General features: G+C 73.4%; 47 protein-coding genes (2 of these 47 cut by a window edge). 32 read left to right on the forward strand and 15 right to left on the reverse strand.

Going from position 1 to position 57,671, the window contains the following annotated elements:
- Positions 1 to 1,250, forward strand: partial view of a DJ-1/PfpI family protein gene (locus B0I32_RS30790; RefSeq protein WP_106245712.1) — the 3' portion only. It extends 499 nt beyond the left edge of the window; only the last 1,250 of its 1,749 coding nucleotides appear in the window; the start codon falls outside the window, past its left edge; the stop codon is at positions 1,248 to 1,250.
- Between the two features lie 237 nt (positions 1,251 to 1,487).
- A complete protein-coding gene (locus tag B0I32_RS30795; protein WP_245956130.1) occupies positions 1,488 to 3,281 on the forward strand; it encodes an HAL/PAL/TAL family ammonia-lyase in 1,794 nt (597 codons plus the stop codon).
- Here B0I32_RS30795 and B0I32_RS30800 read toward each other — a convergent pair.
- Entirely contained in the window at positions 3,238 to 3,903 is a 666-nt protein-coding gene (locus tag B0I32_RS30800) for a TetR/AcrR family transcriptional regulator (protein ID WP_106245912.1), read from the reverse strand. The two genes, B0I32_RS30795 and B0I32_RS30800, sit on opposite strands and share 44 nt — an antisense overlap.
- A gap of 140 nt (positions 3,904 to 4,043) precedes the next feature.
- Here B0I32_RS30800 and B0I32_RS30805 point away from each other — a divergent pair, with 140 nt between their 5' ends.
- The 19 genes from B0I32_RS30805 to B0I32_RS30900 all read left to right on the forward strand — a co-directional run bounded on the left by B0I32_RS30805 (position 4,044) and on the right by B0I32_RS30900 (position 31,209).
- Positions 4,044 to 5,237, forward strand: coding sequence for an NAD(P)/FAD-dependent oxidoreductase (locus B0I32_RS30805; RefSeq protein WP_106245715.1), 1,194 nt, complete (start codon positions 4,044 to 4,046; stop codon positions 5,235 to 5,237).
- Positions 5,238 to 5,280: 43 nt separating this feature from the next.
- On the forward strand, positions 5,281 to 6,492 hold the full coding sequence (locus B0I32_RS30810) for a cytochrome P450 (protein ID WP_106245716.1): 1,212 nt from the start codon (positions 5,281 to 5,283) through the stop codon (positions 6,490 to 6,492).
- A gap of 28 nt (positions 6,493 to 6,520) precedes the next feature.
- Positions 6,521 to 6,721 (forward strand): ferredoxin, encoded by a 201-nt coding sequence (locus tag B0I32_RS30815; RefSeq protein WP_106245718.1) that lies wholly within the window; start codon positions 6,521 to 6,523, stop codon positions 6,719 to 6,721.
- A 234-nt stretch (positions 6,722 to 6,955) separates the two neighbouring features.
- Complete coding sequence (locus tag B0I32_RS30820) at positions 6,956 to 7,795, forward strand: pectate lyase (RefSeq protein ID WP_219912081.1); 840 nt, start codon at positions 6,956 to 6,958, stop codon at positions 7,793 to 7,795.
- Positions 7,796 to 7,972: 177 nt separating this feature from the next.
- Positions 7,973 to 9,178 (forward strand): cytochrome P450, encoded by a 1,206-nt coding sequence (locus B0I32_RS30825; RefSeq protein ID WP_245956131.1) that lies wholly within the window; start codon positions 7,973 to 7,975, stop codon positions 9,176 to 9,178.
- Between the two features lie 138 nt (positions 9,179 to 9,316).
- Complete coding sequence (locus tag B0I32_RS30830; protein WP_245956132.1) at positions 9,317 to 10,039, forward strand: TetR/AcrR family transcriptional regulator; 723 nt, start codon at positions 9,317 to 9,319, stop codon at positions 10,037 to 10,039.
- Positions 10,040 to 10,320: 281 nt separating this feature from the next.
- Positions 10,321 to 11,985, forward strand: coding sequence for a glycosyltransferase family 2 protein (locus B0I32_RS30835; RefSeq protein WP_181307949.1), 1,665 nt, complete (start codon positions 10,321 to 10,323; stop codon positions 11,983 to 11,985).
- A 139-nt stretch (positions 11,986 to 12,124) separates the two neighbouring features.
- On the forward strand, positions 12,125 to 12,868 hold the full coding sequence (locus B0I32_RS30840; RefSeq protein ID WP_106245723.1) for a YoaK family protein: 744 nt from the start codon (positions 12,125 to 12,127) through the stop codon (positions 12,866 to 12,868).
- A gap of 124 nt (positions 12,869 to 12,992) precedes the next feature.
- Complete coding sequence (locus B0I32_RS30850) at positions 12,993 to 15,692, forward strand: MGH1-like glycoside hydrolase domain-containing protein (protein WP_146178366.1); 2,700 nt, start codon at positions 12,993 to 12,995, stop codon at positions 15,690 to 15,692.
- 272 nt (positions 15,693 to 15,964) lie between these two features.
- Complete coding sequence (locus B0I32_RS30855; RefSeq protein WP_106245725.1) at positions 15,965 to 18,208, forward strand: vWA domain-containing protein; 2,244 nt, start codon at positions 15,965 to 15,967, stop codon at positions 18,206 to 18,208.
- Positions 18,209 to 18,215: 7 nt separating this feature from the next.
- Positions 18,216 to 21,329 (forward strand): tubulin-like doman-containing protein, encoded by a 3,114-nt coding sequence (locus B0I32_RS30860; protein WP_106245726.1) that lies wholly within the window; start codon positions 18,216 to 18,218, stop codon positions 21,327 to 21,329.
- A 2-nt stretch (positions 21,330 to 21,331) separates the two neighbouring features.
- Positions 21,332 to 23,167 (forward strand): hypothetical protein, encoded by a 1,836-nt coding sequence (locus B0I32_RS30865; RefSeq protein WP_106245728.1) that lies wholly within the window; start codon positions 21,332 to 21,334, stop codon positions 23,165 to 23,167.
- Positions 23,151 to 24,155 carry a protein kinase family protein gene (locus B0I32_RS30870; protein ID WP_146178367.1) on the forward strand — a complete coding sequence of 335 codons (1,005 nt, stop codon included), beginning with the start codon at positions 23,151 to 23,153 and terminating at the stop codon, positions 24,153 to 24,155. The genes B0I32_RS30865 and B0I32_RS30870 overlap by 17 nt, the downstream gene beginning before the upstream one ends.
- Positions 24,152 to 25,156 (forward strand): hypothetical protein, encoded by a 1,005-nt coding sequence (locus B0I32_RS30875; RefSeq protein ID WP_106245732.1) that lies wholly within the window; start codon positions 24,152 to 24,154, stop codon positions 25,154 to 25,156. Before B0I32_RS30870 ends, B0I32_RS30875 begins: the two co-directional genes overlap by 4 nt.
- Positions 25,153 to 26,847: a hypothetical protein gene (locus B0I32_RS30880; protein ID WP_106245733.1), complete on the forward strand. Its 1,695-nt coding sequence runs from the start codon at positions 25,153 to 25,155 to the stop codon at positions 26,845 to 26,847. Before B0I32_RS30875 ends, B0I32_RS30880 begins: the two co-directional genes overlap by 4 nt.
- Positions 26,848 to 27,158: 311 nt before the next feature.
- Positions 27,159 to 29,864, forward strand: a complete 2,706-nt coding sequence (locus tag B0I32_RS30885) for a sensor histidine kinase (RefSeq protein ID WP_181307951.1) — start codon at positions 27,159 to 27,161, stop codon at positions 29,862 to 29,864.
- Positions 29,857 to 30,282: a roadblock/LC7 domain-containing protein gene (locus B0I32_RS30890; RefSeq protein ID WP_106245737.1), complete on the forward strand. Its 426-nt coding sequence runs from the start codon at positions 29,857 to 29,859 to the stop codon at positions 30,280 to 30,282. Before B0I32_RS30885 ends, B0I32_RS30890 begins: the two co-directional genes overlap by 8 nt.
- Positions 30,279 to 30,629: a DUF742 domain-containing protein gene (locus tag B0I32_RS30895; RefSeq protein ID WP_219912082.1), complete on the forward strand. Its 351-nt coding sequence runs from the start codon at positions 30,279 to 30,281 to the stop codon at positions 30,627 to 30,629. The genes B0I32_RS30890 and B0I32_RS30895 overlap by 4 nt, the downstream gene beginning before the upstream one ends.
- Positions 30,610 to 31,209 (forward strand): GTP-binding protein, encoded by a 600-nt coding sequence (locus tag B0I32_RS30900; protein WP_106245741.1) that lies wholly within the window; start codon positions 30,610 to 30,612, stop codon positions 31,207 to 31,209. Before B0I32_RS30895 ends, B0I32_RS30900 begins: the two co-directional genes overlap by 20 nt.
- On the opposite strand, the gene B0I32_RS30905 is transcribed toward B0I32_RS30900, so the two are convergent.
- Positions 31,199 to 32,128 carry a LysR family transcriptional regulator gene (locus B0I32_RS30905; protein WP_106245743.1) on the reverse strand — a complete coding sequence of 310 codons (930 nt, stop codon included), beginning with the start codon at positions 32,126 to 32,128 and terminating at the stop codon, positions 31,199 to 31,201. The genes B0I32_RS30900 and B0I32_RS30905 overlap by 11 nt on opposite strands.
- Before the next feature lie 72 nt (positions 32,129 to 32,200).
- On the opposite strand from B0I32_RS30905, the gene B0I32_RS30910 reads away from it, so the two are divergent.
- A complete protein-coding gene (locus B0I32_RS30910; protein WP_106245745.1) occupies positions 32,201 to 33,061 on the forward strand; it encodes an SDR family NAD(P)-dependent oxidoreductase in 861 nt (286 codons plus the stop codon).
- 49 nt (positions 33,062 to 33,110) lie between these two features.
- Here the strand turns inward: B0I32_RS30910 and B0I32_RS30915 are convergent, their stop codons facing one another.
- The 3 genes from B0I32_RS30915 to B0I32_RS30925 all read right to left on the reverse strand — a co-directional run bounded on the left by B0I32_RS30915 (position 33,111) and on the right by B0I32_RS30925 (position 36,891).
- Positions 33,111 to 33,572, reverse strand: a complete 462-nt coding sequence (locus B0I32_RS30915) for a proteasome activator (RefSeq protein WP_106245747.1) — start codon at positions 33,570 to 33,572, stop codon at positions 33,111 to 33,113.
- A 234-nt stretch (positions 33,573 to 33,806) separates the two neighbouring features.
- A complete protein-coding gene (locus B0I32_RS30920; protein ID WP_106245749.1) occupies positions 33,807 to 35,390 on the reverse strand; it encodes an ABC-F family ATP-binding cassette domain-containing protein in 1,584 nt (527 codons plus the stop codon).
- A gap of 130 nt (positions 35,391 to 35,520) precedes the next feature.
- Positions 35,521 to 36,891, reverse strand: coding sequence for a M14 family zinc carboxypeptidase (locus B0I32_RS30925; protein ID WP_106245751.1), 1,371 nt, complete (start codon positions 36,889 to 36,891; stop codon positions 35,521 to 35,523).
- Between the two features lie 119 nt (positions 36,892 to 37,010).
- Here B0I32_RS30925 and B0I32_RS30930 point away from each other — a divergent pair, with 119 nt between their 5' ends.
- The 7 genes from B0I32_RS30930 to B0I32_RS30960 all read left to right on the forward strand — a co-directional run bounded on the left by B0I32_RS30930 (position 37,011) and on the right by B0I32_RS30960 (position 45,790).
- Complete coding sequence (locus tag B0I32_RS30930; RefSeq protein ID WP_146178368.1) at positions 37,011 to 38,663, forward strand: PucR family transcriptional regulator; 1,653 nt, start codon at positions 37,011 to 37,013, stop codon at positions 38,661 to 38,663.
- 125 nt (positions 38,664 to 38,788) lie between these two features.
- Positions 38,789 to 40,243 carry an amidohydrolase gene (locus B0I32_RS30935; protein ID WP_106245754.1) on the forward strand — a complete coding sequence of 485 codons (1,455 nt, stop codon included), beginning with the start codon at positions 38,789 to 38,791 and terminating at the stop codon, positions 40,241 to 40,243.
- 136 nt (positions 40,244 to 40,379) lie between these two features.
- Entirely contained in the window at positions 40,380 to 41,963 is a 1,584-nt protein-coding gene (locus B0I32_RS30940; protein ID WP_181307953.1) for a peptide ABC transporter substrate-binding protein, read from the forward strand.
- Positions 41,964 to 41,972: 9 nt separating this feature from the next.
- Positions 41,973 to 42,902: an ABC transporter permease gene (locus tag B0I32_RS30945; protein ID WP_219912083.1), complete on the forward strand. Its 930-nt coding sequence runs from the start codon at positions 41,973 to 41,975 to the stop codon at positions 42,900 to 42,902.
- Entirely contained in the window at positions 42,868 to 43,779 is a 912-nt protein-coding gene (locus B0I32_RS30950; protein WP_106245757.1) for an ABC transporter permease, read from the forward strand. Before B0I32_RS30945 ends, B0I32_RS30950 begins: the two co-directional genes overlap by 35 nt.
- Positions 43,776 to 44,777, forward strand: a complete 1,002-nt coding sequence (locus B0I32_RS30955) for an ABC transporter ATP-binding protein (protein ID WP_106245759.1) — start codon at positions 43,776 to 43,778, stop codon at positions 44,775 to 44,777. The genes B0I32_RS30950 and B0I32_RS30955 overlap by 4 nt, the downstream gene beginning before the upstream one ends.
- Entirely contained in the window at positions 44,774 to 45,790 is a 1,017-nt protein-coding gene (locus tag B0I32_RS30960; protein WP_106245760.1) for an ABC transporter ATP-binding protein, read from the forward strand. Before B0I32_RS30955 ends, B0I32_RS30960 begins: the two co-directional genes overlap by 4 nt.
- Before the next feature lie 8 nt (positions 45,791 to 45,798).
- Here B0I32_RS30960 and B0I32_RS30965 read toward each other — a convergent pair whose 3' ends face one another.
- On the reverse strand, positions 45,799 to 46,344 hold the full coding sequence (locus B0I32_RS30965) for a hypothetical protein (RefSeq protein WP_106245762.1): 546 nt from the start codon (positions 46,342 to 46,344) through the stop codon (positions 45,799 to 45,801).
- 73 nt (positions 46,345 to 46,417) lie between these two features.
- Positions 46,418 to 47,320: an SDR family NAD(P)-dependent oxidoreductase gene (locus tag B0I32_RS30970; RefSeq protein WP_245956133.1), complete on the reverse strand. Its 903-nt coding sequence runs from the start codon at positions 47,318 to 47,320 to the stop codon at positions 46,418 to 46,420.
- Positions 47,321 to 47,356: 36 nt separating this feature from the next.
- Between B0I32_RS30970 and B0I32_RS30975 the strand changes: the two genes are divergently transcribed.
- Both B0I32_RS30975 and B0I32_RS30980 read left to right on the forward strand, forming a co-directional pair.
- Positions 47,357 to 47,932, forward strand: coding sequence for a TetR family transcriptional regulator (locus B0I32_RS30975; protein ID WP_219912084.1), 576 nt, complete (start codon positions 47,357 to 47,359; stop codon positions 47,930 to 47,932).
- A gap of 69 nt (positions 47,933 to 48,001) precedes the next feature.
- Positions 48,002 to 49,153, forward strand: a complete 1,152-nt coding sequence (locus B0I32_RS30980) for an acyltransferase family protein (protein ID WP_106245767.1) — start codon at positions 48,002 to 48,004, stop codon at positions 49,151 to 49,153.
- Positions 49,154 to 49,160: 7 nt separating this feature from the next.
- Here B0I32_RS30980 and B0I32_RS30985 read toward each other — a convergent pair whose 3' ends face one another.
- The 8 genes from B0I32_RS30985 to B0I32_RS31025 all read right to left on the reverse strand — a co-directional run bounded on the left by B0I32_RS30985 (position 49,161) and on the right by B0I32_RS31025 (position 56,143).
- The gene (locus tag B0I32_RS30985) at positions 49,161 to 49,817 is read right to left on the reverse strand and encodes a TetR/AcrR family transcriptional regulator (RefSeq protein ID WP_106245769.1); all 657 of its coding nucleotides are present in this window, start codon (positions 49,815 to 49,817) and stop codon (positions 49,161 to 49,163) included.
- A gap of 70 nt (positions 49,818 to 49,887) precedes the next feature.
- Positions 49,888 to 51,045, reverse strand: a complete 1,158-nt coding sequence (gene pcaDC / locus B0I32_RS30995; RefSeq protein WP_106245770.1) for a bifunctional 3-oxoadipate enol-lactonase/4-carboxymuconolactone decarboxylase PcaDC — start codon at positions 51,043 to 51,045, stop codon at positions 49,888 to 49,890.
- Positions 51,045 to 52,337, reverse strand: a complete 1,293-nt coding sequence (pcaB, locus tag B0I32_RS31000; RefSeq protein ID WP_245956134.1) for a 3-carboxy-cis,cis-muconate cycloisomerase — start codon at positions 52,335 to 52,337, stop codon at positions 51,045 to 51,047. Before pcaB ends, pcaDC begins: the two co-directional genes overlap by 1 nt.
- On the reverse strand, positions 52,324 to 52,848 hold the full coding sequence (gene pcaG, locus B0I32_RS31005; RefSeq protein WP_219912085.1) for a protocatechuate 3,4-dioxygenase subunit alpha: 525 nt from the start codon (positions 52,846 to 52,848) through the stop codon (positions 52,324 to 52,326). The genes pcaB and pcaG overlap by 14 nt, the downstream gene beginning before the upstream one ends.
- Positions 52,845 to 53,585: a protocatechuate 3,4-dioxygenase subunit beta gene (gene pcaH / locus B0I32_RS31010; RefSeq protein ID WP_106245774.1), complete on the reverse strand. Its 741-nt coding sequence runs from the start codon at positions 53,583 to 53,585 to the stop codon at positions 52,845 to 52,847. Before pcaH ends, pcaG begins: the two co-directional genes overlap by 4 nt.
- Positions 53,586 to 53,589: 4 nt before the next feature.
- Positions 53,590 to 54,738: a thiolase family protein gene (locus B0I32_RS31015; protein WP_106245775.1), complete on the reverse strand. Its 1,149-nt coding sequence runs from the start codon at positions 54,736 to 54,738 to the stop codon at positions 53,590 to 53,592.
- Positions 54,735 to 55,367 carry a CoA transferase subunit B gene (locus B0I32_RS31020; RefSeq protein ID WP_106245777.1) on the reverse strand — a complete coding sequence of 211 codons (633 nt, stop codon included), beginning with the start codon at positions 55,365 to 55,367 and terminating at the stop codon, positions 54,735 to 54,737. The genes B0I32_RS31015 and B0I32_RS31020 overlap by 4 nt, the downstream gene beginning before the upstream one ends.
- Positions 55,364 to 56,143 carry a CoA transferase subunit A gene (locus tag B0I32_RS31025; RefSeq protein ID WP_106245778.1) on the reverse strand — a complete coding sequence of 260 codons (780 nt, stop codon included), beginning with the start codon at positions 56,141 to 56,143 and terminating at the stop codon, positions 55,364 to 55,366. Before B0I32_RS31025 ends, B0I32_RS31020 begins: the two co-directional genes overlap by 4 nt.
- Positions 56,144 to 56,215: 72 nt before the next feature.
- On the opposite strand from B0I32_RS31025, the gene B0I32_RS61465 reads away from it, so the two are divergent.
- Positions 56,216 to 57,671, forward strand: partial view of an IclR family transcriptional regulator domain-containing protein gene (locus B0I32_RS61465; protein ID WP_342751786.1) — the 5' portion only. Its footprint extends 122 nt past the window's final position; only the first 1,456 of its 1,578 coding nucleotides appear in the window; the start codon lies at positions 56,216 to 56,218; its stop codon lies off the right edge, out of view.

A 57,671-nucleotide genomic window follows, 5' to 3' on the forward strand; every position in this document is an offset into this window, starting at 1 on the left:
AGTTCGCCGACCTGTACGAGCGGCGCCCGGACACGGTGTCGGTCAAGCCCGTCCCACGCCCGCACGACCCGGCCAAGCCCACCGTGGCCCTGCTGACCAGTAGCGAGGGCACGAACGTGGCCGACCTGCTGGGCCCGTACGAGGTGCTGGCGGGCACCGGCCGGGTGAACACGTACATCGTCGCCGCCGGCCCGGGGACGGCGCCGCTGACCGGCGGGCTGGACCTGGTGCCCGACCTGACGTTCGACCAGCTGGCGGGCGTGCTGGCCGATCACGACGACAGCCTGGACGCCGTGATGATCCCGGCGCTGCAGGACCCGCCCCAGGCCGAGCACGCCGCGATCAACGACTGGCTGCGCCGCCAGTCGGCCTCGGGCACGCTGACGGTCAGCGTCTGCAGAGGCGCACGCGCGTTCGCGGAGAGCGGGCTGCTCGACGGCAGGACGGCCACCTCGCACTGGCTCCGCCTGGCCGGGCTGCGCGCCGACTTCCCCCAGGTGAAGTGGGTGGCCGGCACGCGGTACGTGGACGACGGCAACGTGATCAGCACGGCCGGCGTGCTGTCCGGCGTCGACGGCGCCCTGCGGATCCTCGAGCGGCTGGTCGACGCCGACACCGCGCGGGCGGCGGCGGACCGGGTGCACTGGCGGTACTACTCCCCCGGCACCGCGGGCGGCATCCCCACCTCGACGCTGGAGCCGCTGGACGCGGTCGTGGGCGTCAACTCCGCCTATCAGACCGGGCCTTCGACCATCGGCGTCCGGCTCGTGGAAGGGGTCGGGGAGCTGGAGCTGGCCTCGGCGTTCATCTCCTACACCGAGCACGCCATGGTCGCCAGGACGGTCGCGATCGGCGAGGGCGCGGTGCGGTCCCGGCACGGGCTGACGTTCGTGCCGCGCGCGGCGACCGCCGCCGGGGTCGGCCGGCTGCTGGTGCCCGGCCTGGACGCGGCGCGCCGCCAGGTCGCGGGGACGGGTGGCGAGGTGCGGCCCGAGTACCTGCACACGACGGAGGAGTTCGCGTTCGATCCGGTGGTGCGCGACATCGCCCGTACGTATGACGTGCGGACGGCGCTGTGGACGGCGAAGACGCTGGAGTACCCGGTGCTGGACCTCGACCTGCGCGGCAGCGCCTGGCCGTGGGCGGCGACCGCGGTGCCGCTGGTGCTCGCGCTGCTGGGCGCGGCGGCGGCGGTCGGCGTCATCGCCCTGGTACGCCGCCTCCGCACCCGCGCGCCCAGCACCGCGTGACGCGCCCGTACGCAGAGGACCGCGCGCCGCGCCCGTACGCACAGGACCGCGCGCCGCACCCGGACGCACCTCAGAGCCGCGTGCGGCGTGCCCGTCCATATCTCTCCGAAGGGGAGGTAAGCACTCAGCCCGCCCCCGCCGAGCCGCCCCGGCCCTCCCCCTCCCCGCCGCTATAACGGAGCCGCAGCGATCGGCACCATGAGGCCCCGGGGGACCAGGATGATCAGAGTGGGACGGATGGCCACGGGAGCGGGCCTGCTCGCCGCCCTGTTCGTGCCCGGTCAGGCGACCGCCGAGCCCGACCGGCCCGCGATCCCGCCGGCTGCGGTGCTGGGCCTGGCACTGGACGGCAAGTCGTTCACTCTGCGCGACGCGTTCGCGATCCTGGACGGCCGCCCGATCCACGCCCGGCTCGCGCCGGACGTGGCGGACGTCCTGGACAGGACGCGGGCGGGCGCGCTGGCCGCCCTGGACAGCCAGCGGGTGTACGGGTGGAACCAGGCGCTCGGCCCGCTGAAGGACCGCCCGCTCTCGCTGGAGGAGGCCGAGCAGTTCCAGCGCAACGTGCTGCGCTCGCACGCGGCGGGCGTCGGCGAGCCGCTGCCGGACGACGTGGTCAGGCTGGCCCTGGTCATCAAGGCGAACCAGCTGGCCAGGGGGAAGGTCGGCGTCCGGCCGGCGGTGCCCCAGCGGCTGCTGGACCTGGTCAACGCCGGGGTCGTGCCCCGGATGCCGGGGATCGGCTCGCTGGGCACCGGTGACCTGCAGCCGCAGGCGGCGGCCGGGCTGGCGGCGCTCGGCGGGGAGGCGCCCGTGCGTTACCGGGGCATGGAGGGGCCGGCCTCCGCGATGCTGCCGAGGGCGGGGCTGCCGCGCGACTTCACGTTCCAGGCGGGTGAGGCGCTGCCGATCGTCAGCGGCAGCACCGTGCTGGCCGCCACGCTGATGCACGCCGTGCACCGGGCCACCGCGCTCGCCGACCAGGCGGAGGGGGCCTTCGCCCTGTTCATGGAGGCGACCAGGGCCGAGCGAGGGTCGCTGGATGCGCGTACGCACAGAGAACGCCACATCCCCGAGGAGAACGCGGTCGCCGCGCGGCTGCGCGCGATGGTGGCGGGCTCGGGCTGGATGACGGAGGAGGGCCGCAGGCGGCTCGACCCGGCGAACTACGAGCCGCGGATCCAGGACGCCGTGTCGGTGCGGGCGGCGCCGCACATCCTGGCCGGGCTGCGCCAGGTGCTCGCCGACGCCCGCCAGGCGCTGGTGCGGGAGGCCAACTCCTCGACCTCCAACCCGCTGATCTTCCGGCGCGAGAAGGGCCGCGGGTACGAGTTCGTGATGGGCGGCAACTGGGACGGCTCCGTCATGGGTCATCTCGCCGACAGCCTGAACGCGGAGCTCGCCGACGTCGGCGTCCTGTCGGAGGGGTTGTCGGGACGGCTGCTGTCGCCCAGGTGGAGCTACGGCCTGCCGGCCAACCTCGCGGGCGGGACCGTCGGGCTGAACTCCGGGATGGTGCAGGTCCAGACGGTGGCCGCCGCCCTGGTGCCGGAGATGCAGGTCAGGGCGACCCCCGCGGGCACGCTGTCGCGCCCGGTCAAGGACGGGCAGGAGGACCACAACACGATGGCCATGGCCTCGGTACGGCACCTGCACGAGAACCTCGACCGGCTGGAGATCGTCCTGGCGGTGCAGTACCTGATGGCGGCCCAGGGCATCGACCTCATCGCGGCGAAGATGGCGGGCCTGCCGCTCGGCCCCGTCACGCGGACGCTGCACGCGGAGCTCAGGAGGTACGTGCCGCCGCTGGCCGACGACCGCTATCTGACCCCTGACCTGGAGCAGGTGATCCGGCTGGTGCGCGAGCGCCGGCTGGTCCCGGTCGTCCCCCGCCCCGCGCCCGCCGCCGCGACGCCCCGCCCGCGCGACGCGGACGCCCGGCTCAAGACTCCCGCGACCCCTCGCCCGCGCGAAGGGGACGCCCGTCTCAGGGCCGCCGCGGCTCGGCGTCCAGCCGGAACAGCGCACTGAACAGCGGCCACACCAGCCGGGCCATCTCCACCGGGGTGTGGGGGCAGCCGCGCTGGAGCCAGTCGGCGGCCACCCCGATGATCGCCCCGGCCGCGAACGCCGCCGGCACGTCATGCGCGTTCTCCCCGAGCTCCCCCGGCTCCCCTGGCTCCCTTGACTCCCCGGCGGAGTCACCCGCACCGGCCGCGTGCACCTCGCTCAGCCGCTCGCGCACCCCCGCCGTGGCCCGCCGCCGGATGTGGTCGACGACCCGCGCGCTGCCCTGCGGCCCCAGCAGCGCCCGGTAGAGCCCCGCGTGCTCGGCGAGGGCGGCGAAGAACGCCTCCAGGGACTGGGTCGCCTCCGACTCGGGATCGACCACGCCGGGCGCGGGGCTGGGCAGGGACTCGATCAGCCGGTCGATCATCGCCGTGCACGCGGCCTCGGCCAGCTCGTGCACGTCGCGGAAGTGGTCGTAGAAGGTCGAACGGCTCACGCCGGCCCGCTCGGCGACGTCGGCGACGGTGATCCTGGACAGGTCCTGCTCCTCGACCAGCTTGATCAGCGCTCGCGCCAGCGCCGCGTGGGTGCGGCGTACGCGCCGATCGCCCGAAGGGGCGCGGTCGTCTTTCGTGATGCCCACACCGTGCACCCTACCGCCTGCCTACATGTGAAGGTTTTCCTACAGATGCAGGGTAAGGTGGGCGCGACGCGACGGAAAGGACCACTGTTGATGCGGACATGTGCCGGCCGGGCCACCCCGCGCCACCGGAGCGAGACGGCGTGACCCCGCCCGGAAGCATCCTGATCGTGGGCGCCTCGGCCGCCGGTCTGAGCACCGCCGAGGCGCTGCGGCGGCACGGTTACGAGGGCCGCCTGACGCTGCTGGACGCCGAGCCGCACCTCCCCTACGACCGGCCGCCGCTGTCGAAGCAGGTCCTGGCCGGGCTGTGGGAGCCGGCCAAGGCCCGGCTCCGCTCGCCGGCGCAGCTGGAGGCGCTGGGCGCCCGGTTCGTCCGGGGCGACCGCGCGGTCGCGCTGGACGCCGGGACGCGCTCGGCCACCACGGCCTCGGGCCGCGTGCTGAGCGCCGACGCCGTGGTGATCGCCACCGGCCTGACCTCTCGCCGGCTGCCCGGCCAGGACGGGCTGGCGGGCGTGCACACGCTGCGCGGCCTGGACGACGCGCTCACCCTGCGCACCCACCTGGCCGGCGCCAGGCGGCTCGTCGTCGTCGGCGAGGGCGTGCTCGGCGCGGAGATCGCCGCCACCGCCCGCGGCCTCGGCCTGGACGTCACGCTCGCCGGCCTCGGCCACACCCTGCTCGGCGACCAGGTCGGCGACGTGATCGGCGCTCTGCTCGGCCGCCTGCACACCGCACGCGGGGTCCGGCTCCGGCTCGGCGCCGCCGTCGAGTCGCTGAGCGGCGAGAACGGCCGGGTCACCGGGGTACGGCTGGCCACCGGCGACCCGCTGCCCGCCGACGCGGTGGTGGTGGCCGTCGGCTCCCGCCCGGCGACCGGCTGGCTGGCCGGAAGCGGGCTGACGCTGGGCGACGGGGTGGAGTGCGACACGCGCTGCCGCGCCGCCGAGGGCGTCTACGCCGTGGGCGACGTGGCCGCGTTCGAGCACGAGGGGCTGGGCCGGCGGCTGCGGCTGGAGAACCGCACCAACGCCACCGAGCAGGCCCAGGTGGTCGCGGCCAACCTGCTCGGCGCCGACCGCCCGTACACGCCGATCCCCTACTTCTGGACCGACCAGTACGACGTCAAGCTGCAGATGCACGGGCTGCCCGCCCCGGACGCCGAGCTGAGCGTGACCGAGGGCGACCCCGAGCAGGGACGCTTCGCCGCCGTCTACCGCGAGGGCGGCGAGATCACCGGCGTGCTGGGCTGGAACATGCCCAAGCAGGCCCGTGTCCTGCGGCAGCGCTCGCTCGGCGCCTGGCAGCGCTCCCAGCCCCTCTCATCCGCATGAGAAGCCACCAGCCGATCAACCGTCGCACACGAGGAGATGCCTGATGAGTATCGACGAGCAGGTCCTGAACTACCCGATCCCGGCCGCCGCGCCGCTCGACCCACCCGCGGAGTGGGCGGAGCTGCGCGGTGAATGCCCGGTGGCGCACGTCAGGCTGCCGAGCGGCGACCAGGCCACGCTGCTGACCCGGTACGACGACGTCAAGCAGGTGCTCGCCGACCCGCGGCTGACCCGCCAGCTGAGCGCCCCCGACGCGGCCAGGCTGTCGGCCGACGGCGGCGGGGTGTTCAACAGCGAGGTGTCGCAGATCATCCCCGACTCCGGTGCGGATCACCTGCGCTGGCGGCGCCTGGTCGGCAGGTGGTTCACCGCCAAGCGCATGGCGGCGCTGCGGCCGCAGATGGCGCGGATCGCCGACGAACTCATCGACGCGATGGTCGAGCGCGGCGCTCCCGGCGACCTGCGGGCCGGGCTCGGGTTCCCGCTGCCGGTGTACGTCATCTGCGACATGCTCGGCGTGCCGGCCGAGGACCGGGACCGCTTCTCGTACTGGTCCGACACCCTGCTCAACCTCACCCGCTACAGCCGGGAGGAGATCGAGGTTGCGCAGACGGAGTTCTTCGCCTACATGTCCGGCCACGTCTCGGCCAAGCGCGACCAGCCGGGCGACGACCTGCTCAGCGAGCTGATCGCGGCCGGCGGCCCCGACGAGGGCGGCCTGTCCGACCTGCAGATCCTCGTCACCGGCATGGCGCTGCTCGTCGCCGGGCACGAGACCACCGCCAACATGATCGGCAAGATGGTCTCCATGCTGCTGGCCGACCGCGGCCGCTGGGAGGCGCTGCTGGCCGATCCGGCGCTGGTCCGCACCGCCGTGGAGGAGACGCTGCGCCTGGACGCCAACTCCGGCTTCGGCCTGCCGCGCTACCTGCCCGTCGAGACCGAGGTCGGCGGCACGGTCCTGCCCAAGGGCACGACCGTCATCTGCAGCATGGCCGCGGCCAACCGCGACGAGAGCGCCTTCGAGGCCGCCGCCGAGATGGACCTGACCCGCAGCCCGAACCCGCACCTGTCCTTCGGCTCGGGGGCGCACTCCTGCCTGGGGCAGTCGCTGGCGCGGACCGAGCTGCAGGTCGTGCTGGAGGTGCTGCTGCGCAGGCTGCCGGGCCTGGAGCTGGCCGTGCCCGTGGCGGAGCTGGAGCGGGTGGAGGGGCTCGCCGTCGGCGGCCTGCGCACGGTCCCCGTCCGCTGGTGAATCCGATCGATCAGAAGGGAGTTCCCGCATGAAAGTCACCGTCGACGAGGACAAGTGCTGCGGCGCCGGTCAGTGCGTGCTGCTCGCGCCCGAGGTGTTCGACCAGCGCGAGGAGGACGGCATCGTGCTGCTGCTCGACGCCGAGCCGGGGCCGGATCAGCACGCCCTGGTCCGCGAGGCGGCCGCCGTCTGCCCCGCCGCCGCCATCGAGGTGACCGAGGACGCCTGAGGCCCGCGGATCGTCCGGCGTCCTGGGGCGCGCCGGACCGTCCCGACCTGAAAGTTTCACTCGCGTAAATGCCGGGTGTCATGCCCTGACCGGGCCTGACACCCGTTCCTCAGGTACGGCCCCACGGCCGTTCGTTGACGTCCGGAAAGCGCTTTCCTACCCTCACAGGAGTTCTCCACCGGCCCGCCCCTCGCGCACCCGCGTGCGCGAGGGCCCGCACACAAGGAGTCGAATGTGAGCAGGACGATCCTGACCCGGATGGCGGCGGCGCTCGTCGCCGCGCTGGCCGTCGCTGGCGGCGTCGGCAGCGGCCCCGTCGCCGGCGCCGCCTCGGGTCTGAGCGCGACCAGCACCTCGGGCACAAGCGCGACCACCACCACCCACGCCGCCGCCTGGCCGACGCCGAGCGGCCAGAAGGCGGTCGGCGCCACGATCAACGTCTCGGGCACGCTCGACGGCCGGATGGTCCGCCACTACGGCACCGGCGATCTCGGCAGCGGCGGCCAGGACGAGGGCCAGGACCCGATCTTCAAGCTGGCGAACGGGGCCGTGCTGAAGAACGTCATCCTCGGCTCCCCCGCCGCCGACGGCATCCACTGCTCCGGCACCTGCACCCTGCAGAACGTCTGGTGGGAGGACGTCGGCGAGGACGCGGCCACGTTCAAGGGGACGTCGTCGTCGCAGACGATGACCATCGACGGCGGCGGCGCCCGCTCGGCCAGCGACAAGGTGTTCCAGCACAACGGCCCGGGCACCATGTACATCAGGAACTTCGAGGTGAGCAACTTCGGCAAGCTCTACCGCTCGTGCGGCAACTGCTCCACCCAGCACAAGCGCGACGTCGTCATCTCGAACGTGACGATCACCGCCCCGGGCAAGTCGCTCGCCGGGATCAACACCAACTACGGCGACACCGCGCGCTTCTCGGGCGTCACCATCGCCGGCGACTCCAGCAGGAAGATCGTGGTCTGCGAGAAGTACCGGGGCGTGACCAGCGGCGAGCCCAGCAAGATCGGCTCCGGCGCCGACGGCGTCAACTGCCTCTACTCCAGCTCGGACATCACCTACCGCTGACCCCGCGAGGGCGACGCCTCCCCAGGGCCGTGAGCACGACCACGCTCACGGCCCTTCCGCATCCGAAGGGACACGACACGATTTTGAGTCGCTTGACTTAAAGTGATCGACGTGACTTAGATGGCATCGAGCCGGTGTCCATCAGGCGTCGGCCGCCATCCGACAGGGGGAAAGACCGTGACCGGAGCGCCCGAATACCCCTTCCGCAATCCCACCGCGCTGGAGCCGCCGCCTGAGTGGGCCGAGTTGCGGCAGGACTGTCCGGTGGCGCCGATCCGGCTGGCCAGTGGTGACGAGGCGCTGCTGCTGACCCGGTACGACGATGTCAGGCAGGTTCTGTCCGATCCGCGTTTCACCCGGCGGCTCGACGCCGAAGACGCGGCGCGGGTCACCGCGAACGAGTCCGGCGGCGTGTTCGGGGGCGCCCTCAGCGGCGCGAGCACCATGAGCGGTGAGAACCACCGGGCCTGGCGGCAGCTGGTCGGCAGGGCGTTCACCGCCAAGCGGGTGACCGCGATGCAGCCCAGGATCCAGGCCATGACCGAGCGGCTCGTGGATCGGATGGTCGCCGAGGGGCAGCCGGCCGACCTGGTGTCCTCCGTCGGGTTCCCGCTGCCGGTGTGGGCGATCTGCGATCTGCTGGGGGTGCCCGACTCCGACCGGGACCGGTTCGCGTACTGGTCGGACACCATGCTGAGCATGACCAGGTTCACCCAGGAGGAGATCGACGCCGCGCAGGCCGAGTTCGACGCGTACCTGATGGCGCTGGTCGCGGCGAAGCGGGCCGAGCCGGGCGACGACCTGATCAGTGAGCTGCTCGCGATGGTCGAGGGGCTGGACGGGCGGCTGACCGAGCAGCTGCTGATGGGCACGGCCAAGGGGCTGCTGGTCGCCGGGCACGAGACCACCGCCAACATGATCGGCAAGATGATGTCGATGCTGCTCGCCGACCCGGCCCGCTGGCAGGCGCTGCTGGCCAACCGCGCGCTGATCCGGCCGGCGGTGGAGGAGTCGCTGCGCTTCGACGCGAACCCCGGCTTCGGCATGCCGCGCTACCTCAGCGAGGAGGTGGAGGTGGGCGGCGAACGGCTGCCAGGGGGCACCACCGTGATCTGCAGCATGGCCGCGGCCAACCGGGACGAGCGGCAGTTCGAGCGGGCCGCCGAGATGCGGCTGGACCGTTCGCCCAACCCGCACGTGGCCTTCGGGGTCGGCCCGCACTCCTGTCTCGGCCAGGCGCTGGCCCGCACCGAGCTGCAGACCGTGCTGAAGGTCCTGCTCGATCGGCTGCCCACGCTGGAGCCGGCCGTCCCCGCCGCCGCGTTGCGGCGCCGCGAGGGCCTGATCGTGGGAGGGTTGGAACAGGTCCAGGTCCGATGGTGATACGTCGTGAGAGCCGGGTGAGCATGATGGGGCGCGGCAGCCGGCCGGCGCGTCCGTGTACGGTCGTGCGCACGATGTGCGGAGGACGTGCGGCGGATGCGCGGCGGATCGCGTGAGCGCGGGGAGCGGAGGCCGGTGGTGAGCGGGGCCGGGAGGGGCGAGCGGGCACAGGAGACGCGGGAGGCCATCCTGGACGCCGCCGAACGGCTGTTCGCCGAGCACGGGGTCGGCGACGTGTCCAACCGGCAGATCGCCCAGGCGGCCGGGCAGGCGAACAACTTCGCCGTCGGCTACCACTTCGGCACCAAGCCCGACCTCGTCCGCGCGATCGTGCGCCGCTACACCACGGAGACGGAGGGACGGCGCCTGCGGATGCTGGCGGCCATCGACTCCTCCGGCGGCTCCGGCGGCTCCGGCGGTCCTGGCGGTCCTGGCGGCTCCGGTGCCCCCGGCGGTCCTGGGGGCTCCGACGACTTGCGTGCGTGGATCTCGTGCCTGGTGCGCCCGGCCACCGGTCACCTCGACGCGCTGGGCGTGCCGTGCTGGCGGGCCCGGTGCCTGGCGCAGTTCGACACCGTTCCCGGCCTGCGCCGGATCGTCATCGACGAGTCCGTGGCCACGCCCTCGATGCGGCGGACGCTGGAGGGCATGTTCCGCCTGCTGCCCGAGCTGCCGGAGGAGGTGCACCGCGAACGCAGTGACATGAGCCGCCTGCTCGTCGTGCACACGCTGGCCGAGCGCGAACGGGCGCTGCACGAGGGCGGCGGCACGGCGCGGACGAGCTGGGAGGCCACCGCCACCGGGCTCGTCGACGCCCTGGCCGGTCTGTGGCCGGCCCCGGTGACGACGGAAGCGGGCTGAAGGCCGGCGAGTCCCGTCGTGCGCGCGACACCGGGCGTCGGATGGCGGCCCTCCAGACCGGGCGTCGGATGGCGGCCCTCCAGGCGGGTGCCGGACGGGCGGCAGGCGTCGGGAGGGAGTCAGTGTGCGGTGGACACCTGGCCATTTCCTGGGTGAATTCTGACAGGTCTGACGTGGGACAATACTTGCGCACCGCCTTACAAGTCGGCCTTTTTCCCAGTTATGTGCTTTAAAGTAGGGCGCCGTCCGTCCGGGCCGATCAAAAAGGAGCTTCTGCGCGCATGTCCGTCACTCCTCTCGACAAGGCCGGCGGGGGCGACGTCCGGCGGGTGCGAGGCAACGACTACCGGGTGCTCCAGCCGCCCGAGCGCTTCACCCCCGAGCTCCGGGTGAGCGTGATCATCCCCGCCTACGGCGCCCAGGAGAAGCTGGACCTGGTGCTGCAGGGGCTGGCGCGGCAGACGTACCCGGCGGAGCTGACCGAGATCATCGTCGTGGACAACGGCAGCTCGCCCCCGCTGCGGCTGCCGGAGGGCACGGCGGCCCGGCTGATCGTCTGCGACCTGCCCGGCCGGGCCAACGCGCGCAACGCCGGGCTGGCCGAGGCCACCGGCGACGTCATCCACTGGCTCGACTCCGACGTGGTGCTCACGCCCGGCGCCGTCGAGGCGCACATGCGCTGGCACCACGCCGCCCCCTACCTCTCCGTCACCGGCTACATCCGCTTCACCTCCGCGCCGCTGCCCGCCGAGCTGCCCGAGGACCTGGAGGCGGCGTTCGAGCCGGCGGAGCCGCACGCGTGGCTGGTCGGGCTGGTCGAGCGGACCAACGGTCTCGTCGGTCACACGGCCCGGCCGTTCAGCCTGCACGTCGGCGGGGCCACCTCGGTCGGCCGCCGCCTCGTCGAAGCCGCCGGCCCCATGGACGACGAGCTGATCCTCGGCCAGGACACCGAGATGGGCTACCGCCTCGCGCAGGCGGGAGCGGTGTTCATCCCGGAGCCGCGGGCACGCGCGTACCACCTCGGCCCGACCATGCGCATGCGCGAGCAGCAGCGCATCGACCGGGTCAGCCACGCCTTCGTCGCCGACCGCATCCCGGCCTACCAGTGGCTGCGCACGCATCCGGCGCGGCAGTGGAAGGTGCCGTACGTGACCGCGGTGGTGGACGGCACGGCCGGGTACGAGGCCGTGCGCGCCAGCGTGGACGCCCTGCTCGCCGCCACGGTCGCGGACCTGTCCGTGGTCGTCGTCGGCCCCTGGGACACCCTCGACCGCGACCGGCGCGCCCCGCTCAAGGACCCGAACCTGGACCTGGTCCTGGTGCACGGCCACTACGAGCACGAGAGCCGGGTACGCCTGGCGACCGCCGAGGAGGTGGACCCGTCCACGCCCTTCGTGCTGCGCCTGCCCGCCGGATGGGCGCCCGGCGAGGACAGCCTGGCCCGGCTGCTGGCACTGGCCCGCAACGAGGCGCTCGGCCTGGTCGAGGTGCTGCTGCGGGAGTCGGCGGAAGGGGTCGTCTCGGCCCGGCTCGAACGCGTGTCCTCCTTCGCCCGCGCCCGGCTGGTCGCCCGGCCCGGTGAGTCCCTCGACGACGTCGTGGACGAGGTCTCGGGCGTGCGGTGGGTGGACGCGGAGACGTACGACTTCAGCGACGAGCCTGGGGAGCTGGTGGGGCGGCGCTCGGCGTACAAGGCCAGGGTGCAGGCCGAGACCGAGGCGGCCCGGCTGGCCAAGGAGGCCGAGCGGCTGCGCGCCCAGGTGGCCAAGTGGCGGGACGAGGCGGCGCGCTGGCGCAAGAGCACGGTGGAGCTGCGCAGGGAGGTCGGCACGCTGCGCCGCGAACTCCACGCCGCCCAGCGCGGCCAGCAGGCGCGGCGCGGCATGCGCGCGATCCTGGCCGGCCGGATGAAACGCGCCCTCGGCCGCAGAACCCGCAACTGACCCGTTCCGCCCCTGACCCCGGCACCGGAACCTCCGTGCGAGGCGATCCCGGCGCTGGAGTGTCGGGTCGTGGGGTGATCCTCCGGGCGGGTCAGCGCGCCTTCGGGAGGTGGCGGGGCGGGCGACGGAGCATGGGGGGATGCTGCACGGCAACCGGGTGTCCGTCCTGAGCCTGGCGCTGACCTCGGGGGCGGTCGACGCCTTCACCTTCCTCGCCCTGGGCCAGGTCTTCACCTCGAACATGACCGGCAACCTGGTCCTGCTCGGCGTCTCGGCGGGCCACGGCCGGCTGGCCGACGCGGTCGGCTCGGTGGTGGCGCTGATCGCCTTCACCTGCGGTCTGGGCGCCGCCTTCCGCTTCCTCGGCCGGCTCACCGGCTGGTCGGCCCGCATCAGGGTGGCCGTCGGCGTCGAGCTGGTGCTGCTGGCCGGCCTGGCCGCCGTCTGGGCGCTGGCCCAGATCCCTGGGTCCGTGCTGGCGCAGGCCATGAACCCGGCGCCGGCGGACGGCTCGCAGCCGGCGATGCAGGACGCGGGTCAGGCGGTGGCCGAAGGGGTGCGGCTGGCGATGATCGCCGCGGCCGCGGTCGCCATGGGCGTCCAGAGTGCGGTCACGCATCGGCTGCACACGTTCGTGGGGTCGACGACGTTCATCACCGGTGCGCTGACCAGCTCGCTCTTCCGCCACCTCACGCCCGGCACCGGCGAGCCGCACCTGGCCGGGCTGATCGCCGTGCTGCTCGCTCTGGCCGGCGGGGCCGCCGTCACGACGCTCTGCGTGTGGCTGCTGCCCGCCGCCGCTCCCGTGATCGCGCTCGCGGGCGTGGCCACCGCCCTGGTCTCCAGCGCCTTCGTCCGGCCGCCGCCCGCACCCCCGCCATGAGCCCGTCCGGGCACGAGCGCTCCCGGCCGTCGGAGGCACCGGCCGTGAGCGTGCGCGGCGGGCGCACCGGGACCTCACCTTCCGGGGATGAGGCGGGGATTCGTACGAGGAGGATGCTGCGAGGATGGATGCCGAACGGATTCGACTGGCGCGGTCGGCCGCTCCGGACGCGCCCTGGCGCCGATGGGGCCCCTACCTGAGCGAACGCCAATGGGGCACGGTCCGCGAGGACTACAGCGCGGACGGCGACGCGTGGAACTCCTTCCCGCACGACCACGCCCGCTCCCGCGCCTACCGCTGGGGTGAGGACGGTCTCGGCGGCGTCAGCGACGACAAGCAGCGGCTCTGCCTGTCGATGGCGCTGTGGAACGGCAGGGACCCGATCCTCAAGGAGCGGCCGTTCGGGCTGACGAACGGCGAGGGCAACCACGGCGAGGACGTGAAGGAGTACTACTTCCACCTCGACAGCACGCCCACGCACTCCTACCTGCGCTACCTGTACAAATATCCGCAGGCGGCCTTCCCGTACGACGACCTCGTGCGGACCGGCGCGGCCAGGGACCGGCGCTCCTTCGAGTACGAGCTGCTCGACACGGGCGTCTTCGCGGGCGACCGCTACTTCGACGTGTTCGTCGAGTACGCCAAGGCCGCCCCGGACGACCTGCTCATGCTCGTCACCGTGGCCAACAGGGGGCCGGAGGACGCGGTGCTGCACGTCCTGCCGACGCTGTGGTTCCGCAACACCTGGTCGTGGGGGCAGGGCGCGGACCGGCCTGTCATGCGGGCCACCGGGCCGGGCGTGATCAGGGCCGAGCATCATGAGCTGGGCGCGTACCGGCTGCACTGCTCGGCCGGCGTCCCGCTGCTGTTCACCGAGAACGAGACGAACCACGAGCGCCTGCACGGGAGCCGCAACGCCACCCCGTACGTCAAGGACGGCATCGGCCGGCACGTGGTGGGCGGGGAGGCCGGGGCGGTCAACCCGGAGCTCACCGGGACGAAGGCCGCCGCGTACCACACGCTGACCGTCCCCGCCGGCGGCGAGGCGACCGTCCGCGTCCGCCTCGCCGAGGAGGACGCGCACGACGTGGAAGGTGTACGGGATCCGCTCGGCACGGCGGACGTGGGAGACCCGCTCGGCGCCGGCTTCGACGCGGTGATGAGCGCGCGGCGGGCGGAGGCCGACGCCTTCTACGCCGGGCTGACCTCGGACACGATGAGCCAGGACGAGGCGCTCGTGCTCCGGCGGGCGCTGTCGGGCCTGCTGTGGAGCAAGCAGTACTACCTGTTCGACGTGGAGACCTGGCTGGCCGAGCACGGCGCCGACCCGTGGACCCGCACCGGGCAGCGCAACCACGCCTGGTACGACCTCGACGCCGACGACATCCTGCTCATGCCGGACACGTGGGAGTATCCCTGGTTCGCCGCCTGGGACCTGGCCTTCCACGCGGTCGCGCTGGCCATGGTGGATCCCGAGCTGGCCAAGCACCAGATCGAGGTGCTGCTCGGCGAGCGGTACCTGCATCCCAACGGCCAGGTGCCGGCGTACGAGTGGGCGTTCGGCGACGTCAACCCGCCCGTGCAGGCGTGGGCCGCCCGCTTCGTCGACAGCATGGACCGCGGGCTCGACGGCGCCGGCGACCTGGACTTCGTCGAGCGGGTGTTCCAGAAGCTGCTGGTCAACTTCACCTGGTGGGTCAACCGCAAGGACCCGGACGGCCGCAACGTGTTCCAGGGCGGGTTCCTCGGCCTGGACAACATCGGCGTGTTCGACCGCAGCGCGGCGCTGCCGACGGGCGGGACGCTCGACCAGGCCGACGGCACGGCGTGGATGGCGTTCTACACGCAGACGATGCTGCAGATGGCCGCGGAGCTGTCGGACCGCTCGCCCGCGTACGAGGATCTGGCCGTGCGCTTCGCCACGCACTTCCTGCGCATCTCCGCCTCGACCGACCGGATCGGCGAGGTGAAGGAGGAGATGTGGGACGAGGCGGACGGGTTCTTCTACGACGTGCTGCGCCTGCCCGGCGGCGACGCGGTCAGGCTCAAGGTGCGGTCGCTGGTGGGGCTGCTGCCGCTCTGCGCGACGACGGTGTTCACGCCGCGCCCGGACGAGAGCGACGCCCGCCTCTACCACCGGGTCAGGGAGTTCGCCCGCCGCCATCCCGACCTGGCCGCGGGCATGTCGGCGGCCGACCGGCCCGGCGTCGGCGGCCGGCGCATGCTCTCGCTGCTGGACGAGCGGAAGCTGCGGCGGGTGCTGGCGCGCATGCTCGACGAGGAGGAGTTCCTGAGCCCGTACGGGATCCGCTCGTTGTCGCGGCACCACGCCGCGCACCCGTACACGTTCCACGTGGACGGCCGCGAGTACCGGGTGGAGTATCTGCCGGCCGAGTCGGACAGCGGCATGTTCGGCGGCAACTCCAACTGGCGCGGGCCGGTGTGGTTCCCGGTCAACGTCCTCGTCATCCGGGCGTTGCAGCACCTGTACGCCTTCTACGGCGACGACTTCACGGTGGAGTGCCCGACGGGCTCGGGCCACCGGATGACCCTCTACCAGGTGGGCGAGGAGATCTCCGCCCGCCTGGTCCGGATCTTCCTGCGGGACGCGGGCGGGCGGCGGCCGGTGTACGGAGGGCAGCGGACGTTCCAGGAGGATCCGCACTGGCGGGATCTGATCCAGTTCCACGAGTACTTCCACGGCGACGACGGCGCCGGCCTGGGGGCGGCGCACCAGACGGGATGGACCGCGCTCGTGGCCGTCCTGCTGGTCATGAAGGACCGGCTCTCCGCCGCCGACTTCCGTCCGGACGACCTCGGCTGACGAGGCCCGACGGGATTTACCGCCGGATTTACAACAATCGGGAATATCGCCATAAATCCGGATAAGTCAGGTGACTGGCGACGACCTGCATACCCGCTCGCCACTCCAGTCCTCGCATCTCCTCGCCTCGCTTTAAGATCCTGTTGACCCTTGCATGAAGGTTGACTTTCGGACATCCTCAAACGGATGGAATACACGTCCACAACCCCGGCAGAAACTTCTCGGCGCCGCTCTCCGTTCAGCGGATAAGAAAACGGAACCTGTGAGGAAATGTGCGCGTCACTCCATCCCTCAGATCCCTCCGCACGCTGACCGCCGCTCTGACCGCCGCCGTCACCGCCGTCACCGCCGCCCTGGCGCCGGTCCCGGCGGCGGCGCAGGCCGCGCCGCCCGCCGACGACGTCAAGCCCGTCCGGGTCGTGATCCTGGTCGACGAGTCGGGCAGCCTGTCGGGCGCCGACGTCGCGCGTGAGCGCGCCGCCGCCCAGCTCATCGCCCTCAGCGAGCTGTCGCCGCGCTCGCAGGTGTCCGTGGTGGGCTTCGGCAGCTCCAACGGCCGGGGGCAGTCCGCCGTGGACATCGTGTGCCCGCTGACCGGGGTGGAGACCGCCCAGGACCGCGAGTCGCTGAGCCGGTGCGTGGAGCGGTTACGCCGCAGGGAGAGCGGCGACGGCAACGACACCGACCACGCCGCCGCCCTCGACCAGGCGCTGAGCATCATGAACGAGCCCGACGACCAGCAGCGCTCGAAGATCGTGTTCCTGCTGACCGACGGCGTGCTCGACGTCGCCGGCAGCCCTCAGTACGGCGCCGACGCCGAATCCCGCAACCGCAACGCCCAGAAGCAGATCGACAGCGGCCTCAAGGACGCCGAGCGGGCGAAGGTGCAGATCTGGCCGCTGGGCTTCGGCTCGGCCGACAAGTCCAGCCTCGACGCCTTCGCCGCGGGCGGCTGGCGGGAGCCGTGCGGCGGCCAGGAGTCGGCCACGCCGCGGGCCAGGGTGGTCGCCGACTCGAAGGACGTCGAGCGCTCGCTGCTGGAGGCGTTCGCCTACGCCAGGTGCGCGGGCATCGGCGACTCGGTGACCGACTCGCTCGACTCGGGCGCCACCGTCGACCTCCACGTCACCATCCCGATCATCGCCACCGACGGCTCGATCGTGGTGGTCAAGCGCGACCGGCGGATTCAGGTCACCTACTTCGACCCCGAGGGCACCCAGGTGCCCAAGCAGGGCGAGCAGAACGAGTCGACCTTCCAGGCCGCGGGCGAGGCCGGCCCGGTCGAGTCGCTGCGCATCCGCAACCCGGTGCCCGGCCAGTGGCGCATCCAGCTGAAGTCGCCGCCCGGCGTCGACCGCCAGGACGTCAGCGCGACCGTCGTGTGGCAGGGCGCGCTGCGCGCCTCGATCTCGCTGAGCAACCCGCGGCCGCGTCCCGGCGAGCAGGTGACGGTGCGGCTGCGGCTGCAGACCAGGACGGGCACGATCTCCGACCCGGCGGCGCTCGCGGGCCTGCGCTTCACCGCCGGGCTCACCGGCGAGGGCTTCCAGGAGACGCCGATCGCGCTCGGCGACACGGGCGACGGCGCCGACCGGGCCAAGGACGACGGCGAGTTCTCCGGCCGGGTCGCCGTCCCGGAGACGGCCACCGGCACGCTGTCCTTCCTGGGCAAGGTGACCGGGCCGGGCGTGGCGGGCGACGAGCGTCCTTACGAGACCCGGATCGCCGGGCCCGCCGACCGGCTGCGCGGCCAGGTGCGGCTCGAAGCGGCCGTCGCCGAGCCGGGCGGCGAGGTCGCCGGCACCGTCGGCGTCACCAACGACGGCGAGCCCGCGCGGCTCGGCCTGCGACTGCTCGACACCCCCGGCACCGTGAGCCTGTCGGCCCAGGAGCTCCAGGCGCCCGCGGGCACCTCCGAGCACGCCTTCACCCTCCGGATCGCCGCCGACGCGGCCGAGGGGCAGGTCGGCGGCCAGGTGCAGGTGGTGGACGCGGCCGGGCAGGTGGTCGCGGAGGACTTCGTGAAGGTCGAGGTCCAGCGGCCCACGCCGATGTGGCTGCGGGCGCTCCAGGCGCTGCTCATCCTCCTCGTCGTGGTGGCCGCCGGGCTGCTGTTCCTGATGATCAGGCGGCGCCGGCGGCAGCGGGCCGCCGACCCGAGCGAGCTGACGCTGTACCTGTTCGACCGTCCGGGCGAGCCGCACATCAGCCGGCTGCAGGCGCCGCTCGGCTCGGGCCCCGAGTTCGGCTTCGACGTCACCGACAGGCGGCTGGTGCACACGTACGGCACCGGCTACTCCGTGCGCCGGGGCGAGGGCAGGTCGGTGCTGGTGACCGACCCCTCGGGGCGGCGGCTCGACCCGCTCTTCCCCGGCCGGCCGATCGCCCTGACCGACCACCTCTACCTGGGCGTGGACGACGGCCGGGCCAAGGGCGGCGAGCAGCCCGCGTACGGGCCGGCCGAGCCGCAGCCGAGCAGGACCCACAGACCGATGCCAGGCGACGACCTGTTGTGAGGGGCGCATGAGGATCTTCGATCCGATGATGTTCGTAGGGCTCGGCGGCACCGGCTGCCGGGTCGGAGTGGAGTTGGAACGCTGGCTGCGCGACGAGCTGTGCGGCCCTGACGGCATGGACCTGATCAGGAACTTCAGCTGGCAGAACTACCAGCCGTACGAGCTGCCCTCCTGCCTGCAGTTCGTCTACGTCGACCTCAACGAGGACGAGCTGAACCGCACCCGGCGGCGGGTGGTGCCGACCGAGAAGGAGTTCCCGGCGGCAGCCCGCACCGCCCATCTGATCCACGACGTGGTGCCGAAGTTCGACTCCTACCCGGAGGTGGCCCGCAGCCTGCGGGCCACGCTGGGCGACCACGTGAAGGACTGGCTGCCGCCGCGCGAGCAGGAGCCGCTGGTGGCGCCGCTGATGCGGGGCGCGGGCCAGTTGCCCACGGTGGCCAGGGCGGCCCTGTTCGAGCGGATGCGGCACGGCACCGGGCCGGTGGTCCAGGGCGTCGAGGACGCCATCGGCGCGATCAGCAACTCCGGCGGCGAGCTGGCCGCGCTCGGCGGCCGGCTGCGGCGGCGCTGCGACGTGTTCGTGGCCTACTCGGTCGCGGGCGGCACCGGCAGCGGCATCTTCTACGACTACCTGCACCTCATCGGCGACGCCTTCGCCCGCAGCGGCATCAGGGCGCGCATCCACCCGCTGGTCGTCATGCCGTCCGCGTTCACCGAGGGCAAGGGCGGCGGGCGCCGGGCCAGGCTCAACGCCGGTTCGAGCCTGCTGGACCTGTTCCGGCTGGTGGACGACCAGAACGCGCCGCACGCGGGCACGCAGGTGGACGAGCAGGGCATCGTCGGCGAGCTGGGCGTGCGCTACCCCACCAGGGGTGACGTGCGGCTGGCGACCGGCACGGTGCAGACCGCGTTCCTGTTCACGATGCCGCCCGGCGTGCAGCGCGACGACCTGCACCGCTCGATCGCCTCGCTGGTCGTCTCGCTGGCCGGCACCCGGCCGAGCACCCCGGGCGAGAGCGCCGGCGGCATGGAGGACCGGGGAGAGTCGTCCTTCGCCGACGACTTCATCAACCGCGCCGTCGAGCGCGACGTGCCCGCCGCCTCGGGCATCGGCAACCGGGGCGTCTCGACGGCCTTCGTCTCCTCCATGACCGTGCCCGTGGAGGAGCTGGCCGACCTGGTCAGCTCGCGGCTGCTGGCCCGCGCGGTGACACAGCTCGACGCCGTCCCGCCGGGCGCCGCCGAGACCAACGTGGACGAGATCCGCCGCCTGTTCACCACCACCAACCTGGAGCCGCTGCACACCCGCGCGCCGCTGCCCCCGCCCGAGGCCCGCCCGGCCACGGGCGCGGCCGACATCCAGAAGTCGCTGGCCAACCGGATGCGGGAGATGCAGGACAACCTCGTCTCCCTCGAACGGGCGCTCAGCCGCAGCGTCCCGGTCATGGCCCAGGAGGTGGACGTGCGCAGGGGCGCGATGGAGGGGCTCGGCCACGTCGACCCGTTCCGGCTGCGGCGCGTGGTGGTCGGCCTGCCCGGCGACGTGCACGAGGCCGACCGGCTGGGCTTCGCCGGGCTGCTCGACCACCGCAGGGCGCAGCCGCGCAAGCCGTTCGAGGGCATGAGCGAGGCTCCCCCGCAGCCCGGGCCGATGCGCGACCGGCTGCTGCGCAAGGTGCAGTGGTCCGACCCCGTGGTGCAGGCCTGGCTCGCCGGTCAGGACGCCTGGTACCTGTGGAGCAGCCAGGCGCTCTGGCACCGCGCCTGGGCCGACCAGATGCCCCGCTGGGAGCCGCGGCGCAAGCAGCTCCTGCGCGAGGTGCGCGAGTTCACCCAGGTGTTCGCGGAGCACGCCGAGAACGACCCCGAGCGGTTCGCCCGCCGGGCGGGCGAACTGTACGAGACGCGCGTGGGCGTCTACCACCTGCTGCCGCCCGCCGGGGCGGAGGCGTTCTACGACGCGGTCGTGCGCCGCTTCGTGGACGTCTTCGTCGCCCGGCAGATCCTGCGCCCGACCGACACGGAGGCCGGCGTGGTCAACGCGCTGCTCGGCCCCGAGGGCTGGCGGCACGCCTACGACCTGGCCTGGCGTACGGGCAAGCCGGCCGACGCGCTCAACTGGGTGCGCGAGCGGCTCAAGCTGGAGGTCAAGAAGCTGTTCAAGGACCGCGACGAGGCCGCCGCGCTGGGCGAGCAGCCGCTGCTGCCCTCGCTGGCCGACATCCTGGCCCAGGCCGCCACGGGCGGCGGCGACGACCCGCAGGTGCGGCAGTTCCAGCTCAAGCTGGCCGACCTGGTGCCGGGCGGCTTCACCCCCGACGGCACCGGTGAGCTGAAGGTGCTGGTCTCCTACCCGGCGCCGGGCAAGGACCTGGACCTGGAGCGGTTCCTGCGCGACCGGATCGACCTGCCGGGCACGCCCGACTTCCGCAACATCGACGCCGACTCGGTCACGGTGGTGCAGCTGCGCACCTCGATGAGCGTGACCCAGGTGCGCGAGCTGCGCGAGGTGCTGGCCAGCTGGGCCGAGGCGCTGCACGACGAGCGCCCGCAGGACTACCTGAAGTGGCGCCAGCGGCTCGGCTACGACTTCGGCTATCTCGCCACCACCGAGGAGCACCGCGTGCGCATCCTGCACCGGCTGCTCTGCCTGCTGTGGAACGGGCAGGTCAGCGTGGCGGAGGGCGAGCCGAGCTCGCCGTCGCGGATCAGGATCGACATCGAGGGCGGCTCGATGACGCTGCCCTTGACCGGGTACGGCAAGGCGTCCTCGTGGCCGAGCATGCTGCGGGCGTACGAGCAGTGGGTGCTCGGCGGCGACGAGGAGTTCCGCAGCCTGATCAGCGCGCAGCTCATGGACGCCACCCCGAACGGCCTGGCCGGTTCGCTCAGCGTGCCGCACCCGCTCTACCACGAGGTCACCCGCATGGCCGCGGACCAGCTCGGCCTGCTGGAGATCATGGCGCCCAAGCTGCCCTCGGGCGCCCGCAACCGGGCCGACCAGCTCATCGCCTTCTGGGCGCACACCCTGCCGGCCGCGCTGGACCTGCCGTTCGAGCGGGTCGCCGAGGCCGTCGCCTACAACCTGCGCGACCTGGACGCGCTCGTGGAGGAGTGAGCATGGTCGTCGTGCTCGACCTGCGCAAGGGTGAGCCGGACCGGCTCGGCGCACGGGTCCTGGTGGTCGCCGACACCGAGCGGCTGGCCGCCGGGCAGCGGGTGCTCCAGGACCTGTTCAGCTCGCGCCTGGTCCGGGAGGTGCTCGTCGTGGCGGTGGGGCCGCGGCTGCGGCTGCCGCCGGCGCTGGACGGCGAGCGCCGGCGGGTGCTGTGGGTGGGCGACCCGCGCGGCATCCTCTGGGACGCCGACACCGGCGAGGCCGCGCTCGGGCCGGAGGTCAGCTCCGAAGCCATCCTCATCGACCTGCTCAGCCAGCCCGAGGTGTTCGACGAGGTGGTCGCGGGGCTGGACGACATCCCGTACGGCACCGCCTCCCCGGGATGGCGCATCGTGGCCGGGCGGATCGACCCCGAGGTGCTCTCCCAGGCGTTCCGCGAGGTCTCGGAACGCTTCCACGGGCCCGCCCAGCAGGACACCGCCACCTTCAGCTCGCCGCTGGCCACCGCGCTGCCGGTGCTCAGCGGCACCGTGGACCTGCCCGCCGACGTGCTCGACCCGCTCATCCCCGACGGCCCGCTCGACCGGATGCACCGCCGCGCGGCCGAGCAGATCGACCGGGCGGCCAGGGCGCTGGAGGAGCTGACCTACTTCAGCCCCGCCCCCGCGCGGGCGGCCATCGCCGGCGAGGTGATCGCGGCGGGCAAGGCGCTGGCGGAGTTCCGCGACACCGTCGCGCGGCTGTTCGCCGACATCGACCACTCCGACGAGGGCGCGAAGGAGACGCTGGCCATGCACGGCGTCAAGTTCGCCACCCCGGCCGGCATGGGCGCCACCGAGATCGTCGCCGAGCTGCGCGCGGACGTGGAGTCGGCGCTGGCCGAGCGCAGGAGCCTGACCCGGCTGGTGTCCCGGCTGCGCCTGCTGGCCGACCACAGCGCGCCGATCGGCAGCGCCGCCTTCGTCGCCGACCTGTGGCGGATCTGCCCCGACGAGCTGCTCAACGCGCTGCACGCGCCGGCCGACTTCCCCGCCACGCTGCTCGACCGGTTCGTCTTCTGGCGGCGGTCGCGGGCGTGGTGGCGCGAGCAGCTGGCGCTCGGCCCGGCCCGTACGGCGCTGGACGAGCTGCGCTCGCGCCTGGAACGGGTGGCCGCCAGCGAATGGATGCTCGGCGGGGCCCGTACGCACACCTCCGACGCCGCCCGCACCCTGGCGGCGGCGCTGAACGACGCCTGCGCGCAGGTGGCGGGGACGCTGACGGACTGGAGCCGGGCCGAGGCCGGCCAGGCCGCGGCCAGTCCGGCGCTGGACGAGGAGGTCACCGTGCGCCTGCGCGACCGGGGCGGCCAGCTGCGCGAGGTGATCACCGGTGACCTGCTCGACGCGGTGACGGGCTGGCTGGAGCCCGGCTGGACCGCCCTTGAGCACGGCGACTACCGCGACGTCCAGGTGGGGCTTGATCGCCGGATCGACGAGACGCTGCGGCAGTACCGCTACCACCTGGTCCACCGGGGCGTGCAGGAGCGGCCCGACTTCGGCACCGGCGACGCGGGCCGCCAGGAGCTCGTGGACGCGGTGTGGCGGCAGTCCCAGCAGGTGGTGCGGGCGCTCAGGGCGCAGCCGGGCGGCCAGATGTTGCAGCTGTGCGGCGACCGCGACCTCGCGGTGCTGCTCCGGCAGGCGTCCGCGGTGCGGTTCGCGCCCAGGGCGGTCAGGGGCCAGGGCAACCCGCCCGGCGTCGTGTGGACCAGGTCCGGCCAGTACGCCGGCACCTTGCGGCTGGTGCCGCTGCGGCCGGGGACGGTGGAGGAGAACTGGAGTGGGGATGGAACCTGAGCCGCTGAGCTTCAACACCCCCGAGGGCGATCCGGTGACCTGGGAGGTGGAGGCGGAGCCGTGGCACGACCCGTTCGAACGCCGGCTCACCCTCGTCGTCCAGGGCACCCGCCTCGTGCAGCGGCGGGTGCCGCGGGCCGCGGGCCGCGAGCGCGAATACCTCTACGACCTGCTGGAGAACGAGGCCCGCATGGGCGCCAGGCTGCTCACCAGGCTGCGCAGGGACTACCCGCCCGAGCTGCCCCGGCTGCTGGGCTACAGCCTCGACGCGGAGGAGCCGTTCGTGCTCCTGTCGGACCGCAGGGGCGAGCCGGTCACCCGGTTCTCCGGCGCGCTGCTGATCGCCGAGCAGCGGGGACTGCAGGTCAGCCTTTTCCGCGCTGTACGCATCCTGTCGGCCTGCGGCATCGTGCACCGGCGGATCGAGCCGGCCACGGTGCGCTGGGACGGGACCACCGTGCAGCTCACCGACCTCAGCCACGCCACCCTGGCCGGCAGCCGGCGGCTGCGGCTGGGCGAGGCGCCCTACGCCTCCCCCGCGCAGCGCGAGGGCGTGGGCGTGGCCTCCACCTCCGACGACCTCTGGAGCGCGGGCATGGTGCTCTACCGGACGATCACCGGCCGCGAGGTGACCGACCGGCCCGACCTCGCCGCCGCCCCGGCGCTGCAGCCCCTCCACGACGTCTTCTCCGGCGCCCCTCCCACGGCGGGCGAGGTGCTGGCCCGGCTGCGGGCGCCCGACCCGATGCAGTCGATCCCCGTCGAGCAGGACCTGGCGCTGGAGGAGGGCCGGGCCGCCTTCGACCGGGCCCGCGAGGCCAGACGCGACCCCGCCGCCTCCGGTGAGACCGCCGGGAACGACCGCACCCGCGTCCAGCCGCCCCCGGCTCCGGCCGGGGAGGAGCCGCGGCGCACCTGGCTGACCCGCTGGCTGCCCCTGGCCGTGCTGCTCGTCCTGCTCCTCGTCCTCTGGTTGGTGAACCGGTGATCCTCTGCCCGATCTGCCTGCACGAGTTCGACTGGAGCGAGGACGAGCTCTACGAGCGCACCCCGGCGGGCCGGTACCAGCCGCTCTCACTGGCGAACGTGACCGGGGCCCGGCGCGAGGACCTGCTGCGGGCCGCCCACGTCCGCTGCCCGGCCCCCGTCGCCGACCCCGGCCTCGAACACCATCTGCCCTACACCTACGTCCGGCACGGCCGCCCGCTGGTGATCGGCCTGGTCGGGGGGCCGGAGACGGGTAAGACACACCTGCTGGCCTCGATGATCGGGGCCATCGAGCAGGGCGGGCTGCGCCCGTACGGGCTGACCACGGACGCCGTGGACATCGAGCGGCACGCCCAGTACGTCGACTCCTACGTCAACCCGCTGGTCGTCGAGCGGGAGGCCCTGTCGCGCACCGCCCACAGGTCCACCGCGGAACCCGTGGACGCGCTGCTGGTCAACGACGGCCAGCACACCACGGCGGTGGCCTTCTTCGACATCGCCGGCGAGCAGTTGCGCAGCACCGCGCACGAGGCGACCAGGTTCGTGCCCGCGCTCGGCGGACTGCTCTTCGTGATCGACGCCGCCACCAGGTCGGCCAGGCTGGGCGACGACTCCTTCCGCGCCGTGCTCGACCGGCTGCCCAAGACCGGCGGGCGGCTCGACGTGCCCGCCGTCATCGCGGTCACCAAGAGCGACGCCGTGCGCTTCCAGGATCCGGTCGACACCTGGCTGTACGGCGACCCCGACCGGCTCGACCCGGCCGACGTCCTGAAGGAGAGCAGGGACGTCTACGCCTTCCTGCACCGGCGGGGCGCGCAGGCGTGGCTGAGCCCGTACGACAAGTGCCGCAAGTGCACCCTGCACTTCGTCTCGGCCACGGGAGGCGCCGCGGCCGACGGGCGCTTCCCCAGGGGTGTGCGCCCGCGGCGGGTCCTCGCGCCCCTGATCTCGCTCTTCGCCATGACCGGCGTCCTGCGCGGCTATCCCGAGGTGGGGACATGATGGGGCGTTATTCGAGCATCGACTGGATCCAGTTCGAATGGGACAACAAGCGCACGGGCCTCGGTCCCGTCCGCTCCTCCCTGCCGGAGACCGGAGGCTGGTACCACCAGCTCGGGCCCTGGCTCGACCCCGGGCCCGCGCCGGGCGTCAGCATCTGCCGGCTCGTGGTGGACGGCCGGGTGGTGGTGCTCGCCCGCACGCGGACCGGCGGGTCGGACAGCAGGCGGACCATCCAGGTGCGGGCCTATCTCGGCGGCTCGGCCTCGCTCTCCTCGCCGATGCCGAACGTGCGCCAGGCGCTGGCGCTGGCTCCCGGCTGGGCCTCGCTGCTGCCCGACGACGACGTGCCGCTCGACCTGGCCCGGATGATCGAGCCGTACTCCGAGGCGGGGGCGGCGCTCGACCGGCAGGCGCGGGCCGGGGCGGCGGCGCTCGCGCCGATCGTCTCCGAGGCGCTGCGCTCCCGGGGCAGGACCGCCCTGTCGGTGGCGTCGGGCGGTGACTCCGTCGTGCAGCTGTGGGGGCTGGTGGACATTCTGGACCTGCTGCTGGGGCACTATCCCGAGACGTTCTCCACGTACGAGAGCGACGATCTGCAGCAGGGGGCCGAGGTCGTCTTCCTCCAGGGGTGGCCGGGGCCGTCGTCGCGCGCCTCGCGCCGGGCCCGGGTCGATCTGCGCGCGCCCGACCAGGCCGACAAGTACGGGGACATCGCCGCCATGGCGGTGGCGGCGTACGCGCGCAAGCAGCTGGTGGCGGTGGTCAGGAGCGCGGGGATCACCGACGGGACGCCGGTGGAGGAGCGCATCCGGCTGCTGGAGAACGTCACGTACGAGCCGACGACGCCCGCGAGCCGGCCTGAGCCTGCGCCGCCCGCGAACCGGGCCGGACCGACCACGCCCGTGAGCCCGTCCGAGCCCGCACCGCCTGTGAGCCGGTCTCGACCGGCATCCGTGAGCCGGTCCGGACCGGCCGCGCCCGTGAGCCGGTCCGAGGCGGCGGCACCGGCGAGCCGGGCCACGCCGGCTGAGCCCGTAGGTGGGGCGGCGCCTGAGGACACGTGGGCTCCCCGGCCGCCGGCGCGCGAGAGCCCGTACCCGGCGACGCGCACCTCCGCCGCCGGCGGTGCGCCCTCTTCGACTCCTTCGGCCGCTCCGTCATCCCCGTCGTCCTCGCCCGCGCAGCCGGCGTCCCGGCCCGCGGCCGCGCGGTCCCAGCCCGCGCGAGCCGCCCACCCCGGCGCCGCCCACCCCGGCGCTGCCCAGCCCGGCGCCGCCCAGCCGCAGCAGGCCGCGCAGAAATCGCAGCCGGCGTCATCGCGGGAGAAGCGGCCGAGGGCGGGGCGGGCGGCGGCGTCCGCCGCGCGCGACGTCTTCGAGCTGTTCCAGGAGGACCTGGCCGAGGCGGGGACCGCCAAGGAGGCCATGGACATCCTGCGGGACGTCCGCGTCTGGACCGCCACCCGCCAGCCCTCGGAGGTGCGCAACCGGATCCCCGACCTGATCCCCGATCTGGAGCGCCTGCTGCCCGACGGTCACATCAACCCGATCCTGCGCGAGCTGCTGACCCCGGACGCCCCGCCGAAGAAGGGCCGCGGCGGGTCCGACTGGCGCGAACCCCGGTGGCTCGTGGTCGCGGTGGCGCTGGCGCTCGTGCTGGTTCTCCAGATCGTGATCCTGTTCTTCCGCTGAAAGGGTTCCGGCGGGCCCGATTCCCCCGCGGCGGCGGGCGGTCACGGGACTGAGCGCCTGCCTGTGAATCTTCAAATATCGTCACTGTCGGTGAGAGATGGGCAGTTACGGTCACGAACCGTATGTTGACAAAGAGTCAACCCACCATTCGCGATGAATCTTCGCATCTCTACCTTGAAGTACATCTGCCCCGTAGGCATAGTGGAGCAACCACAGGCGCACTCGGTCGTGGCGGGCAACCTCGGGGGGCGGTTCCAAGGTTCACGACCGCCCAGCGACGCGCGTCACCATGTCGAGAATTGGACACAAGGATGAGCTCGCCCCCGCCGATCCGTACGAAGCTGCTCAGGATTCTCCTGCTTCCGCTGGTCTCCATGGTGGCCCTCTGGGGGTTCATCGCCTACTCCAGCGTCGAAGAGATCATCACGGTGTCGCAGAACCAGGACCGGTGGGAGGCCATCGGATCGCCGGTGCTGCAACTGATCGTCGAGCTGCAGAAGGAGCGGCAGCTGTCGGCGGAGGCACCGGACGGCACCGCGGACTTCCGGCCGCTGGCCGACCAGCGGCGGATCACCGACACCCAGGTGACACGGCTGCGCGAGATCATCGCGACCGTAGACGTGGACGGTGACGACAGCGAGACCACAGCCCAGGTCCAGAACATGGTGCAGGCGCTCGACGGGCTGCAGGCACTGCGCGCCTCGGCCGACGGAGGCGTACTGGCGCCGCCGCTGACGATCATCCAGGCGTACGACAACCTGATCGCCACCGCCAACCGCCAGTTCACCGACCGCGACGCGCTGAGCGACGTGTCGTCCTTCCGCGGGGTGCGCGGCATGGCCGCCTTCTCCGCCACGTCGGAGTACCTCGGCCGCGAGCACGCCGTGCTCACCTCCACGATCGTGCACCGCAACATGACCCCCGCCGACCGTGGCGCGTTCGTGGCCGCGACGACCGCCCGCCGGCTCGTCTTCGCCAACGCCGAGCGCGACGCGGGGCCCGAGCTGCGCGCCGACTACGACCGGCTGGTGGCCAGCGAGCCGTACAAGCGGCTGGTCGCGATCGAGGACATCCTGTTCAGCTGGGACACCGACGGGGCTCCGCCGGTCGATCCCGCCGCGTGGCGCAGGGACACCGAGGCGATCATCGGCGGCATCAACCGGGACACCCAGACCGAGCTGGCCAGGGTCGCGGCCGAGGCGCAGTCGCAGAAGACCGGGGCGTACTGGCGCATCGGCATCGTGCTGCTGATCGGGCTGGCCGTGGTCGTCGCGTCGCTGGCGCTGTCGTACCGGTTCGGGCGCTCGCTGATCGACGAGCTCATGCGGCTGCAGGGCTCGGCGGTGGAGCTGGCCGAGCAGCGGCTGCCGCGGCTGGTCGAGCGGCTGCGCCGGGGCGAGGACGTCGACCCGGCCACCGAGGCGCCCGGCCTGCCACCGGCCGAGACCGCCGAGGTCGACCGGGTGGTGCACGCCTTCTCCGCCGTAGGCCGCACCGCGGTCGAGGCGGCCGTGGGCCAGGCCGCCCTGCGCAAGGGCGTCGGCCAGGTCTTCCTCAACCTCGCCCGGCGCAACCAGGCGCTGCTGCACCGCCAGCTCGCGCTCCTGGACACCATGGAGCGGCGGGTGGACGAGCCGCAGGTGCTGGAGGACCTGTTCAAGCTCGACCACCTGACCACCCGCATGCGCCGGCACGCGGAGAACCTGATCATCATGTCCGACTCCTCCCCCGCCCGCCGCTGGCGCGACCCCGTGCCGGTGTTCGACGTGGTGCGCGCGGCCGTGCTGGAGGTCGAGGACTACACCCGCGTCACGGTCACCCCCATGCCGAACGCGCCGCTGCTGCTCGGCGCGGCGGTCACCGACGTCATCCACCTGATCGCCGAGCTGGTGGAGAACGCGACCGTCTTCTCCCCGCCCAACACGACCGTGCACGTGCGCGGCGTGACGGCGGCCAACGGGCTGGCCCTGGAGGTCGAGGACCGGGGCCTGGGCCTCAACGACGCCGTGCTCAGCGAGCTGAACGCGCGGCTGTCCGACGTGCCGGAGTTCGACCTGGCCGACACCGACCGGCTCGGGCTGTTCGTGGTGTCCCGGCTCGCGGCCCGGCACGGGATCAAGATCGTGCTACGGCGGTCGCCGTACGACGGGACCACCGCGATCGTGCTCCTTCCCGCAACCCTGCTGGCCGGCGCCGAGCCGCCGGCCATCGCCGCCGCTCCGGGCACCGGCCGGCCGGTGCGGGCGCTGAGCATGGCGCCGTCGGACGGGCGGGGGCGCGGGGTGACGATCGCGCCCGAGCCGGACCGCGCGACCTGGTTCGAGGCGGCTCCGGCGAACCCGCCGCATCCGGCGGAGCCCGACCCGGTGCTCACGACCGGCCCGATCAGCGTCGCCGACGCCCTGCGCGCCGCCGACCCGCTCCGGGCCACCGACCCGATGCGCACCGAACCGCCGGCCACCTCCGACCGGCCCCGCCCGGCCGGCCCGCCGAGCGCCGCGGCCTCGAACCCCCTGGGCTCCGGCCCCGCCGTCCCCGGCGGTGCCGACCCATCGCGGGCCACCGGCCCAGCAGGGGTTGCGGGGCCGGCCGGGGCCGGGCAGTTCGGAAACGGCTCGATTCCCGTTCGCGGCCCGGCTCCCGGCAACGGCGCCGAGCCCCCGCGCAGGCCCGCGCACGCCCGGGTCCAGGGGAACGGCACCGTACCCCCTCAAGGCGGACCTGGAGACAACGGTTCCTCCAGGCCCGCAGGGCCGCCCACCGGCTGGAGCGTCACCGTTCCGGCACAGGAGGCGGACGAAGATCTCGACGGCCTGCCGATGCGGATCCCGCAGGCAAGCCTCGCTCCCCAGTTGCGCGTCGACGCCCGCCCCGAGCGCGGGGCCAGGGCCGGACGCTCGCCTGAGGAGCTCGCACAGCTCATGTCGTCCATGCAACGCGGCTGGCAGCAAGGGCGCCGCCAGGCCAAGCAGGAGCGAGACATGCGGAACGGAAAGGACGACCAACCCGATGCCTGACCCCAGAAGTGAACTGAGCTGGCTGCTCGACGACCTCATCCAGCGCGTCCCCGGTGTCCGGCACGCCATCGTGCTGTCCGCCGACGGGCTGTCCATGGGCAGCTCCCGCGCGCTGACCAGGGAGGACGCCGAGCACCTGTCCGCCATCTCCGCCGGCAGCCACAGCCTCGCCATGGGAGCGGGCCGGCACTTCGGCATGGGCGGCGTACGGCAGACGATCATCGAGATGGACGAGGGCTTCCTGTTCGTCACCGCCGCGGGTCAGGGCGCCCGGCTGGCCGTGATCGCCACGGCCGACGCCGAGCTGGGCATGGTCACGTACGAGATGGCCCTGATGGTCAAGCGGGTCGGCGAGCACCTTTCCGCGCATCCGAGGGGAGCGGCACCGGCACCGGCCTGGAACGGCGTGAGACCGTGAGTGGGGAGGATCCAGGGCCGCTGATCCGGCTCTTCGGGCTGACCGGCGGCCGGGCGCGGCCGCAGGGGGAGGCGTTCGACCTGGTGGCCATCGTCACGACGGCCGCCGAGGCCGGCGATCCCACGGACCTGATCCCCGAGCATCGTGCCGTGCTGGCCCTGTGCCGCAGGCCGACACCTGTCGCGGATGTCGCGGCGCATCTTCGGCTGCCGCTGAACATCACCCGGGTGATCCTGGGCGACCTGCGGGGCGAGGGGCTGGTCACCATCGACCGCCCGCGCCCCGCCGCCCAGACGATCGATGAACGCATCTACAGGGAAGTGCTGCATGGACTACGCAGCCTCTGAGCCGGGGACGACCACGGTCGCCTCGGCCTTGGCCATCAAGATCCTCATCGCGGGCGGTTTCGGCGTCGGCAAGACGACCCTGGTCGGCACGATCAGCGAGATCCGGCCGCTGCACACGGAGGAACTGCTGAGCGACCGGGGCATCGGCGTGGACGACACCTCGGGCGTGGAGTCGAAGACCACCACGACGGTGGCGCTGGACTTCGGCCGCATCACCATCCGGGAAGGGCTGTGGCTGTACCTGTTCGGTACGCCGGGGCAGGACCGGTTCTGGTTCATGTGGGACGAGCTCGCGCTGGGGGCGCTCGGCGCGGTCGTGCTCGCCGACACGCGGCGGCTGCAGGACTGCTTCCCGGCGGTGGACTACTTCGAGCAGCGCGGGATCCCGTTCGTGGTGGCGGTGAACTGCTTCGACGGCGCCCGCCGCTACGATCCGGCCAAGGTACGGCGGGCGCTGGGGCTGAACGAGAACATCCCGATCGTGCTGTGCGACGTACGGCAGCGCGCGTCGGTCCGTGACGTGCTCACGACGCTGGTCACGTACGCGGTGAAGGGCCTCGGAGCGGGGGTCAGCGGCTGAGGGCGGCGGCGCGCAGTGCCTGGGTGAGCCGGGCGACGGGTTCGGGCAGCGGGCCCGGCAGCCTGGCCAGCAGGAGACGGCGCTGCTCCTTCGGCCCGCCGCGTACGGGCAGGACCCGGACACCGGGCGGCACGACGGCGGCGAGCATGGCGGGCACGGTGGTCAGCCCGCAGCCGGCCGCCACGAGGCTGAGCTTGGCCAGCCAGTCGCGGGCGGAATGGGCGACCTCCGGGCGCTCGTCCAGCCCCGGCCACGCGCCCATGCCGGTGCTGTCGCCCGCCCCTCCGGTGGCCGCGCTGCCCGGACCGGCGATCCAGCGCTGCCCGTGCAGGTCGGCGGCGTCGATGTAGTCGCCGCGGGCGAGAGGATGGCCCTCAGGAACGGCCACCCGCAGCGCACGCTCGGCGAGGGTACGCACCTCCAGCGCGGGCGTCTCGGCGTCCGGCGGCCGGAACGGCGGCGCGGAGCCGAGCAGCGCCAGGTCGAGCGCGCCGGCGCGCAGGGCGCGGACGAGCGCGGGCGTGCCGCCCTCCCGCGTGGTGACGGTGATCCCGGGATGGCTCTCACGCAGGGCGGCGAGCGCGCGGGGCACCAGAACGGCGCCCGCGCTGGCGAACCAGCCGAGGCGGACCGTGCCGGGATCGTCGGGCAGCCCGGCCAGCTCGCGTGCGCCCGCGTCGACCTGGTCGACCACCACGGCCGCGTGGCGCAGCACGACCCGGCCCGCCGGGGTCAGCCGGACGCCGTCGTGGCGGCGTTCGAGCAGCGACGCGCCCGCGGCGCGTTCGAGCGAGGAGATCTGGCGGGAGACCGCGGACTGCGTGTAGCCGAGGGCGGAGGCCGCCGCGGTGAGCGTGCCGCGCTCGGCCACCTCGCGGAACACGCGCAGGGCGGTGAGCGAGGCATCGGTGAGGGCCATGACGATTACGCATACCACAGGTGACGAACTCTCGTTGGACGCATGCCCTCGGACGTCCTTAGCTTGTCCACCATGACGCGAACCACAACGAAAACCCCCAGGGTCGCGCTGGTCACCGGCGCGACACAGGGCCTCGGCCTGGCCCTGGTCGAAGGGCTGGCCCGCCGCCTGACCCCGGCCGACACCGTCTACCTGACCGGCCGCGACGCCGGCCGGGTCGCCGCGGCCGCCGAGCGCCTCTCCGAGGAGGTCGGTACGGGGGCGCGCGTGCGCGGCGAGCTGTTCGACGTCACCGGGCAGGACACGGCCGCGCGGCTGGCCGACCGGCTCAGGGACCGGCACGGCGGCGTGGACGTCGTGTTCGGCAACGCCGTCATGCGCATCGGCCCCGACGACGACCCGCGCACGCTGATGGACGAGTACACCGAGGTGAGCAACTTCGGCACCACCCGGCTGCTGCGCGCCTTCGGCCCCCTGGTGCGGGACGGCGGGCGGCTGATCGTGGTGGCCAGCTCCCTGGGCACGCTGCACCACCTGGCGCCCGTGCTGCACCGCCACTTCGACGGGCTGACGTCGCTGGAGGAGGTGGACAAGCAGGTGGCGGCCTGGCGCGACGCCGTCAAGGACGGGAGCGCGCGGGCGGGCGCGTGGCCCGCCTTCGTCAACATCCCCGCCAAGATCGCCCAGGTGGCCGCCGTACGGGCCCTGGCCGGCCTGCGTCGCGACGAGGACGCCCGGCGGGGCATCCTGGTGGCGGCCGTCTGCCCCGGCATGATCAACACGCCGACCTCGGGCCTGTGGTGGGACGTCTCCGCCGCCGCCTCCCCAGCCCGCGCCGCCGGGCCCCTGCTCGACCTGGCCCTGGACCCGGTCGATCCGGCCCATTACGGCCAGCTCGTCCGCTTCGGCAAGGCCCTGCCCTGGAGCCCGTGAGCCGCGGAACGGCTCCGCCACGCCCCCGCGGCCGCCGAGCCGGCGCCGCTCACAGGTAGGGGCCGGTGCCCGGGCCCGGTGGGCGGTCCACGGGGCCGGTGGGTGGCGGGCCGGCGAGTTGCTGGAAGCTCATTCCGATCTTGATGCCTTGGAAGACGCCCTCCAGCCATCCGACGAGCTGGCTCTGCGCGATCCGGATCTCCGCCTGGCTGAGCACCTCGGACGGCGGCGGCAGCAGGCGTTCGAGCTCGTCCCGCAGCTCCGGCGCGACCGCCCCGCCGATCTCCTCGACCACCCGCGCGTGGATGTGCCGCAACTGGTCACGGGCGTGCTCGTCGAGGGAGAGCCCGCGGGCCTCGTCCAGCAGCGAGCGCGCCATGGTGCTCACGCGCAGCAGCCTGGCCGGCTCCTTCACGCGCCCGAGCTCGGCCTCCACGGCCGCGCGCGCATCGGTGGGCCGGGCGGGCCCGCCGGGCCCGTCCGGCGGGCGGGGAACAGGTGCTGAAGTCATGTCGGCGTCCTGTGGGTCGCTGATCGCTCGAGAGCGCGGTCATGAAGGACCCTGCCCACGTACGCCCAGCTCACGCAGGCGGCGTGATCCCGGGGACACCTCCCGCTCCCCTGCCGGTGCCCGGCCGGGCGGGCGAGCGCCGGCCTCCGTCAGCCGAGGCGGCGGGCGTCGCCCCTGATGCCCGCGCGCCCGGCTCGCCGGACGTCGGCCACCGGCGGGAGCGCGGGCGTGGGCTCAGGTGAGGCCGATCAGGTCGGTGTAGCCGTCGTTCCACAGGTCTTCGAGCCCGTCGGGCAGCAGCAGCACCCGGTCCGGCCGCAGCGCCGCCACGGTCTCGGGGTCGTGCGTGACCATGACCACGGCTCCCCGGTAGGCGCCCACGGCGGCCAGCACCTCCGCCTTCGACGCCGGGTCGAGGTTGTTGGTGGGCTCGTCGAGCAGCAGCACGTTGGCCCGGGAGCTGACCAGCCCGGCCAGCGCCAGCCGGGTCTTCTCCCCGCCTGACAGCACCCCGACGGGTTTGTCCACGTCGTCGCCCCCGAACAGGAACGACCCCAGCACCGTCCTGACCTCCCCGTCGCTCAGCTGCGGGGCGGCCTCGGTCAGGTGCCGGCCGACCGTGTGGGCGGGGTCCAGGGTGTCGTGCTCCTGGGCGAAGTAGCCGAGCCGCAGCCCGTGGCCTGGCACGACCCGCCCCGAGTCGGGCCGCTCGTGCCCGGCCAGCAGCTTGAGCAGGGTGGTCTTGCCCGCGCCGTTGGGGCCGAGGACGACGAGCCTGCTGCCCCGGTCGACGGCCAGGTCGATGCCGTCCAGCACCGGCCGGCCCCCGTACGACTTGGTCAGGCTGATCGCGCCGAGCGGCATCCTGCCGCTGGGGGCCGGGTCGGGCAGCCGGACGCGGGCCACCTTCTCGGCGCGGCGCGCCGGCTGGGTGCCGGCGAGCATGCGGTCGGCCCGGCGGGCCATGTCCCTGGCCCGGACCGCGGTGGCGGACCTGGCGCGCATGCGGTCGGCCTGCGTGCGCAGCGCGGCGGCCTTGCGCTCGGCGGCGGCCCGCAGCCGCGTCCTGCGCCGCTCGTCGGCCTCGCGGTCGGCCAGGTACGCGTGCCAGCCGGTGTTGTGCACCTCCAGCGCGCCCTGCTCCACGTGCCAGACCCGGTTGATCACGTCGGCCAGCAGGCCGGTGTCGTGGCTGATCAGCACCAGCCCGCCGGAGTAGCCCGTCAGGTACGAGCGCAGCCAGGCGACGGAGCCGCCGTCCAGGTGGTTGGTGGGCTCGTCGAGCAGCAGGACGCCGGGCTCGCCGAAGAGCACCCTGGCCAGCTCGACCCGCCGCCGCTGGCCGCCGGACAGCGTGCCCAGCCGCTGGTCGAGCACGCGCTCGGGCAGGCCGAGCCCGGCGGCCACCCGGGCGGCGCCCGCCTCGGCCGCGTATCCGCCGCGAGCCTGGAACTCGGCCTCGGCGGCGGCGTAGCGGGCCATCGAGCGCTCGTCGCCCGACTCGGCCAGCGCGGTCTCGGCGGCGCGCAGGTCGCGCAGGGCCAGGTCGAGGCCGCGGGCGGACAGGACACGGCCGATGACCGTGCGGGCGGGGTCGGCGGCGGCCGGGTCCTGCGGCAGGTAGCCGATCGGGCCGGTACGCACGATCTCGCCGTCCGCGGGCTGGAGCCGCCCGGCGAGGATCTGCATCAGGGTGGTCTTGCCGGCGCCGTTGCGGCCGACGAGGCCGACACGGTCGCCGGGGGCGACGTGGGCGGTGACGCCCGACATGAGGAGGCCGGCGCCGGCGCGCACGGCGACGTCACGGAAGGTCAGCATGGGATTTCGCTCCGGAACTGCTAGCGGACACACGGGTGGCGGGGAGGCGTGTGTCCTGGCTAGGAAGTTCGGGGCGTAGACATGCCGACAGTGTACGAACGGGCCGCGACGGCGCGCCACGGGTTTATTGTCAGCTCCGCCAGCTGGGCCCGCGTACCGCCCGGTCCGCGCCGGCCAGGATGGCGCCGTACTGGATGGCCACCAGGTGCCGGATCGGGATCGTCTCGTCGGCCGCGCCCGCCTCGGCCTCCGCGCACCACCGCCCGTACGTCTCCGCCAGCTCCCGCGCCCCCTCACGGACGGCCCTGGTGGCGTTGCCCACGGCGAGCTCGCCCTCCAGGGCGCGCAGCAGCATGCCGCCGAAGCGCAGCCGGACGCTGTGCACGGTGTCCCGGCAGGAGGCCAGCTCGGCGACCGTGGCGGGCCGATCGTGCTCGGGCGCCCCGGCCCGGCCGCTGTGGGTGTCGGCCATCCCGGCCACCATGGGGATGAAGGACCGGCTGGCGCGCAGGAACGGCGAGCCGGTGACCAGGTCGGGCGAGACCGCCGACAGCACCCGTTCGAGCACGTCGGAGGTGGCGCGCAGCTCGGCCGCGTGCGCGTGCAGCAGGTCGCGGTAGCGGGTGGAGGTCGGGCTCGTGTCGTCGGCGGCGGCGTCGGTCCAGTAGGGGATCTCGGCCGTCAGGCCCAGCGTGCCGTACTTCTTGATGTAGGAGTCGCTGGCCGCGCCGCCGATGTGCTCGACGGGGTCCTGCCCGAGCGCCTCGAAGTAGTCGTAGGCGTCCTCCATCGCGGGAGTCAGGTAGACGGCCTGCTCCAGTTGCTTGACCGACGGGTGCTCGGGCTCCCCCGCGTGCAGCGGGACGCCGTACCGGCCGGGCAGGGTCTTGAGCACGTCCTGGAGCTCGGGTTCCGGGCGGTTGAGGTAGTAGAAGACGCCGCCGGACTCGCCGTTGTGCAGGGTGGTCATGAACGCGGGCCGGACGTCGTCGATCAGCCGCATCAGCGCCAGCGTCTCGGGGAGCACTCGGTCGAAATAGGCCCTCTTGTACGCGAACGGGAACGTCCACTCGACCTGCTCGTCACCGGCCGGCCGGTAGAAGTGCCTGCCGTAGTGGGTCTTGGTGAAGGGCCCGGCGAACCAGCCCTCGTTCAGCCGGGTGCCGTCCGGGTCGAGGCAGCCCACGATGTGCCAGGTGCAGCCGGTGGCGCGGCGCAGCTCCGTGTCCCGGCACAGGCGGCCGGCCAGGTGGGTGACGGTCAGGCCGCCGATGGGCTCGTTGGGGTGCGGCCCGGCGGCCACGATGGCATGGCGGGGTCCGTCGCCGACGGTGAGGCAGAGCATGGGGTCGCCGAGGCGGGAGGTGCCGATCCGGCGTAGCGTGGCCACGTCCGGATGGTCGGCGGCGAGCCCGGCGAGGCGGTCGTGCACCTCGTCCACGGTGGCGAACCGGTCGAAGTCGGGAACGGTGTCGAGTTCTTCATCAAGGCGGTCGAGCACATCCCAGTGTGGGCATGTCCGGCGACGGTCGGCATCGTGGAGAAGCTCAAGGTCAGGCCCTGCTCCTTGTGGCCACCGTCAATGGTTGAATAAGGGCGCTCGTCGCGATAAGGAGTGGAATGTCGGTATTTGACCTGTCTGCTGGTCCGGTGCCCGACGCCTCGATGACGATCCCGTACCACCCGCCGCTGAAACTGGTGCTCGAAACCCTGGGCGGCGACGCGCTCTCCGCCGCCTACGTGCCCGACGGAGCCGCGATCACGCTCGGCGAGCCCATCGTGCACGACCCCGACGACCCGCTCGACGAGCGGCCCGGCTGCGTGCTGCTCGCCGTGGGCGCGCGGGTGGCCGACCCGGCCACCCACGACCTGCTGCGCCGGGCGGCCCGCCTCGAATACCACGCGGTGGTCGTCAAGGACCGGGGCGCCGACCTGGCCCCGCTCATCGACTCGGCGCGGGCGGCCGGCATCGCGCTGCTCATCGCGCCGGAGGACCTGCCCTGGCGTCAGCTCGACGCGCTGCTGACGGCGGCGGTCTCCGGCCCGGGCGCCCCCGCCACCACCTACTCCAGCGTCGCCATCGGCGACCTGTTCGCGCTGGCCAACGCCATCGCCGCGACGATCGGCGGAGCCACCAGCATCGAGGATCCGCAAGGTCACGTCCTGGCCTACTCCAACCTGCCCGGCCAGCAGATCGACGAGATCCGCCGGCTCGGCATCCTCGGGCGCAAGACGCCGCAGCGGCCGACCAACCGCAGCGAGTACACCCGCGTCTTCAAGGCCGGGGTGCCCGTGCGCTTCGAGAGCATGGGTCCCGGGCACATGCGCCGCCTGGCGACGGCGGTGCAGGCGGGGCCGCAGCTGCTCGGGTTCATCTGGATGCTGGACGGCGATCCGCCGCTGGTGCCCGACGCCGTACGGCTGCTGGAGGACGCGGGGCGGACGGCGGCGCTGCACCTGCTGCGCGCCCGCATCCCCAGCAACCCGCAGCGCTGGCACAGCTCCGAGACGCTGCGCACTCTGCTCGACGGCGCCACCAGCGAGTCGGCGGCGGCCGTACGCCTGGGCCTGCCGGCCGGGTCTCCGGTGTGCATCGTGGCCTTCGCGCCCGTGCACGGGCAGGCCGCCGAGGCGGGGACCGCGCTGGCCAGCATCGCCGACCTGGTCAGCCTGAGCTGCGAGTCCTGGCATCCGCAGGCCGTGTGCACGACGAGCTGGGGCCGGGTGTACGCGCTGCTGCCCGTCCCGCCGGGCACCCCCGCCGACCGGCTGGTACGGGTGGCGACCGGCGCGGCCGAGGCGGTGCGCAAGTCCATGCGCATCCCGCTGCACGCCGGCCTCGGCCCCGTGGTCGCCGGCCTGGGCGAGGCGCGTTCCTCCAGCAGGCTGGCCGAGCGCGTCCTGCGCGTGCTCGCCGAGACCTCGGCCACCTCGGCGGCGGTCGCCACGGACGAGCAGGTACGCAGCCGCGTCGCCCTGCACGACCTGGCCGAGCGCGGCGGCGTGGCCGCCGAGCAGCTGCTGCTCCCGGTACGCCGCATGCTCGACTCCGACCGGACCCAGTCCACCACGCACGCCGTCACCCTGCTGGCCTATCTGGACGCGTTCGGCGAGGCGGCCAGGGCGGCGGCCGAGCTGTCGGTGCACGAGAACACGCTGCGCTACCGGGTGCGCCGGCTGCAGGAGCTGTTCGAGGTCGATCTGGCCGATCCGGCGGAACGGCTGGTGATCTGGCTCCAGCTGAGCCTGCTGCGCCTGCGCGGCGAGCTGTGACGCCCGGGAGCGGAGAGCGGTGGCGGACCGTGAGCGGAGGGCTGTGGCGGCCCACAACGGGCGACGGGTGAGATGTCCGGTTTCGACGATGAGGGCGCTCCGTCCCGCCCTCTAGCGTTCGTCGCATGCCTTCACTGCTGCTGCGCAACGCGCGGATCGGCCTGGGCGGCCCCATCCGCAACGTCCTGATCTCCGACGGCCGGATCGCCGAGGTGGCCACAGAGGTGACCACGGGGATGACCACGGGGACGCCCGCCGAGTCGGTCGACGTGGCGGGCGGCACCCTGCTGCCCGGCCTGTGGGACGCGCACGTGCACATGCTGCAATGGGCGCAGACGCGGCGCCGGGTGGACGTCAGCGGCGCCCGTACCGCGAGGGAGGCCGTCGAGCTGGTCGTCCCGCACGAAGGCTTCACCACCGGCTACGGCTTCCGCGACGGCCTGTGGCCGGACGCGCCGCACAAGTCGCTGCTGGAGGCGGCCGCGCCGGGCCGGCCCATCGTCCTGCTCAGCAACGACCTGCACACGGGCTGGTTCAGCCCGGCCGCGCTGGCCTCCATCGGCAGGGGCGAGCACGAGACGGGCGTGCTGCGCGAGCACGAGTGCTACGAGGCGATGGCCGCGCTGCCGCTGCCGCCGGAGCGGGAGCTGGACCGGTGGGTGGCCGAGGCGACCACGGCCGCGGCGGCGCGGGGCGTGGTCGGCGTGCTCGACTTCGAGTTCGCCGACAACGTCACCGACTGGAGCCGCCGGGTCGCCGAGCAGCGGGTGGACGTGCGGGTCGCCTGCTCGATCCCGAAGGACCGGCTGGAGGAGGCCGTCGGGCGCGGGCTGCGCACCGGGGAACCGGTCGCCGGGTCAGGGGGGCTGCTGGAGGTGGGTCCGGTGAAGATCTTCGTGGACGGCTCGCTCAACACCAGGACGGCCTACTGCGACGACCCGTACCCGGGCACCGGGGCCCGTGGCCTGCTGGAGACGCCGCCGGAGGAGCTGGCGGGCACGATGGGCCTGGCCTGGGCACACGGCCTGCGGCCGGCCGTGCACGCGATCGGCGACCTGGCCACCAGCATCGCGCTGGACGCGTTCGAGCGGGTCGGCTGCCCCGGCCGGATCGAGCACGCGCAGCTGCTGCGGCCGGGCGACTTCGCCAGGTTCGCCAGGCCGGGGCTGGTCGCCGGCGTCCAGCCCGCGCACGCGCCGGACGACCGGGAGGTGGCCGAGCTGCACTGGCCGGGCCGGACCGGCCGCGCCTTCGCCTACGCCGGCCTGCTGGCCGCCGGCGCCACGCTCGAACTGGGCTCCGACGCGCCGGTCGCGCCGCTCGACCCCTGGGACGGCGTGGCCGCCGCGGTCGCCAGGACCGACGACGAGCGCGCGCCCTGGCATCCGGAGCAGGCCATCTCGCTGCCCGACGCGCTCGCGGCCGCGGCCAGGGGACGGCGCGGGATCCGGGCGGGCGACCCGGCGGACCTGGTGATCACCGCCGGTGAACCGGCCGCGGCGGACCCGGCCGCGCTGCGCGCCGTGGAGGTGCTGGGCACGCTGCTCGGCGGGCGGTGGACCTACCGGCAACACGGGTGAAACACGGGGTTGACGGCGCTGTTCCAGCTCACAAAGCCGCGCCGCCCGGTTGAACCTTCCCGACAATGAACACCCGGCGGTGCTGTGGGACGCTCGTCCCCAAGCACGGGCCCCCATCCTCGGAGGTGTCAAGCAGGTGTCCGTCAAGAAAGTCCTGGGAGCCGCCGCGCTGGCCGTCGCGCTGACGGCCTGTTCGTCCGGCGGCTCCGGCGGAGCCGGCACCCCGCAGGGGGAGAAATCCTTCTCGGTCGGCGTCACCACCTACTTCCTGTCCCATCTGACGCCCGGCAGGTCGGTCGCCAGCAACGTGGACTACGCCCTGTTCACGCCGCTGACCACGGTGGACGCGACCAGCGGCAAGGCGGTGAACGCCGTGGCCGAGTCGATCGAGACCGACGACAACGTGACCTGGACGGTCAAGATCAAGCCGGGGTGGACGTTCCACAACGGCGAGCAGGTCACCGCGCAGTCGTTCGCCGACTCGTGGAACGCGACGGCGTACGCCCCCAACGCCTTCGAGAACAACTTCATGTTCGCGCCGTTCAAGGGCTACGCCGAGCTGAACCCGGCCGACGGGAAACCGTCTGAGAAGACGCTGTCCGGGGTCGAGGTGGTCGACCCCGCCACGCTGAAGATCACCCTGACCAAGCCGCTGTCGCTGCTGCCGTACGTGCTGGCCCAGACGGCGTTCGCCCCCATGCCGAAGGCGGCCTTCGCGGACCTGCCCGGCTTCGACCGCAAGCCGATCGGCAACGGGCCGTACCAGCTGGACGGCGAGGGGCTGGCGGCCGGCGTGACGAAGGTCGCGCTGCGCAAGTTCGGCGGCTACCAGGGGCAGGCGGGCGACGCGGACCGGATCGAGGTCAAGTCGTACCAGGACGAGGCCGCCTCCTACCGCGACCTGCAGGCGGGCGCGCTCGACGTCAGCCTGGTCACCGGCAACAACCTCACCGACGCCGCCGCCCGGTTCAAGGACCGGCTGGTGCGGGTGCCGTTCCCCGCGGTGATCTACCTGGGCTTCCCGCTGTGGGACAAGCGCTTCTCCGACGTGAAGGTACGCCAGGCGTTCGCGCACGCCATCGACCGCGAGACCATCGTCAAGTCGCTGCTGCGCGGCTTCGGCCAGCCCGCCACGGGGCTGGCGGGGGCGAGCGTGCCGGGCGGCGGCGCGGCCGACTGCGCGGCCTGCTCGTACGACCCGGCCAAGGCCAAGGCGCTGCTGGCGGAGGCCGGCGGCTGGAGCGGCCCGCTCAAGCTGTGGACCTACCAGGACCCGGTGAACACGGTGGTCCTGGAGGCGGTCGGCAACCAGCTGCGGGCCAACCTCGGCATCGAGACGGTGACGACGCAGACCCAGCCCGTCGACCAGCTCTACCCGAACCTGGCGGCCAAGAAGATCGACGGCCCGGTGCTGCTCTACATGGGCGCCGGCTACCCCCACCTGTACGCGCTGGCCGACCAGCTGTTCACCAAGACCTCGGCGTCCAACGTGACCGGCTACGACAGCCCCGAGTTCGCCAAGCTGATGGCCGACGCCGCGAAGGCGGGCCAGGAGGAGGCGATGGGCCTGACCCAGCGGGCGGCCAAGCTCGCGATGGACGGGCTTCCGCTCACGCCGCTGTTCCAGCCCGTGGGCGGCCTGGCCTACTCCACCAGGGTGAGCGGCGTGAAGCCGGAGTTCCTCGGCGCCGCGGTCCTGTCCGCGGTCAAGGTCGGCTGAGGCGGGGACGTGGGGAAGTACGCGCTGCACCGGCTGCTCATGGCGCTCCCCGTGCTGCTGGGCACCACCTTCCTCATCTACCTGGCCGTCTACGCCCTGCCCGGCGACCCGATCCAGGCCCTGGCCGGGCCCAACAGGGCGCTGTCGCCCTCGGTCGAGCAGGCGCTGCGTGAGCGGTTCCACCTGGACGACCCGCTGCTCGTGCAGTACGGGAGCTACCTCAAGGGCCTGCTCTCCGGCGACCTCGGCATGAGCTTCGCCGGCCGGCCGGTCTCCGAGGTCATCGCGGCGAGCTGGCCGGTGACGTTCCAGCTCGGCGTGACGGCGTGGCTGTTCATGACGGTCCTGGGCGTGCTGCTCGGCACCGTGGCCGGGCTGCGGCGCGGCCGGCTCGCCGACGCTCTCGTCCTGGGCGGCACCACGGTCGTCATGGGCGTGCCGTTCTTCGTGGTGGCCTACGTCGCGCAGATCGTGCTGGGGGTCAACCTGGGCTGGCTGCCGGTCTCGGGCACGGACGCGGGCTGGCCGCTGGCCTACGTCATGCCCGGCCTGGTCCTCGCCCTCTACGGCCTGCCGCAGGTGGCCAGGCTGACCAGGACGAGCGTGCTGGACAACCTGAACGCCGACCACGTGGACACGGCCACCGCCAAGGGCCTGCGCCCGCGCGCGGTGGTGGTCAGGCACGTGCTGCGTAACTCGCTGATCCCCGTCGTGTCGCTGCTCGGCGTGAGCCTCGGCTACCTGCTCAGCGGCACCGTGCTGATCGAGGGCATCTTCAACCTGCCGGGCCTCGGCTACCAGATCTTCACGGCGATCCCGCAGCACGACGGGCCGGTCGTCGTGGGCGTGGGAACCCTGCTCGTCCTCGTCTTCCTGCTGGTGAACCTCTTGGTGGACCTTCTCTATGGCATCCTCGACCCTCGCATCCGCCTCGGCTGAGGCCCCGCCCGCCGCCCGGCCGGGCCTGCTCGCCAAGCTGCGCCGCCGCCCCGCCTTCGCGATCTCCAGCGCCATCGCACTGGTCGTCTGCGCGATGGCGGCGGTGCCGCAGGCGTTCGCCGGCTGGTTCGGCGGCGGGGATCCGCGCAAGTGCGACCTGGTGAACAGCGGCCTGCCGCCCGCCCCCGGGCATCCGTTCGGCTTCGACATCCAGGGCTGCGACCTCTACAGCAACGTCGTGTACGGCGCCCGTTCCTCCGTCCTCATCGCGCTGCTCGTCACGGCCGGCATGATCGTCGTCGCCGTGGTGCTGGGCAGCCTGGCCGGCTACTTCAGGGGCTGGGTGGACGCGGTGATCAGCCGGGTGATGGACGTGTTCTTCGGCTTCCCCGCGCTCGTCGGCATGATCGTGCTGCTCCAGGCGGCCAGCACGCACAACGAGTGGACGGTGTCGGCGGTGCTGATCCTGTTCGGCTGGCCGGTGCTGGCCCGCGTCATGCGCGGCTCGGTGCTGGAGACCGCCACCGGCGAGTACGTGGCCGCCGCCCGGGGCGTCGGCGCCGGCACCGCCCGGATCCTGCTGCGCCACGTGCTGCCGAACGCGCTCGGCCCCGTCGCCGTGCTCACCGGGCTCAACGTGGGCGGCGTGATCGCCTCGGAGTCGGCGCTGACGTTCCTCGGTGTCGGGCTGCAGACCCCGGCGATCTCGTGGGGGGTGCAGCTCAACACCGCGCAGCAGTACTTCGTCACCTCCCCGCACCTGCTGATCTTCCCGTCGATCTTCCTCACCGTCACCGTGCTCAGCTTCGTCCTGCTCGGCGACTCGCTCCGCGACGCCTTCGACCCCCGCCTGCGCCAGGAGGTGGCCCGCCCGTGACCCGTCTGGAATCCCTGCCCGGCTACGACGCCGCAGCGCCCCTGCTGGCCGTCTCGGAACTGCGGGTGCGCTTCGGCGCCACCACGGTGGTCGACGGCGTCGGCTACGAGGTGGACGGCGGTCAGACGCTGGCCGTGCTCGGCGAGTCGGGCAGCGGCAAGAGCGTGACCGCCCGCGCGATCATGGGGCTGGTCCGGCCGCCGCGCGGCGCCGTCACGGCCGGGTCCGCGCGGCTGCGCGGGGTCGACCTGCTCACGCTGGCCGAGGAGGAACGGCGGCGGCTGCGCGGCACCACGATCGCCATGGTCTTCCAGGACGCGCTGTCGGCGCTCAACCCGGTGCTCAGCGTCGGCTACCAGATCGCCGAGCTGTTCCGGGCGCACCAGGGGCTGTCCCGCAAGGAGGCGGCCAGGCGGGCCGTCGAGGTGCTCGACCTCGTCCGCATCCCGTCCGCGGCGCGGCGGGCCCGCGACTACCCGCACCAGTTCTCCGGCGGGATGCGCCAGCGCGTGGGCATCGGGCTGGCCATCGCGCTGAACCCGCAGGTGATCATCGCCGACGAGCCGACGACCGCGCTCGACGTGACCGTCCAGGCGCAGATCATCCGGCTGCTCGGCGAGCTCCAGCGCGAGCACGGCACGGCGCTGGTGCTCATCACGCACGACATGGGCGTGGTCGCCGACATCGCCGACCGGGTCGCCGTCATGTACGCGGGGCGGGTGGTCGAGCAGGGCGCGGCGGCCGAGGTGTACGCGCGGCCGGCGCACCCGTACACGGAGGCGCTGCTCGGCGCGATCCCCCGGCCCGAGCTGCGGGGACGGCGGCTGGCCGTCATCCCGGGCGCGCCGCCCGATCCGGGCCGGCCCGAGCCCGGGTGCCGGTTCCGGCCGCGCTGCGGCTACGCCGGCGACGCGTGCGGGCAGCAGCCGCCCGCGCGGGAGATCGGTCCTGGCCGGCTCACGGCCTGCCACGAATGGGAGCGGGTGACCACGCCATGACGACGGCTGTCGAACGCGAGACGGTGCTCGACGTGCGTGACCTGGTCAAGCACTTCCCCGTCAGGCAGGGCGCGCTGCGGCGGACCGTGGGCCTGCTCAAAGCCGTGGACGGGGTGTCACTGGAGCTGCGCAGGGGCGAGACGCTCGGCATCGTCGGCGAGTCGGGCTGCGGCAAGTCCACCCTGGCCAAGCTGCTGACCGCGCACGAACGGCCCACGTCCGGCCGGGTCACCGTGCTCGGCCGGTCACTGCACGACCTGCGCGGCGGGGAGCTGCGCCGGGCCAGGCGGCACGTGCAGCTCATCTTCCAGGATCCGTACACCTCGCTCGATCCGCGCATGACCGTCGCCGCCACCGTGCGCGAGCCGTACGACGTCAACCCGGACCTCGCCCCGCGCGGCGACCGGGACCGGCTCGTGCGCGAGCTGCTGGAGGCGGTCGGGCTCAACCCCGACCACGGCGGCCGCTATCCGCACGAGCTGTCCGGCGGGCAGCGGCAGCGGGTCGGCATCGCCCGCGCGCTCGCGCTGCGGCCCGAGGTGCTGGTCTGCGACGAGCCCGTGTCCGCGCTCGACGTGTCCGTGCAGGCGCAGATCGTCAACCTGCTGGAGGAGCTGCGCGAGCGGTTCTCGCTGGCGTACGTGTTCATCGCGCACGACCTGAGCGTGGTGCGGCACCTGGCCGACCGGGTGGCCGTCATGTACCTGGGCAAGGTGGTCGAGACCGGGTCCGAGGCCGAGGTGTACGAGTCGGCGGCGCATCCGTACACGCGGGCCCTGCTGTCGGCGGCGCCCGTGCCGGACCCGGCGGCGCGCGGCACCCGGCAGGAGATCGTCCTCGACGGGGAGCCGCCCAGCCCCGTGGACCCGCCGTCCGGCTGTTCGTTCCATCCGCGCTGCTTCATGGCGGAGGACGGCTGCGCGCGTTCCGCGCCCGTGCTGGAGCCCGTCGCCGGAGCCGGGCACCTGGTCTCCTGCCACCTGGCCCGCCACCCCGGTGGTGACGGGCCCTGAGGGCGACTTTACGCGGGGAAGTCCTTCGGGTTGACGCCGGTGGTCCGCGCCTTGCCGCCGCGGACCGGGTGCAGGGTCAGGGTGTAGATGGTGTACTGCCTGCCGGGCGAGCGGAACCGCAGCCGGTCGTTGAAGCGCTGGTAGACGGGGTTGCGGGCGAACCTGCCCTTGGAGACGCTGAAGCGGGAGCCGGTGGTGAAGTAGATCCGGTACGTGCCGTCCCTGACGTCCCTGATGGTGGCGGTGGACTTGGCGCGCACGTAGATGCTGATCGCCTTGGTGCTGCCCCTGACCAGGGCGACGACTCCGTCCCGCGACGTGCCGTTCTTGATCTTGAGCTGGTTCACCCCGCCGCCGAGGCGGTGGTAGAGGATCCGGCCGTTGGCCGGGCGGGCCGCTGCGCTCTCGGCCTGGACGGTCACCGAGGTGGCCGCGCTCAGGCCGGCCGTCGTGGGGGCGGCGCCGGCCGGGGCGGTGGTGATCAGGCCACCGGCCAGCGCGACCGCCGCGACGACGCCCGCGCGCAGGGAAGTACGGTGGGGAAGTCTCTGCACAGTCAACATCTCCTTCGCGACCTTCGGTCACGGTAAAGATAGAAGAGAGCGGACTTTACCGAAACCTGGTATTTCACAGGGGTTGGAAGTCGAGCCCGGAGATCCGGGCGCACAGGTCCCAGACGGCGTCCTGATGGGCCGGGTCCAGCGCGCTCGCGGGCCACGGCTTCCTGCGGCACCGGTCGTCGACGTACGCGCCGCTCACCCCGTCCAGCTCGGCGCTCGTGGCCGCGTACACGCTGGACCGGGCGGACCTGGTCAGATCGGACAGCAGCAGGGGCGCGACGACCTTCAGGATCAGCGGCGCGACCGGCCGGTAGAGGTACGGGAACGCCCGGATCGGCGTATCCCGGTTCATCGGCGTGTAGCCGTGGCCCGGATAGACCACGTTCGCCGTCACTCCAGAGCCGGCCAGCTCACGAGCGAGGCGGATCGTCAGCGCCATCGTCATGGTCTTGGTGTGGTTGTAGTGGCTGAAGGTCCAGCCGCGCAGGCGGCGCTCCCCTTGCAGGTTGCCGTGGTCGATGGGCCCTCCGGGGATGCCGCCGGTCAGGTTGACCACCCGGGCGGCGGGCGCGCGCCGCAGCAGCGGCAGCAGCAGCCGGGTCAGCGCGTACGGGGCCAGCACGTGCGCCGCGAACATCAGTTCCACGCCGTCGGGTGTCAGGCGGCGGCCGGGCGGGTTGACGCCGACGTTGTTGACCAGCACGTCCAGCCGGTCGTACCGGCCGGCCACCGCCGCAGCGAGGTGGCGCAGCCCGTCGAGCGCGGTGACGTCGGCGGTGACGGCGTCCACCCTGTCGTGCCCCGCGCTGTCGCCGATCTCGCGGGCGGCCTGGGCCGCGCGCCGGGGATCGCGCCCGGCGAGCACGACCGACGCTCCCCGCCGGGCCAGCTCGCGGGCGGTCTCCATGCCGATCCCCCCGGTGCCGCCGGTGATGAGGGCCACTCTGCCATACATGTCACTCGATGCCATAAGCGTCACTATATGCCGTTCGGTACACTCGGGCGCATGGCAGGGCTGAGAGAACGCACCCGTCGGGCCGTCCAGGCCGAACTGGCCGCCGTGGCGCTGGAACTGTTCACCGAACGCGGCTTCGACGACGTCACGGTGGACGACATCGCCAGAGCGGCGGGGGTGTCCAAGCGCAGCTTCTTCCGCTACTTCCCGGCGAAGGAGGACGCCGTCTTCGACGGCGTGCGGCTCATGGGCGACGACATCGCCGAGCAGATCACCGGCCGCCCGGCGGGCGAGCCGGCCTGGGAGTGCCTGCACGCGGTGCTGCGCGAATGGGTGGCCCGGATCGACGCCGGGAGCAGGGCCGCCCTGCGGGTGATCGAAAGCACTCCCGCGCTGCGGGCCCGGTTCCAGCAGAAGCGCGAGGAGGCGCGGGGACGGATCGCCGAGGCGCTGGCCGAGCGCACCGGGCTCGACGCCTTCGCCGTCGACCTGCTGACCTCGGCCGCCGCGACCGCCATCGACTGCGCCACGCGCGAATGGCTCCGCACCGGCGGCGCGGAGGACGAGCGGCTGAAGCTGGTGGACACCGCGTTCGACCGGCTCCGCCCCACCTGCGCCGGCTCCTGATCTCGGGCGGATTCCCGCCGGTGGACGGGCCAAGCCGCGCTATGTCGGTAATGCCGTACACTGCGGCAGATGCTTCTGGCCCCCGCCCGGCTGGCCTGGCTGGACGCCCTGCGGGGACCGGCAGCGCTGGCCGTCACCATGCACCACGCCGGATGGACGTTCATCCCGGGCGTCTGGGCGGAGGTGGATCGCAGGATCGATCTCGGCACGTGGGGCGTGTTCGTGTTCTTCCTGGTCAGCGGCTACATCATCCCCGCCTCCCTGGAACGGCGCGGCGACCTGCGCGCCTTCTGGACCGGGCGTGCCTTCCGGCTGCTGCCGCTGCTGCTGACCGCGTTCTGCCTGGCGTTCCTGCTCGTCGCGGCGGGCGTGCTGCCCGCGCCTCCGGGGCTCGGCGACCGTCCGCCGCTGCTCGTCGCCTTAGGCAACCTGACCATGCTGCAGGAACTGCTGAACCTGCCCGCGGTCATCAGTGTGACGTGGACGCTGTCGTACGAGATGGCCTTCTACCTGCTGTGCGTCGCGTTGTTCGCGGCGCGGCAGGCGCACAGGTCGGCGGGGATCGCGATCGTCCTGGCCCTGCTGGCCGTGCCGCTCGGCCTGCTGCTGCCGAGGGCCGCGATCGGCGACGGGGCCGATCTGACCGCCGCGCTGCTCGGTCTCGCGGTGGTCGCGGCCGTCGCGCTGACCCTGCTGGGCCGCGGCACCGCGCGTACGGCGGGCGCGCTCACGGGTGGCCTGCTGGCGCTGGCGCTGGTGATCCTGGGCAGCAGGGGCGGCACCTGGCAGGGAGTGATCATCCTGGCCACGATGTTCGCGGGGACGGCGGTGTACCGCGCGGAGCAGGGGACGATCTCCCGGCCGGCCGCCACGGTCGCGGTGGCCGCGGCGCTCGGCTGCGGGCTGCCCGCCAAGGCCGATCCCGCCTGGGCGCCGGCGATCGTGCTGGCCTTCGGCGCGTTCGCGCTGGCGTACGCGCTGCGCCGGCGCCGTTTCCCGCGCTGGCTGGCGGGCCTCGGCGTGATCAGCTTCTCCCTGTATCTGCTGCATCCGCTGCTGCTGTACGCGAGCCCGAACCTGCCGGTCTACCTCCTCGTGCTGATCCCGCTCAGCCTGCTGACCTACCGGGTGATCGAGCTTCCGGCCCAGCGGCTGGGCAGGCGGCTGATCGCGAGCGGGCGCGGCGACCCGGCCGAAGCCTCACCCCCGCCGCCCCGGTAAGCGCCGCTCAGGAGCGGGCGCCCTTGCCGCTGAGGTAGCCGACGACCATCTCGCCGACCATGCGCCGCTGCCGGGCCCGGTGCTCGGCGGCGGTCATGTCGCGCCCGAACAGCGCGCCGAACGTGTGCTGGTTGGCCACCCTGAACACGCAGAACGCGCTGATCATCATGTGCACGTCGATCGCGTCGGCCTCGGTGACGAAGTCACCCGACGCCTGCCCCGCGTCCAGGATGCGCTCGATCAGGTCGAGCACCGGCGTGCCCAGGTTGGCCAGCACCTCGGACTTGCGGATGTGCTCGGCGCGGTGCACGTTCTCGATCGCGACGAGCTGGATGAACTCGCGGTGCGCGTCGTGGTGGTCGAAGGTCAGCTCGGCCAGCGTGCGGATGGCCTCGACCGGCGCCAGGTGCTCCACGTCCACCGTGCGCTCCGCCGCGCGCACCTCGGCGTACACCTTCTCCAGCACGGCGATGTAGAGCCGTTCCTTGCTGCCGAAGTAGTAGTAGATCATCCGCTTGGTGGTGCGCATGCGGGCCGCGATCTCGTCGACCCGCGCGCCCGCGTAGCCCTCGCGGGCGAACTCGCGCTGCGCGACCTCCAGGATCTCCGCTCTGGTCCGGTCGGCGTCCCGCTGGCGTTCGGAGGCGGCGGGGGGCGAGGTCATTCGCTCATCATAGATCCGCCCGCGGGCCTGACGGCGAGCCGGCCGCCGGCGCCGGCCCCGTTCCCGCTGCTCAGGGCTCCTGCTCCAGCTCCGTCAGCACCCGCTGGGCGACGGCGAACGCGGCGTTGGCGGCCGGGACCCCGCAGTAGACGGCGCTCTGCAGCAGCACCTCGCCGATCTCGTCGGGGGTGAGCCCGTTGCGCAGGGCCGCGCGTACGTGCATGGCCAGCTCGTCGAGGTGCCCGCGGGCAACGAGCGCGGTGAGCGTGACGCAACTGCGGGTACGGCGGTCGAGCCCCGGACGGGTCCAGATCTCGCCCCAGGCGTAGCGGGTGATGAAGTCCTGGAAGTCCCTGGTGAAGCCGGTCGTCCGGGCCGCGGCGCGGTCGACGTGGGCGTCGCCGAGCACTTCGCGCCGAACCTGCGTGCCGGTGGGGCCGGGCAGGTGGGTGAGCAGGGCCTGGGTGACGCGGGCCGGCTGGTCCACGTTCGCCAGGTGCGCGGCGGCCGGGAGCTCCACGAGGGTGGCGCCGGGAATGCCGTCGGCCAGCTCCCTGGCGTGCGGCGGCGGGGTCGCCGGGTCCTCGCGCCCGGCCACGACCAGGGTCGGCACGGTGACGGCCGCCAGGTCGGCGCGCAGGTCGTAAGCCCCGAGCGCGTCGCAGCAGGCGGCGTACCCGGCGGGGTCGGCGGCGGCCAGGTCACCGAGCAGCTCGCCCCGCAGAGTCCGGCCGGTCCTGGGCTCGCCGTTCGGAGATCGGTCGTTCGGGAGGCCGGGGTCAGACGTGTGGGCGAACCAGCGGCCTGGGGCGGTTTCCAGCAGCGGCGCGGTGCCCTGGGTGCGGACCAGGGCGGCTCGCTCCTGCCACGCGCGCGGGTCGCCGAAGCGGGCGCTGGAGCAGATCATGGTCAGGGAACGCAGCCGTCCCGGATGCCGGACCGCCAGCGTGGCGCCGATCGCGCCGCCGATCGAGACCCCGGCGTAGTGGAAGCCGTCCATGCCCTCGGCGGCGGCCACCTCCAGGACCAGCTCCGCCAGGTCGTCGACGGTGCTCGCCTTGCCGTCGGCGGGCGAGTCGCCGTGGCCGGGCAGGTCGTACCGGAGCACTCTGAAGGTGCGGGCGAGCGCCTGGAGCTGCGGCTGCCACAGGCGCAGGGAGGTGCCGAGCGACGGTCCGAGGATGAGCGGCTGCCCCTGCTCGGGGCCGTCCAGCCGGTAGTGCAGCATCAGTGGGGTGCCTCGTCCTGGTAGGGAGCCGGTGGGGGTGAGGGGGCGGCGAGGGCGCGGTCCACGAGGGCGGGGGCCGGGGCGGCGTCCCCCGTGACGGTCAGGTTCGCGCGCATGCGTTCCGGGTGCACGCGCAGGTCGGCGACGAGTTCGGCGGCGTCTCTGGCGGCGCCCGCGACCAGGCGCAACGCCTCGCGCAGCGGCTGCCATTCGGCGTGCCAGGCGCCGGAGGGGCGCTCGTCCTCGGCGGCGAGCGAGCCGTACAGGATGGCGGCGAGCGCGGGCACCTGGCGGCCGGCGGCGGCGATCATCGTGGCCCGGACCGGGTTGTGCTTGTGCGGCATGGACGACGAGCCGCCGCCGACGCCCTCGGAGAGCTCGCCGATCTCGGTCCGCGACAGGACCAGCACGTCGGCCGCGAGCTTGCCCAGCGCCCCCGCGGTGAACGCCAGCGCCCCGGCCAGGTCCGCGATCGGCGTGCGCAGGACGTGCCAGGGCAGCAGCGGCTCGGCCAGCCCCAGCTCGGCCGCGAACCGCCCGGGCAACCGCGACGCCACCTCCACCGCTTCCGGCACCGGCTCCTGGGCGGGCCGGAAGGCGGCGAGGGTGCCCGCGGCGCCGCCGAGCTGGGCCGGGAGGGAGCGGCGGGCGGCGGTGAGACGGATGCGGGCGTCGCCGGCCAGCCGGTGCCAGCCCGCCGCCTTCAGCCCGAACGTGGTGGGGACGGCCTGCTGGGTGAGCGTCCTGGCGGCCATGAGGGTGTCGCGGTGCTCGGCGGCCAGCGCGGCGAGCCGGTCGGTCGTCCGTTCCAGATCGGCCAGTACGGGCCCCAGCGCGCGGTGCGCCACGAGCATGAGAGCCGTATCCACGATGTCCTGACTTGTCGCACCACGATGGACGTACTCCCCGAAAGGAGCGGCCACCGCGCGGAGGTCGGCCACGAGGGGGATGACGGGGTTGCCGCCGGAGCGCGCCCGCACCACCAGGTCCTCCAGGCAGAACGCCTCCGCGCGGGCGGCGGCCGTCACCGCCTCCGCCGCCTCGGGCGGGACGAGCCCGAGCGCCGCCTGCGCCCGGGTCAGCGCGGCCTCGGCGTCCAGCATGGCCCGCAGCACGGCGGCGTCCCCGGTCGCCTCGGCCCCGCCCCGCATCGGTGAGAGCAACCCGAGATCCGCTCCCGCGCTCGCGCAGGCCACGTCGCGCCCCGCTCCCGCGCTCGCGGACGAGCCGTCTCCCCCCGTCCCCCCGCCGCCAGGAGTGGCGGGGTGCGGGCCGGGGTCAGCCGAAGTCAAGGAAGACCGTCTCCTTCTCTCCTTGCAGGTGGATGTCGAAGCGGCGTACCCCTTCCCGTTCCTCCACCGCCACCAGCGTCTGCCGGCGCTCCGGCGGCAGCGAGTCGAGGAAGGCGTCCCGCCCGAGGTAGATGCGGGTGTAGAGATGACGCAGCAGCCCGCGCGCGAACACGCACACGCTGATGTACCCGTTCGCCGGCTCGACCGTACGCAGGGTCCAGTGCCCGTCCCGATCGGTGGCGACGCGGCCGAAGCCGGTGAAGGTGACGCCGTCGCGGCCGAGCACGGCGCCGCTGGTCGGGTCGCGGCGCAGCGAGCCGGGCGCGCCGCGCACCTGTCCCCGCGAGTCGGCCTGCCAGAACTCGAGCAGCGCGTCGGGCACGGGCTCCCCCGCGCCGTCGTAGACGTAGCCGTGGACGGCGATCCCGCCGAGCGCGATGTCGCCGCCGCCGGGGAACGGCAGCGCGTACCCGTAGAAGGGGCCCACGGTCTGTGAGGGGGTGGGGTTCAACAGCCTTCCTCCATCCAGGTCGCGGCGGGTCCGTCGAGGACGATGTCCCACCGGTAGCCGAGCGAGAACTCGGGCACCGACAGCTCGTGCGCGTACGAGGCGATCAGCCGCTGCCTGGCGCTCTCGTCGGTCACCGACTGCAGGATCGGGTCGTACGGGAACAGCGGATCGCCGGGAAAGTACATCTGGGTGACGAGGCGCTGGGTGAACGAGGACCCGAACAGCGAGAAGTGGATGTGCGCCGGCCGCCAGGCGTTGACGTGGTTACGCCACGGATAGGCGCCGGGCTTGATCGTGGTGAACCGGTAGGAGCCGTCGTCGCCGGTCAGGCAGCGGCCGACGCCGGTGAAGTTCGGGTCGAGCGGCGCGGGGTGGTCGTCACGCTGGTGCAGGTAGCGTCCGGACGCGTTGGCCTGCCAGACCTCGACGAGCTGGTTGCGCACCGGCCGGCCGTCGCGGTCGAGCACGCGCCCCTGTACGGTGATCCGCTCGCCGAGGGGCTCGCCCATGTGCTGCTTGGTGAGGTCGTTGTCCGTCGGCGTGACGTCGGTGACGCCGAAAACGGGCCCCGACAGTTCGACGGCCTCGGGGTCCTTGATGGGCACCAGTGGCTGCCGGGGGTGCCGGAGCCGGGTGCTGCGGTAGGGGGTGTAGTCCCGCGCGGGGTGGTCGGCCGCCGTGCCCGCGAGCGCGGCGATCTCCTGGTCGATGTCGGACTGCTGGAGGGGTTCAGACATTCCGCTACCTTTCGAGTACGACGGCCAGCCCTTGACCGACGCCGATGCAGAGGCAGGCGAGCCCGGTGCCCGAGCCGGCGGCGGCCAGCCGGTGGGCCACCGCGCCGGTCACGCGGGCTCCCGAGGCGCCGAGCGGGTGGCCGATCGCGATGGCGCCGCCGTCGGGGTTGACGATGGCCGGGTCGAGGTCGGGCAGTTCGGCCAGGCAGCCGAGCACCTGCGCGGCGAACGCCTCGTTCAGCTCGGCGGTGGCCAGGTCGCCGAACCGCCGGCCCGCCTTGGCCAGCGCCCGGTTCGCCGCCTCGACGGGGCCGAGGCCGAAGTAGCGCGGCTCCAGCGCGCTGACCCCGCTGGCCACGATCCTGGCCAGGGGCTCGCGGCCGCGCAGCCCCGCCTCGTCGGTCAGCAGCAGCGCCGCCGCGCCGTCGTTCAGCGGGGAGGAGTTGCCCGCGGTGACGGTGCCGCCGTCCTTGCGGAAGGCGGGCTTGAGCTTGGCCAGCGCCTCCAGGGAGGTGTCGTGGCGGATGCCCTCGTCGCGGGTGACGGACGCGATCGGGACGATCTCCCGTTCGAGCGACGCCTTGGCCGCCTTCTGGTGGCTGGCCAGCGCGAACGCGTCCTGCTCCGGGCGGGTGATGCCGTGCTTGTCGGCGATCAGCTCGGCGCCCTCGCCGAGCGCGACCGTGTGCTGGGCGGGCATGGCCGGGTTGACCAGCCGCCAGCCGAGCGTGGTGGAGACCAGCTCCTGGCCGCCGGCCGGGAAGGCGCGTTCCGGCTTGGGCAGCACCCACGGCGCGCGGGTCATCGACTCCACGCCGCCGGCGATCACGGCCGAGGCGTCGCCGAGCGCGATGGCCCGGTAGGCCTGGATGACGGCCTCCATGCCGGAGCCGCACAGCCGGTTCACGGTCACGCCCGGCGTGGTGATCGGCAGGCCGCCGAGGATGGCGGCCATGCGGGCGACGTTGCGGTTCTCCTCGCCGGCGCCGTTGGCGTTGCCGAGCACGACCTCGTCCACGGCCTCCAGCTCGTTGCGCTCGGTCAGCGCCGAGACGACGTGCGCGGCCAGGTCGTCCGGGCGGATCCCGGACAGGGCGCCGCCGTAGCGGCCGAACGGCGTGCGTACGGCGTCGGCGATGTAGACGTCTCTCATGTCGCGATGACCTCCGCGTCGGTACGGTCGCGCAGTTCGTCCAGGGTCACGCCCGGCGCGCGTTCCACGAGCGTGAGCCCCTGCTCGGTGACGTCGAGGACCCCGAGGTCGGTGATGATCCGGTGGACGCATTCCTTCCCCGTCAGCGGCAGCGAGCACTCCTCGACGATCTTCGCGGAGCCGTCCTTGGCGTTGTGCTCCATGATCACGATGACCTTGCGGGCGCCGTGCACGAGGTCCATGGCCCCGCCCATGCCTTTCACCAGCCGGCCGGGGACCATCCAGTTGGCCAGGTCGCCGCGGGCCGAGACCTGCATCGCGCCGAGCACCGCCACGTCGATGTGACCGCCGCGGATCATGCCGAACGACAGCGAGGAGTCGAAGAACGACGCGCCGGGGAGCACGGTGACGGTCTCCTTTCCGGCGTTGATCAGGTCGGGGTCGACCTCGTCCTCGGCCGGGTAGGGGCCGACGCCGAGGATGCCGTTCTCGGAGTGGAGGACCACGTCGACGCCGGGCGGCAGGTGGCCGGGGATGCGGGTGGGCAGGCCGATGCCCAGGTTGACGTAGTCGCCGTCGCGCAGCTCGGCGGCGGCCCTGGCGACCATCTCGTCACGAGTCCAGCTCATCGGGAGACCGTCCCTGGTGCGGGCGCTGGGGTGATCGTGCGCTTCTCGATGGATTTGTCGGCGGCCTGTTCGGGGGTCAGGGCGATGACCCGCTGGACGAAGACGCCGGGCAGGTGCACCTCGTCGGGGTCCAGCTCGGTCAGCTCCTCGACCTCGGCGATCGTGATCCGCCCGGCCATGGCCGCGAGGGGGTTGAAGTTCCTGGCGGCCTTGTGGAAGACGAGGTTGCCGTGCCGGTCTCCCCTGGCCGCGCGGACGAGGGCGAAGTCGGTGCGGATGCCGTGTTCGAGCACGTATTCACGGCCGTCGAACTCGCGCACCTCCTTGGGCGGTGAGGCGAGCGCGACGCTGCCGTCGGGATTGTGGCGCAGCGGCAGACCGCCGTCGGCGATGGGCGTGCCGACGCCCGCCGGGGTGTAGAAGGCGGGGATGCCACTGCCGCCCGCGCGCAGCCGCTCGGCCAGGCTGCCCTGCGGGGTGAGTTCGACCGTAAGCTCGCCGGCCAAATATTGGCGGGCGAACTCCTTGTTGTCGCCGATGTAGGAGGCGGTGACGTGGGCGATGCGCCCGGCCGCCAGCAGGACGCCCAGGCCGCCGCCGTCCACGCCGCAGTTGTTGGACACGACGCCGATGCGGCGCACGCCAGTGTCGTAGAGGGCTTGGATCAGCACGTTGGGGATGCCGCTGAGGCCGAAGCCGCCGACGGCGAACGACGCTCCGTCGTGCACGCCGGCCAGCGCCTCCGCGGCCGTGGCGAGCACCTTGTCTCTCCGCACGACGCTCCGATCGAGACCGTGTTCGCTCTGCGAACTTTTGTTCACTATTATCGCGTTCAGTATGTGTACCGGGTGGCTCGCCTGTCAAAGGTCGTCCCCGACGCCCCGGCGGCCGAACAGGCGGAGGAACCCATGGAGGAGACGTTGGAGCAGCCGGTGGAGCAGCCGGTGGAAGCGGCCGGGACGCTGGAGCGCGGGCTGGCCGTGCTGCGCGCCGTGGCCGCCGACCCGGCCAGGCCCGCCCGCGCGACGGATCTGGCCCGCGCGACCGGGCTGGCCAGGTCCACGGTGGACCGGGTCGTCGGCACGCTCGTCCACCTCGGTTACCTGCGCGAGGACGGCCGCGACGTGCGCCTCGCCCCGCGCCTGATGGAGCTGGGCGAGGCGTACCTGGCCGGCGACGGGCTGCGCGACGCCCTCGCCCCGGCGGCCGTGCGGCTGGCCGAGGAGCTGGACGAGTCCGTGTCGCTGGCCGTACGGGACGGCGACGAGGTGCGCTTCGTGGTGCAGGTCACCCGGCGGCGGGCCATGTCGGTCAGCTTCCGCGTGGGCGACGTGCTGCCGGCCGACCGGTGCGCGGCCGGGCTGGCGCTGCTCGATCCGGACGCGCCGTGGGCCGAGGACGACCAGCTCATCGAGCCGGGGCTGATCGCGGTGGCGGTGCCCGTACGGGACGGCCGCGGCGCGGCGGTCTGCGCGATCAGCGTCGTGAGCCACACCAGCAGGCACACGGCGGCCGGGCTGCGCGACCACTGCCTGCCCGCGCTGCGCCGGACGGTCGAGGAGATGGAGACGATCCTGCGCGACCGCTCACCCCTGCCTCCGCCGCGCCTCGATCCCGGCCGCGGGGCGGCGGACGGCGCGCAGGCCGCCAAGCGGCAGCTCGGCATGGGGTTCCTGCAGTCGCTGGCGCGCGGGCTCGCGGTGCTGGTCGCGCTCGGCTCGGCGCGCGGCGGGCTGACGCTCGCGGACTGCGCCAAGGTCACGGGCCTGCCCCGGGCCAGCGTACGGCGGGCGGTGCAGACCCTGGAACGCCTCGGCTACGCCACCGCCGCCGGCGGCGCCCGGTTCGCGCTGCTCCCCCGCGTGCTGGAGTTCGGCTACGCGCACCTGTCCGGGCTGACGTTCGGCGAGATCGTCCAGCCGCACCTGGCCGACCTGGTGGCCCGGGTCCGCGAGTCGGCGTCGGTGGCGGTGCTGTCGGGCGACGACGTCGTGTACGTGGCCAGGGTCCAGACCGTGAGCCTCATGAGCGTCAACCTCACCGTGGGCACGCGGCTGCCCGCGTACGCGACCTCCATGGGCCGGGTGCTCCTGGCCGAGCTGCCCGAGGAGCGGCTGGCGTCGATCGTGCCGCGCCGCCTGTCGGCCAGGACCGTCACCTCGCGCTCCGAGCTGCGGGCGCTGCTGCGCCGGGCGGCGGCCGACGGGTACGCGCTGGTGGACCAGGAGCTGGAGGAGGGCGTCCGGTCGATCGCGGTCCCCGTACGGGATCGGGCCGGGCGCGCCGTCGCGGCGGTGAACGTCG

It is taken from the genome of Nonomuraea fuscirosea (assembly GCF_003001935.1).
GTDB classification, from domain to species: Bacteria; Actinomycetota; Actinomycetes; order Streptosporangiales; family Streptosporangiaceae; genus Nonomuraea; species Nonomuraea fuscirosea.

What these genes read in the sequence shown, in the direction of transcription:
- B0I32_RS30915 (WP_106245747.1), bottom strand. Translation starts at nt 33,572, where the DNA reads ATGACTTCAGCACCTGTTCCCCGCCCGCCGGACGGGCCCGGCGGGCCC.
- B0I32_RS30970 (WP_245956133.1), bottom strand. Translation starts at nt 47,320, where the DNA reads ATGGCATCGAGTGACATGTATGGCAGAGTGGCCCTCATCACCGGCGGC.
- pcaDC (WP_106245770.1), bottom strand. Translation starts at nt 51,045, where the DNA reads ATGCTGCACTACCGGCTGGACGGCCCCGAGCAGGGGCAGCCGCTCATC.
- B0I32_RS30980 (WP_106245767.1), top strand. Translation starts at nt 48,002, where the DNA reads ATGCTTCTGGCCCCCGCCCGGCTGGCCTGGCTGGACGCCCTGCGGGGA.
- B0I32_RS30930 (WP_146178368.1), top strand. Translation starts at nt 37,011, where the DNA reads ATGTCGGTATTTGACCTGTCTGCTGGTCCGGTGCCCGACGCCTCGATG.
- pcaH (WP_106245774.1), bottom strand. Translation starts at nt 53,585, where the DNA reads ATGTCTGAACCCCTCCAGCAGTCCGACATCGACCAGGAGATCGCCGCG.
- B0I32_RS30985 (WP_106245769.1), bottom strand. Translation starts at nt 49,817, where the DNA reads ATGACCTCGCCCCCCGCCGCCTCCGAACGCCAGCGGGACGCCGACCGG.
- B0I32_RS30840 (WP_106245723.1), top strand. Translation starts at nt 12,125, where the DNA reads ATGCTGCACGGCAACCGGGTGTCCGTCCTGAGCCTGGCGCTGACCTCG.
- B0I32_RS30810 (WP_106245716.1), top strand. Translation starts at nt 5,281, where the DNA reads ATGAGTATCGACGAGCAGGTCCTGAACTACCCGATCCCGGCCGCCGCG.
- B0I32_RS30880 (WP_106245733.1), top strand. Translation starts at nt 25,153, where the DNA reads ATGATGGGGCGTTATTCGAGCATCGACTGGATCCAGTTCGAATGGGAC.
- B0I32_RS30975 (WP_219912084.1), top strand. Translation starts at nt 47,357, where the DNA reads ATGGCAGGGCTGAGAGAACGCACCCGTCGGGCCGTCCAGGCCGAACTG.
- B0I32_RS30890 (WP_106245737.1), top strand. Translation starts at nt 29,857, where the DNA reads ATGCCTGACCCCAGAAGTGAACTGAGCTGGCTGCTCGACGACCTCATC.
- B0I32_RS30860 (WP_106245726.1), top strand. Translation starts at nt 18,216, where the DNA reads ATGAGGATCTTCGATCCGATGATGTTCGTAGGGCTCGGCGGCACCGGC.
- B0I32_RS30795 (WP_245956130.1), top strand. Translation starts at nt 1,488, where the DNA reads ATGGCCACGGGAGCGGGCCTGCTCGCCGCCCTGTTCGTGCCCGGTCAG.
- B0I32_RS30950 (WP_106245757.1), top strand. Translation starts at nt 42,868, where the DNA reads ATGGCATCCTCGACCCTCGCATCCGCCTCGGCTGAGGCCCCGCCCGCC.
- B0I32_RS30920 (WP_106245749.1), bottom strand. Translation starts at nt 35,390, where the DNA reads ATGCTGACCTTCCGTGACGTCGCCGTGCGCGCCGGCGCCGGCCTCCTC.
- B0I32_RS30900 (WP_106245741.1), top strand. Translation starts at nt 30,610, where the DNA reads ATGGACTACGCAGCCTCTGAGCCGGGGACGACCACGGTCGCCTCGGCC.
- B0I32_RS30865 (WP_106245728.1), top strand. Translation starts at nt 21,332, where the DNA reads ATGGTCGTCGTGCTCGACCTGCGCAAGGGTGAGCCGGACCGGCTCGGC.
- B0I32_RS30885 (WP_181307951.1), top strand. Translation starts at nt 27,159, where the DNA reads ATGAGCTCGCCCCCGCCGATCCGTACGAAGCTGCTCAGGATTCTCCTG.
- B0I32_RS30960 (WP_106245760.1), top strand. Translation starts at nt 44,774, where the DNA reads ATGACGACGGCTGTCGAACGCGAGACGGTGCTCGACGTGCGTGACCTG.
- B0I32_RS30850 (WP_146178366.1), top strand. Translation starts at nt 12,993, where the DNA reads ATGGATGCCGAACGGATTCGACTGGCGCGGTCGGCCGCTCCGGACGCG.
- B0I32_RS30835 (WP_181307949.1), top strand. Translation starts at nt 10,321, where the DNA reads ATGTCCGTCACTCCTCTCGACAAGGCCGGCGGGGGCGACGTCCGGCGG.
- B0I32_RS30935 (WP_106245754.1), top strand. Translation starts at nt 38,789, where the DNA reads ATGCCTTCACTGCTGCTGCGCAACGCGCGGATCGGCCTGGGCGGCCCC.
- B0I32_RS30905 (WP_106245743.1), bottom strand. Translation starts at nt 32,128, where the DNA reads ATGGCCCTCACCGATGCCTCGCTCACCGCCCTGCGCGTGTTCCGCGAG.
- B0I32_RS30910 (WP_106245745.1), top strand. Translation starts at nt 32,201, where the DNA reads ATGACGCGAACCACAACGAAAACCCCCAGGGTCGCGCTGGTCACCGGC.
- B0I32_RS31020 (WP_106245777.1), bottom strand. Translation starts at nt 55,367, where the DNA reads ATGAGCTGGACTCGTGACGAGATGGTCGCCAGGGCCGCCGCCGAGCTG.
- B0I32_RS31015 (WP_106245775.1), bottom strand. Translation starts at nt 54,738, where the DNA reads ATGAGAGACGTCTACATCGCCGACGCCGTACGCACGCCGTTCGGCCGC.
- B0I32_RS30815 (WP_106245718.1), top strand. Translation starts at nt 6,521, where the DNA reads ATGAAAGTCACCGTCGACGAGGACAAGTGCTGCGGCGCCGGTCAGTGC.